Origin of the sequence: Micromonospora sp. DT229, assembly GCF_049844505.1 — a bacterium.
Taxonomy (GTDB): Bacteria; Actinomycetota; Actinomycetes; order Mycobacteriales; family Micromonosporaceae; genus Micromonospora.
Map to the genome: position 1 here is coordinate 1 of NZ_JBNCLD010000004.1, position 57136 is coordinate 57136.

Genomic DNA, 57136 nt, shown 5'->3' on the forward strand with positions numbered 1-57136 from the left:
ACAGACGATCACGCGGTGGCCGCGCCACCTCTACCCGCTCCCATCAGCGAAATCTCAAACGGCGGCTGCCGTACTAGAGGCTAGCGAGGTCCACTGTGGTGGAAGGCGAGAAACTCCATCCACAACAGCCAGCGCCATCAACCGCGTCATCGACAATTGAGTGCACTGTGGCCGACGATCGGTCGGCAGCCGGGTATCGCCTCGTGCGGCGCCAAGCGCCTTTCAGTTGCCGCCGACCCGTAGCGGCGCGCCGGTGAGGGCGTCCAGGACGGGTCGGGTGCCCAGCGGCTCCTTCAGGGTCACCTCGACCTCCTCCAGCTTCAGCATGGCGTCGCAGACGTCCGTGGAGCGCACCACCGAGCCGCCCACCACCACGAGGTCCTCGCGCTCCTGCACCAACGGGGTGATCTCGGAGTCGCAGCTACCGACCCCCAGCCGGAAGGCGAGCCTAGTTCCGTCGACCTCGATGATGTTCTGCGCGGCTACCAGCCCCTCCGGAGCGGAGTCGGAGGGGACGACCGGGTCGGGCACCGTACCGACCGCCTGCGGCGCGACCGCGGTGGCGGCCACCACGGCACCGATCTCCTCGACGGTGAACAGCCAGGCCGGCACCTGGGCCTCGCCACGGCTGGTGTGCAGCGGCGCGGTGCCCAGTTCAACCTTGCTGATGGTGAGCGCTACACACTCCCCCTGTGGGCGGCTGCTGACCGTGTCGTCCGCTCCGGGCGCGGGCGGCGGTGGGGTGGCGGGTTCCTTCGGCAGGGTGGGGCAGGAGGGCGGCTCACTGCCGTGGGTGAGGGTCCGGAAGGCTTCGTCGGCGTCGACAAGCGGCACCCGCAGCTCCCCGTCCAGGAATCGGATGGTGCCCTGGTCGGGCTGCCGGGCCGGCAGATCGGCCGGCTTGCGGTACCAGCCGGCCTGGAACGCCGTCTGGGTGGCGGGGGTGAAGTTCGCCTCGCCGATCAGCCGGGTGGGATCCTGCAGGGGGATGTAGCCGCTGCTCCAGCCGGGCCCGGGGCTCCACCCCTCGGCCACCGCGGCGGCCCGCCGGTCGAACGGGTCCTGGTCCTCTTCCGCGGAGGGGAGGGGAGCGGTCGGTCCGGTGCCGGCCGGTGCACAACCGGCTACGACGATCATCAGGGGCAGGCCCAACAGGGCGGCGAGACGACGCATACCTGCTCTGACGGAGGTACCCGGCGCAAGGTTCCCTGCCAAGATCGTTCGACCCCTTCCGAGGAGACGACTGCGCGCCCCGGCCGGATGGCCGGGGCGCGCAGTACAGGTGGTGGAGGTGCCGGGAATCGAACCCGGGTCCTTCGCCGCCTTGTCAGGACTTCTCCGAGCGCAGCTCGCTGTGCCTCTACTCGGCCCCTCCGATCACGCGAGCGAGTCGGTGTGACGGGCCCAGTCGCTGATTAATCTCGCCGCACGGACCCCGCGACCGGGTCCGGTTGGCCAGCCTTCTAGCTGATGCCGGCTAACTGGGTCGAAGGCACTCCCAGGCCGACAGACTCACTACTCGCCTCAGGCGGCGAGAGCGAAGTCAGCGCGTTCGTTCTTGGCGCTTATTGTTTTCCGACGAACGATTCTCGAGACGACGTCGGCTTCCTCGGCTCGCTTCCCCTGCCGCAACGTACGAAGTCGAAACCAGTCACCCCCTCGACAGGCCGCCGTCTTCCGGCGGCTCTGACAAGCGTAACGCCTGCCGCAACCGGATTCATCCCGAGGTCAGGTCGCCGACACCAGGGACGAATGAACCGGACAAACTACTCACTCATCCCTTTGCCGCGCCGACCGACCGCCCGTTGGATCTCCCGGTCCGCGTCCCGCTTGGCCAGGTCCTGGCGCTTGTCGTACGCCTTCTTGCCCTTGGCCAGGCCGATCTCCACCTTGGCCCAGCCGTCGGAGAAGTAGACCTGCAACGGCACCAGGGTCAGCCCGCCCTCCCGGGCCTTGCCGATCAGACGGTCGATCTCCAACCGCTTGAGCAGCAGCTTGCGGGTACGCCGGGGCTCATGGTTGGTCCAGGTGCCCTGGGTGTACTCCGGGATGTGCATGCCGTGCAGATACAGCTCGCCGTCGCGCTCCTGAGCGAAGGCGTCGACCAACGAGGCCCGCCCGGCCCGCAGTGACTTCACCTCGGTGCCGGTCAACGCCATGCCCGCCTCGTACGTGTCGAGGATGGCGTAGTCATGGCGGGCCTTCTTGTTGGAGGCGACGACCTTGCGCCCCTTCTCCCGTGGCATCGCCGCGCCACCTCCTTTCCCCTAGCCCACTGCCCTCGGCGGCCTGGCGGCCGGAGAGCGGAGATCATGCTACCCGAATGACAAGGGCCCTTCCGCGCGGTTTGTTCCCGCGCCGAAGGGCCCTTGCGAGGGTCGTACCGAAAACTAGACCCGCAGGTAGAAGCGGAGGGTGACCCAGGCGGTGATCGCGCTGATCAGGCCACCGACGCCGGCCATCACCGGGAAGGTCAGCAGCACCTCGCTCCAACTGACCGGGGCGAACAGCCCTTGCAGGGCGCTCAGGGCGTCGTCGAAGAGGAACTTCTTCAACGCCACCAGGGCCCCCAGGCCCAGCAGCGAGCCGATCAGGCCGGCGACCACGGCTTCCAGGACGAAGGGTGCCTGGATGAACCAGTTCGAGGCGCCGACCAGCTTCATGACGGCTACCTCCCGTCGCTTGCTGTAGGCGGCGACCTGGATGGTGTTGGCCACCAGCAGCAGCGCTGCCACCGCCATCGCTATCGCGGCGGCCAGTGCGACGTTCTGTCCGGCGGTGAACAGGTTGAAGATCTTGTCGAGGACCTGACTCTGGTCGACCACCTGATCGACCCCGGCGGCCGAGGAGTACTGCTCCGAGATGGACTTGTACTGCTCCGGGTCAACCAGGTTCAGCCGGTACGACTCGGGCAGCTGGTCCGCCTTGACCGCGCTGAGCAGGTCCGGCGAGTCCCGGAACATCTCCTGGAAACGCTGGTACGCCTCGTCCTTGTTGACGTAGGTGACCTGTGAGATCAGCGGATCGGCCTCCAGCCGGGAACCCAGCGAGGTGCGCTCCTCCTCGGAGATCTCGGTCTTGAGGAAGATCGAAACCTGGATGTTCTCGAAGTACAGGTCCTTCATGTCCGCGACCTTGCTGTAGATCAGGCCGCTGGCGCCGAGCATGGTCAGCGAGACGCCCAACGTGATGATCATTGCGATGGTCATCGTCACGTTGCGCCACAGTCCGACCAGGACCTCGGACAGGACGTATTTCATCCGCATCGGAATATTCCTCCGGCTCTCCGGCGTGAGGTGTTCGTCGTCAGATCAGGGTGCGCTGGGTTCGCCAGGTCACCCGTAGACGCCGCGGGCCTGGTCGCGGACGATACGGCCGCTCTCGATCTCGATGACCCGGCGGCGCATCTGGTTCACGATGTTGGAGTCGTGCGTGACCATCACGACGGTCGTGCCGGTGCGGTTGATCCGGTCCAGCAGGCGCATGATCTCGATGGAGGTGTCCGGGTCCAGGTTTCCGGTCGGCTCGTCGGCCAACAGGATCAGCGGACGGTTCACGAACGCCCGGGCCACCGCCACACGCTGCTGCTCACCACCGGAGAGCTCGTGCGGGTAGCGGTGCTCCTTGCCACCGAGACCCACCAACTCCAACACCTCCGGCACGACCCGGCGGGCCACCGCCTTGGTCTTGCCGATCACCTCGAGCGCGAAAGCCACATTCTCGTACGCGGTGCGGTTGGGCAGCAGCCGGAAGTCCTGGAAGACGCAGCCGATCGAGCGGCGGAAGTGTGGGCGCTTCCAGGACCGCATCGAGGTGACGTCCTTGCCGTTGACGACGACGCGACCCTTGTTGGGGGTCACCTCGTGCAGCAGCATTTTGATGATCGTGGACTTGCCGGAGCCGGATGGGCCGATGAAGAAGACGAACTCGCCCTTGTCGATCGACACGGACACGTTGTCGAGCGAAGGCCGCGACGCCTTCGGGTACGTCTTCGTCACTTGCTCAAGCTGAATCACGGGTGGTGAGTCTACGCCGTGTAACTGTCGTGCCAAGTCCTACGCCCCGCGATTGCGGGGTGAGTCATTGATCCCGCACGTCATGTGGAGATCGATGACGCACTCCGCCCACGATCGGTCACGCAGTGTCGCCGGCGAGTTGCTGCTGCTTGCGCCAGCGGATACCGGCCTCGATGAAGGAATCGAGTTCACCGTCGAAGACCGCACTGGGGTTGCCGGTCTCCTGCTCGGTACGCAGATCCTTCACCATCTGATACGGGTGCAGCACGTACGACCGCATCTGGTCGCCCCACGAGCCCGCCGCGTCGGTCTTCAGGCCCGCCATCTTGGCCTGCTCCTCCTGGCGCTTGCGCTCCAACAGCCGGGCCTGCAACACCCGCAGCGCGGAGGCCTTGTTCTGAAGCTGGGACTTCTCGTTCTGGCAGGTCACCACGATGCCGGTCGGGATGTGGGTGATCCGCACCGCCGAGTCGGTGGTGTTGACGCTCTGCCCGCCCGGCCCGGACGAGCGGTAGACGTCGATCCGCATCTCGTTCTCGGGGATCTCGATGCTGTCGGTCTGCTCCACCACCGGCAGCACCTCGACACCGGCGAAGCTGGTCTGCCGACGGCCCTGGTTGTCGAAGGGGCTGATCCGGACCAGCCGGTGGGTGCCGGACTCCACGCTCAGGGTGCCGTAGGCGTAGGGAACCTTCACCGTGAAGGTGGCCGACTTGAGGCCCGCCTCCTCGGCGTACGAGGTCTCGTAGACCTCGGTCGGGTAGCCGTGCCGCTCCGCCCAGCGCAGGTACATCCGCAGCAGCATCTCCGCGAAGTCCGCCGCGTCCACCCCACCGGCACCCGCGCGGATGGCCACCAGGGCCTCCCGGGAGTCGTACTCGCCGGAGAGCAGGGTGCGGACCTCCATCTCCTGGATGGCCTTGGTCAGCCCGGCGACCTCGGACTCGACCTCGGAGAGCACCCCCGAGTCGGCCTCCGCCTCGGCCAGCTCCAGCAGCACGCTGGCGTCGTCGAGCCGGGCGCGCAGGCTACCCAGCTTGTCGATCTCGCCGTTGACGTACGACAGCTGCGAGGTCACCTGTTGGGCCCGGGCCTGGTCGTCCCACAGATCCGGGGCGGAGGCCTGCTCTTCCAGGCGAGCCTTGTCCGCCCGCAGGCGGTCCAGGTCGAGCACCGCCTCGATGTTGCGCAGGGTGGCGTCGAGATCCTTGAGCTGGTCGGCGTAATCGGCAGCTGTCACGACAGACAAGGGTACTGCTCGGAGGAGGAGTGAGCTTGCGAGCCCCGCACTCCGAGCCAAAACAGCACTGCTCGGGACAGGAGTGAGCTTGCGAGCCCCGCACTCCGAGCCAAAACGAGAACTGATCAGCTGCCGACCGGTGCGCTCTTGAGCCAGGACAGGGCGGCCTTGTGGTACGCCACGGCGAACTCCAGCGCGCTCGCGTCGTACGTGTCGCCTTCCTTGCGCGCGTTCTTGACCTGCTCGCGTACCCGGGCCAGGGCCTCGGTGTGGTACTCGTTGGCAGCGGCCTGGAGGCTTTTCAGCTGAGTTGCGGAGTGCAGCTGCCCGAAGGCGATCCGCAGGGCGATCGGGTTGCGGATGGTGTCCCGCCCCGGGTCCTCGGCCAACCATCGGGAGAAGGTCCGTTTTCCCGCTGCCGTGATCGCGTACGGTTGACTCATCCGCGGCCCGGGTTTACCCAGCCGGACCAGGCCCTTCTCGGCCAGCGCCGGCAACTCGCGGTAGACCTGACTGCGGGTCATCGACCAGTACGGCGCCAGCCTGCGCTCGGCGGCGGCCATCAACTGGCCACCTGTCATGGGGCCCTCGTGGAGCAGCCCGAGCAGGGCCGCCGCCGTGGGGTTGACTCCGGAATCCGCCATGCCGTTCACGCTGCCACTTTGCCGGGCCGCCGTCCAGGATTTCACCGTTTCGCCACCCAATGGGGTTTCCTATGTGCACTGTCGGTGCGCGACGGTCCACCGGCGGGGCACACACCCCACCATGAGCCCCATTCCGGCAGCGGCGGTGTTAAAAAGGGCCCCTTCCTATGCACTAGGCGTTAAGAAGGGGCCCTTCCTTACGCCTCAGCGCATGTGCGGGTAGGTGTGGTCGGTGGGGGGTACGAAGGTCTCCTTGATCGTGCGGGGGGAGGTCCAGCGGACCAGGTTGTGCCAGGAACCGGCCTTGTCGTTGGTGCCGCTGGCCCGGGAACCACCGAAGGGCTGCTGCCCGACCACCGCGCCGGTCGGCTTGTCGTTGATGTAGAAGTTGCCGGCCGCGTACCGCATCTTCTCGGCCACCGCGTCGACCACCCGGCGGTCGGTGGCGAAGATCGACCCGGTCAGGGCGTACGGCGCGATCGACTCGGCCTGGGTGATCACCTCGTCGAAGCGGCTGTCGTCGAAGACGTGGACCCCGAGGATCGGCCCGAAGTACTCCGTGGTGAAGGTCTCGTGGGCCGGGTCGTCGCATTCGAAGATCGTCGGACGGACGAACCAGCCGACCGAGTCGTCCGCGGTGCCACCGGCGATGACCCGGCAACTGTCGTCGTTCGAGACCAGTTCCAGCGCGGCGGTGTGCCGGGCGAAGGCCTTGTCGTCGATGACCGCGCCGCCGAAGTTGCCGAAGTCGGTCACGTCGCCGTAGGTCAGGCTGTCCGCGGTGGCAGCCAGCCGGTCACGCAGGCCACCCTCCCAGATCGACCGGGGGACGTACGCCCGGGAGGCCGCGGAGCACTTCTGCCCCTGGTATTCGAAGGCCCCCCGGATCAAGGCGGTGTGCAGGGCGTCGACGTCGGCGCTGACGTGCGCTACCACGAAGTCCTTGCCGCCGGTCTCCCCGACCAGGCGCGGGTAGCCCCGGTAACGGGCGATGTTCTCGCCCACCGTGCGCCACAGGTGCTGGAAGACCCGGGTGGAGCCGGTGAAGTGGATGCCGGCCAGGTCGGGGTCGGCCAACACCACCTCGGAGACCTCCTCGCCCCGACCGGTGACCATGTTGATCACCCCCGGGGGTAGTCCGGCCGCCTCGAACAGCCGCATGGTGAAGTGCGCCGCGAACTGCTGGGTCGGGCCCGGCTTCCAGACCACCGTGTTGCCCAGCAGGGCCGGGGCCGAGGGCAGGTTGCCTGCGATGGCGGTGAAGTTGAACGGGGTGATCGCGTAGACGAAGCCCTCCAGGGGGCGGTGGTCGAACCGGTTCCACACCCCGGGCGAGGAGATCGGCTGCTCGGCGAGCAGCTTGCGGGCGAAGTACACGTTGAACCGCAGGAAGTCGATGAACTCACAGGCCGCGTCGATCTCCGCCTGCTGAACGGTCTTCGACTGGCCGAGCATGGTGGCCGCGTTGAGTGTGTCGCGCCACGGGCCGGCGAGCAGTTCGGCGGCGCGCAGGAAGACCGCGGCCCGCTCCTCGAAGGGCAGCGCCCGCCATCCCGGTGCCGCGTCCTTGGCCGCCTTGACCGCGGCCTGGGCGTCGTCGTGGGTGGCGTGCCCGGTGACCCCGAGCACGTGGGAGTGCCGGTGCGGCTGCACCACCCGGATCGACTCGCCGCCGGCCATCCGCTGCTCGCCCGCGACGGTCATCGGCATGTCGATCTGCTCGGCGGCCAACTCGGTGAGTCGCCGGCGGAGCCGTTCGGTGTCGGCACTGCCCGGCTCGTAGGTGCGCACCGGCTCGTTGTGCGGCTCGGGTACGGAGAACACGGCGTCCATCAGGGCTCCTGGCGATCTCGACGACGGTGGCGAAGCCGGTCCCAGGGTTGGCGGGACCTGCATTCCATCTTTTCACGCGCGGCTGTCCCGGATCCTCCCCCGGGCAGCGCCTCACCATAGATCTGGAGGCTGCTGAGACGATTTGGCAGTGATTCGTACCCACAGGACCGGACAGACCGAAGGAAACTAGATCATCTCTGCGGTTAGCAGGGGTCGGTCCCCTCCCCCATCCGGCCGCGTACGCTGGATTGCCGGTGAGGTGCCCGGGCCAGGTCGCCGGGTCCGGCGGCGAAGGGGAGACCATGAGCAACCAGCCCGGTGGGCCGACCGCCGCGCAGCCCGAACGGCCGCAGGCCACCGGCCCGACGACGGCTGAGCAGCCGGGGTCGGCGCTTCCCGCCGACGGCTCCGCCGGATCGCCGCCCTCCGCACCGGGCGCCCTGGTGCTGGCCCTGTTGGCGGCCGGCTGGTTGGCCGCGATGCTCTGGTCCACCCGGGAGGCGATCAACTCGGCCACCGCCGGGGTCACCGCGATCAGCCTGTCCGCCTTCGCCCTGCCCGGGGTGATCTCGGCCGCCCTGGTGGCCGGTACCGCGGTGGGCCTGGCAGCCGCCGAGCCGGTCACCCGCCGGGGCGATCGGGCCACCCTGCGCTTCGCGGTGGCGGTCGGCGCCGGCCTGCTGGTCGGGCTGGCCGCCGCCCTGGCCATCAGCCTCAGCTACGCCGACAACACCACCACCCGCACGATCGCCGGTACGACCGCAGCGGCGGCGGTCATCGGCGGCGCGTTGGCCGGCGCCCGCAACGGTGCCGTCGTCGGTGCCGTCGCCTCCGCCGCCCTGGGCACCCTGGTCTTCGTCGTGGGGTTCAGTGTCGCCCGGGGTCCGCTGTTCGACCTGTTCGGCGCGGGAGACAGCCAGCAGTCGATGATCACCGCCGCCACCTGGGTCTCGCGTACGGAGTCGCTGCTCGCCGGTCTCCTCGCCGGGTTCCTGGCCTTCGGCTATCTCACCTGGGCCCGACGGCGTGCCGCCCGCCGCGACACCCCTGTCACCGCCGTGCGCTGGCCGGCGTACCTGATCGCCGGGGCCGGCCCCGGCCTGCTGCTGCTGGTCGCCGAGGTGATCATCCGGGTCGGTGGGCGTTCCCTGATCGACCTGGCCGCCGCCCTGAGCGAGGCGGACGCGGTGGCCCAGACCTCCATGGGCACCTCCCGGGTCGACAACGGGATCTGGGTGCTGTTCGTGGGCGCCCTCACCGCCATGATCGTCTTCGGTCGCACCCTGACCCCGGCCCCGGAGACCGACCCCACCGAGGCCGACCCCAGCCAGGCCGACGCGGTGCGCTGAGGGCCCCGGGTCACCCCTGGCCGGCGGCGTCGCGCAGCAGGAGATCCAACTCGCTGGGGTCGTACCACTCAAGCTCGTGGTCCTCGGCACCGTCGACCGTGAACTGGGCGTCCGGATCGCCGGCCAACGCCTCCTCCACCACCTGCACGGCGGCGGCGACATCCGGTACGGCGGCGGCGCCGTCGACATGCAGGGCCGCCACGGCCTTGACCGGTACCGCCCCGTGCAGTTCCACCACGCTGGAGCCCAGCTCCCCCTCGCCACGGCTGATCGCCGAGGCAGGCAGGTCCGCCGAGACCACCACCCGCCGACGCGGGGCCGCGGGATCGTGGCGGAGCAGTTGCAGGGCGTCCTGGGCGGCGCGGGTGAAGGCCACGTACTCCAACTCCTCCTCGTCGCCCTCGGCGTACCACTCGCGCAGCATCGGGGTCACGGCGTGCCCCTGCGACACGGCGAGACCGTGCTCGGCAAGCATGGTCAGCATCGGTACGGTTGCCGGCAGGTACACCCGGACAAGCTCGTCGGTCACCGTTGATCTCCCGCTCTGCTCCGGTTTTCGGCGACTCCGCCGCGAAGGGCGCACGATCACCCGTACGCCCTGAACGTCATACACCCCCCGCCCGCCCGGTGGAAGCTCGGCGGGGCCCGGTGTGTCGGAGTCGGCATCGCCGATGGCATGCTCAGAGGTCGCCTCGAAGTCAGCCCTCGATGGCAAACTAAAGCAAACGACACCAACCCGGGGAGTTCTCGTGGAGCCCAGGTTCCTGCTCCTGTCCGACGTGGCCGCCGAGCTGAACGTGTCGGACTCGCAGGTCTACCACATGGTGCGCAGCGGCGAGCTGCCCGCGATCAAGATCGGCGGCCGGGGCCAGTGGCGGGTCGAGCGCTCCCGGCTGGAGGAGTACATCCAGCAGAAGTACGCGGAGACCGCCGAGTGGGTGCGTGGCAATCCGCTGGCCGAGCGCGACCCGGAGTAACCACATCACCCTCCAGCCATTGACCGAGGGCTCTGCCTTGCTCAAGAATGAGGTCTATCGAAAGCAAACGAAGGCAAACGCAGGGTTCCGGTGCTGAGAGGTAGAGGGCAGGCGATGATCGATCCCCGGCGACCTGGACCCAGCCGACCCCCCGTGCGGCTGCGGCCGGCACCCGCGTACGACCCACCGTTCGTCGACGAGGGCAGCGGATGGCCCGGACCCGGCGACGGTCAACTGGCCCTGGACCTCTTCTCCGCCCCGCAGTGGCCCGTTCGCAGTGGGCCGGAACGCCCACCCCACCAGCGGGTCACCGTCCGCCCGACCCCGGCCCGCCCCAGCCGGGATCCGGTCCGGCAACTACCACCGGGGGCCCTGGTCACCGCCACTCCGGCAGCCACCCGAGTGGCCCACCGCTTCGTGGCCAACTGCATCGAGGTGTTCAACGGCTTCCGGCCCCCGGTGCAGCTGCGCCGTCAGCTCGATCCCACCCGCTGCGCCCACCTGCTGCCCGAACTGGCTCGCGGGAGCGCCCGTGCCGTCGCGACGCGACGCCGCACCCCCCGCCCCGGTCTGCGACTGCGCCGCCTGCGGGTCTGCGAACCCCACCCGAACGCCATCGAGGCCGCCGCCGTGCTCACCGGAGTCGTCGACGCCAGCTGGGCCATGGCCCTGCGGCTGGAACACCGCCGCGGCACCTGGCTCTGCACCGACCTGCGGGTCCTCTGACCCCCGGGCCCCTGCACGCCGAAGCCCCGGCCACCGCTGACGCGATGGCCGGGGCTTCGGGTAGCGCTTATCAGTCGGCGGAGCCGCCGGGGGCACCGTGGCAGCGCTTGTACTTACGACCGGAGCCGCAGGGGCACGGCGCGTTGCGGGAGGGACCGTTGCCGGCCGATGCCTGCCCGTTGGCCGCCGTCTGCCGGGCCGTGCTGGAGGCCACCCCGGCACCCCGCAGGCCGCCGCCGTTCTGACGCTGCGGGGCCGCCGGTGCGCTCTGCCCAGGAGCCGCCGGTGCGCCGGGCGCCGGGCCACCGATGCCCAGGGCCGGGGCCCGCTGGTCGTCGCGCTGCACGGCCACCCCACCGGCACCGGCCTCACCGTCGATGGTCGGGGCGGAGTACTGAAGGCCCTGCTGCTGCGGTGCGCGACCCAGGCCCTTGGCGCGGATCTCCACCGGCTTGTCCAGCAGCTGAACTTCCTCGGCCTCGGCCTCGGGCTCCGGCTCGTTGACCTGCACCTCGAGGTTGAAGAGGAAGCCGACCGTCTCCTCCTTGATGCCGTCCATCATGGTGGCGAACATCGCGAAGCCCTCGCGCTGGTACTCCACCACCGGGTCACGCTGGGCGTACGCCCGCAGGGTGATGCCCTCCTGGAGATAGTCCATCTCGTAGAGGTGCTCACGCCACTTGCGGTCGATGACCTGGAGCAGCACCATCCGCTCCAACTGCCGGGTGCCCTCGGCACCGAGCTGCTCCTCCCGACGGTCGTACGCGGCGTGCGCGTCCGCCCGCAGCCGGGAGACCAGGAAGTCGGCGTCGATGCCGGCCCGGGAGCCGCCGGCCTCCTCCTCCATCTCCTCGATGGTGAGGCCCACCGGGTAGAGCTGCTTGAGGCTGGTCCAGAGCTGCTCAAGATCCCATTCCTCGGCGTAGTTCTCCGAGGTGGCGCCCTGAACGTACGCCTCGACCATGTCGTCGATCATGTTGCGGACCTGCTCGGAGAGGTCCTCTCCGTTGAGCACCCGCAGCCGCTCGGCGTAGATCACCTGGCGCTGCTTGTTCATGACCTCGTCGTACTTGAGGACGTTCTTACGGATCTCGGCGTTCTGCCCCTCGATCTGGGCCTGAGCGCTCTTGATCTGGCGGGTGACCATCTTCGACTCGATGGGCACGTCCTCCGGGATGTTGAAGCGCTCCATGACCGCCTCGACCGCACCGGAGCGGAACCGCTTCATCAGCTCGTCCTGAAGCGACAGGTAGAAGCGCGACTCACCCGGGTCACCCTGCCGGCCGGACCGACCACGCAGCTGGTTGTCGATGCGTCGGGACTCGTGCCGCTCGGTGCCCAGCACGTAGAGCCCACCGGCGGCGGCCACCTCATCGGCCTCGGCTTCGCAGGCCTGCTTCCACTTCGGCAGGACCTCCTCCATCGCCTTGTCGTACTCCTCGGCGTTCTCCACCGGGTCCAGACCACGCTGACGCAGCTCGCTGGCGGCGAGGAACTCGGGGTTGCCGCCGAGCAGGATGTCCGTGCCTCGACCGGCCATGTTGGTGGCCACCGTGACCGCGCCCTTGCGGCCCGCCTGGGCGACGATCTCCGCCTCCCGGGCGTGGAACTTCGCGTTCAGCACGGAGTGCGGGATGCCCCGGCGGCGCAGCAACTGGGAGAGGATCTCGGAGTTCTCCACCGAGACCGTGCCGACCAGCACCGGCTGCCCGGCCTGGTGGCGCTCGGCGATGTCCTCGATGACCGCGTTGAACTTGGCCTTCTCGGTCTTGTAGATGACGTCGGCCCGGTCCTGCCGGACCATCGGCCGGTGGGTCGGGATGGTCACCACGCCGACCTTGTAGACCTTGTTGAACTCGCCCGCCTCGGTCTGGGCCGTACCGGTCATGCCGGAGAGCTTGTCGTAGAGGCGGAAGTAGTTCTGGAGGGTGATGGTGGCCAGGGTCTGGTTCTCCTGCTTGATCTCCACCCCCTCCTTGGCCTCGATCGCCTGGTGCATGCCCTCGTTGTAGCGGCGACCATGCAGGATGCGGCCGGTGAACTCGTCGACGATCAGGACCTCACCGTCGCTGACGATGTAGTCCTTGTCGCGCTTGTACAGCTCCTTGGCCTTGATGGCGTTGTTCAGGTAGCCGACCAGCGGGGTGTTCACCGACTCGTAGAGGTTGTCGATGCCGAGCCGGTCCTCGACCTTGGCCACGCCGCGCTCGGTGACCGCGATGGTGCGCTTGGCGTAGTCGACCTCGTAGTCGCCCTCGCCGTCCTTGCCGGACTGGAGGCGGGCCACCACGGCGGCGAACTCGCCGTACCAGCGGGCGGAGTGCTCGGCCGGGCCGGAGATGATCAGCGGGGTACGGGCCTCGTCGATCAGGATGGAGTCGACCTCGTCGACCACGGCGAAGTTGTGGCCCCGCTGGACCAGCTCCTCCTTCGACCAGGCCATGTTGTCGCGCAGGTAGTCGAAGCCGAACTCGTTGTTGGTGCCGTAGGTGATGTCGCACTCGTACGCCGCGCGGTGCTCGGCGGCCGGGCGGTTGGGCAGCACCACACCGACGGTCAGGCCGAGGAACTGGTGCACCCGGCCCATCCAGGCCGCGTCACGCTGGGCCAGGTAGTCGTTGACCGTGACCACGTGCACGCCCTTGCCGGACAAGGCGTTCAGGTAGACCGGCATGACCGAGGTCAGGGTCTTACCCTCACCGGTCTTCATCTCGGCGATGTTGCCGAAGTGCAGTGCCGCGCCGCCCATCACCTGGACGTCGTACGGCCGCTGACCGAGCACCCGCGCCGCTGCCTCCCGGCAGACCGCGAAGGCTTCGGGCAACAGGTCGTCCAGGGTCTCGCCTTCGGCGAGCCGCTCCCTGAACTGCTCGGTCATGCCGCTCAGCTCTTCGTCGGTGAGGTTGACGTAGTCGTCCTCGATCGAGTTGACGGCGGCGGCGATCGCCTTCAGCCGGCGCACCATACGCCCTTCGCCCGCGCGAAGGACCTTTTCCAGAATCGACACGGATCAACGCTCCCCTAGACAGTCTGGACCCATCGTAGGCGTTTAATCGGGCCGATGGTCACTGGTGGCGGCGGTCGGCCATCACGAAACCGACATAACGCGCGACCCATCAGGGTACCCGCCCGGTTTACCCGTTACGCCGTGGGCGAACGATCCGGCACGATGGGTCGAATGGACCCCGTGGAGATCACCGAGGCCGGACTGACCCTCCGGCCGTGGCGGCCGACCGACGCCGACGACCTGCATCGCGCCTGCCAGGATCCGGAGATCCAGCGCTGGATCGACTTCCCCCGACCCTACCGGCCGCAGGACGCGCAACGGTTCATCGCGGGCCGCACCCGCCAGTGGGCGGAGGGCACGGCAGCCGCCTTCGCGGTCTGCGACGCCGCCGCCGGTCGACTCCTCGGCACCTGCGATCTACAGGGTATCGACCAGGGTCGGCAGCTCAGCGAGATCGGCTACTGGACCGCCCCGTGGGCACGCGGGCAGGGCGTGGCCGTACGTGCGGTCCGCGCCCTGGCCCGGTGGTCCTTCACGGAGCTGAACCTGCGCCGGCTGCTCTGGAATTCCCCGGCCGGCAACTACCCTGCCCGGCTGGTCGCCCTGCGCGCTGGCTTCCGGATCGAGGGGCGGCTGCGCGCGGCCGACCCGGCGCGCGGCAGCTACGAGTGGTTCGGCTCGCTGCTGCCCGGCGAGGTGCCGGCGCCCGACGAGATCGGTCCGGCCGGCCCGGGCACCCTGGAGGCCCGCCGGGCCGCCGTCTTCGGCCGACCCCAGCCCACGATCTTCGCCAGCACCCCACGGCGCGAGCTGCGGCTCCGTCCGCTGGAGGAACGTGACCTGGCGGCATTGGTGATCACCTGCCAGGCCCCAGAGACCCTGCGGTGGACCACCGTCCCCGATCCCTACGACCGGTCGGCGGCCGAGTCCTTCCTGATCCACTGCCAGGACTGCTGGGCGGGCGGCACCGCGGCCAACTACGTGATCGCCGACGAACAGGATCACTACGCCGGCTCGATCGACCTGCGGCTGTCCCCCACCGATCCCCTGCTGGCCGACGTCGGCTTCATGACCGCGCCACATGCCCGGGGCCGGGGTTACCAGACGGCGGCGCTGGCCGCGCTGGCCACCTGGGGTTTCGCCACCCTCGGGCTGGCCCGCATCGAGTGGCGGGCGAACGTCGGCAACCTGGCCTCCCGCCGGGTCGCCGAGCGGGCCGGCTTCACCATGGAGGGCACCGCCCGGGGTCTGCTGAACCACCGTGGCACCCGGGCCGACGCCTGGATCGGTGCCCTGCTGGCCGAGGATCTGGCCACAGCCGGCGGTGCGGCACGCGGCAACGGTCGACCGGGGCGGGTGACGGCATGACTGTCGAGCCCATCGAGGCCCACGGGGTACGACTGCGGCCGTTCCGCCTGGACGACCTGACCGATGTCGTGGCCGGCTGCGCCGACCCGGTTACCCAACGTTTCATGGACGGCATGCCCCGCCCGTACACCGAGGCCGACGCCCGGCGATGGATCACCGAGGGCGCCCCGGCGGTGGCCGCCTCGGGTGGTGCCGCGTACGCCGTCGCCGACCCGGCCACCGACCGGCTGCTCGGCGGCGTGGGGCTGAGTAACCCGCTGCCCCAGCGGCGGCAGGCCGAGATCGGCTACTGGGTGCTGCCGGACGCGCGGGGTCGCGGGGTGGCCACGGCGGCCACCCGGGCGTTGGCCGAGCATGCCTTCGCTGACGGCATCGACCGGCTGGAACTGCTCACCAGGCTGGAGAACGTGGCCAGCCAGCGGGTCGCGGTGGCGGCCGGTTTCCGACCCGAGGGGGTACGCCGGGGTGGCGGCCTGGCCCCCGGCGGTAGCCGGCCCGACCTGGCGGTCTGGGCGCGGCTGGCCGACGATCCGCCCGGGCCGTACCCCCGTCCGCTGCCCGACCTGCCCGAGGGGCGACTCACCGACGGGGTGATCGTGCTCCGGCGGTTGGAGCCCGAGGACACCGACGAGATGTACCGCCTGAACACCAGCCCGGAGGTGGTGTCCTCCCGGGTGCCACCCGGCCCGCCCACCCGGGAGGAAATCGCAGGGCGTGGTCTCGGCACGGCCCACCAGTGGCTGGTCGGCACGGTCGCGGCGATGACCATCCTCGACGCGGCCTCCGGTGCGGTGGCCGGGTCCTGCATGCTGCTGCACGACCAGCCCGCCGGGCAGGCGATGCTGGGCTACAGCCTGTTCCCGCAGTGGCGGGGACGCGGCTACGCCACCCGGGCGGTGCGGCTGCTGGCCCGGTGGGGTTTCACGCAGGTCGGCCTGGCCCGGGTGTGGGCCGGCACCCTGCCGGAGAACCTGGCCTCCCGGCGGGTACTGGAACGGGCCGGTTTCCGCTACGAGGGTCTGCTGCGCTCCCGGCTACCCGGCGTCGAGGGCAACCGGCGGGACTCGACCGTGTACGGGCTGCTCCCCGGCGAACTGGTGGACTGAGCGCCTGAGCGCGGCGCGGGTCGGCGGCAGCGCCCCGACCCGCGCCGACCTCGGTCAGATGTCGAGCGAGATGATGCCGTAGTCGTATGCGTGCCGTCGGTAGACGACACTGGGGCGACCGGATTCCTTGTCCTGGAACAGGTAGAAATCGTGGCCGACGAGTTCCATCTGGAACAGCGCGTCATCGACGGTCATCGGCTCGGCCGGGTGCACCTTCTCCCGGGCGATGTGCCACGGCTGGTCGTCGTACTGGTCCTCCTCGGCCCGCTCGGCGACCGCGGTGGCACCCGGTGCGCTCAGAGCGGCGGAGAACATGTCGGCGACCGGCAGGCCGGCGGTGGCAGCGGCGACCGACACCGGCGCGCGCCGACCCCGGTGTACGCGACGCCGGTCAGCGGCGCGGCGTAGTCGGGCGTCGAGCTTGGCGATGGCCGAGTCCAGCGCGCTGTAGAAGTCGCTCGTGCAGGCCTCGGCCCGGATCACCGGGCCCCGGGAGAAGCAGGTGATTTCCACTCGCTGGCAGTGGTCGGCCTGGCGCGGATTGCGCTCGTGGAAAAGCTCCACCTCGGCCCGGATAAGTTTGTGGTCGTAACGTTCGAGCTTCGCCAGTTTTTCGGCTACGTGCACCCGGTAATGATCCGGCACTTCGACGTTACGGCCCTTGACCACGATGTCCACGTGACCTCCCTTGTTCGGACGGTCTTTGCTCCGAGAACTCCGGTCGCACGTCCGGGGAGGGGTCCCGCTCGGCGTCGACCGGTCAATACGGCTACGCCTCCTCTCACCGCCGGGGTGGGCTAATGATCTCCTACCCTCGACAAGCAAACGCTAACTCTTATTTGCTCCCTCGTCATCCCCAGCCGCCGACCCGGGCCGGAATTTTGCAGAGATCACACACGAAGGGGTGAACGGAAACACAATCGGTCACCGCTTGTGCCTTTTTTCGGTAGCCGCAAGAACCGCCGCCACCGACGGCGACATTCCTGGCACGCGCAGCAATTGGCTGATCGCGGCGAGGGTGGACCCGGTGGTGATGATGTCGTCCAGCAGCACCACGGTCACCCCGGGCGGAATCGGGCCGACACCCGGCCGGATCCGGAAGGCCCCCAGGGCGGTGGCCGCCCGGCCGGCGCTGTCCAGGGTGACCGAATCGGGCCGGGACATCGCCTGCACCGGCCGCTGCACCCGTACCGGCCAACCCGCCCCGCCCAGCCTGCGGGCACAGTGCCGGGCCAGTCGCCCCAGATGATCGCCGTAGCGGGCCCGGGCCGCCGCCGGGGTGTCCGGCACCGGCACCAGCACCAGGGGGCGCACCGATCCGACCGCCGCGGCCACGACCTCGGCGAGCAGGGCCCCGAGGGGCCGGGCCAGACCGTGCCGGCCATGATCCTTGTACGCGAGCAGAACCTCCCGTAACGGCCCGGCGTAGCTACCCAGGGCGTGACAGGGCGGCAGCCCCACCGGGGCCGGAACCGGTCGGACCGCCCCGGGACGCAGGGCCCGCAACACGGTCACGCAATCCGGACAGACCCCGTGCCGCAGCCCCGAGCGACGCTGCCGACAGCCGGCGCACTCCGTGGGCAGGGCCAGGTCGGCCAGATCCGCCCACAGCCCGCCCAGCACTGCCGACTCAGTAGAGGAAGACCGGTGCGGTGGGATTGCCCGGACGGACCCCGGTCGGCGGGGCGGTGACCTCCTGGACCTGTTCCCGCACGATCCGCTCGAACGGATTGCTGCGGTAGGTCACCCCGTTGGCCTCGTACATGAAGGTGGCGGCCAGCGGGGAGGTCGGGGTGGCGGGGTGGGCGGCCAGGTGGGTGACCTCGGCACCGGCGTCGTCGCGCAGCCGGGTCTCCAGGGCCCCGTCGACACTGACGTCGTAGATCGCCGGCCGACCGGCGGCCCCGGCCACCAGCAGCCGACCTTCCGCCCACCAGTCGACCGCGGTCAGCCGGGTCAGGGAGGTGGTCAGGCGTCGGGCCGGCCCGATGGTGGGTACTCCGCCCTCCCAGCTGATCGCGGCCACGTACAGCGCACCGCCGACGATCAGGGCGATCCGGTGCCCGTCCAGGGCGGCCGCCACCGCCTCGACCCGACCCGGCAGGCCGAGTTGCACCGGACGCATCACCGCCCGGTCGTCGAAGCGGTGCAGCTCGCCGTCGGCGACCACCAGACCGGCCGGCTGATCGCTGTCGGTGCGCAACCAGACCGGCCGACCGATCGCGGTGTGGGTGGGCCCGGCCGTGAAGCTCTCCACCACCTCGCGGCCCCGGCCGACACTGAGCCGCTGTCGGCCCCCGGACGCGCCGACCACCAGGGCGGCCAGCACGTCGTCGCCGGCCCGTCGCAGCCCTGCGGAGAACACGCCGCGGTTCGCCTCGGCCGCCACCGGCACCCGGCCGATCGGCTCGTTGGCCACGGCCAGGGCGTGCACCGCGCCTTCGTACACGCAGAAGCGTCGGCCGGTGTCCTCCAGCGGGTAGAGCTGGTTCGCCGTCCGCTGCTCGCCGAGGTCGACGAGCTTGCGGGACTGGTTCAGGATCTTGATCTCCAGGATGCCGTCCAGCTCCAGCAGCGACCAGGCCAGTTGGGTGGCGAACTGCTCCAACCGGACGTCGTCGGCGCCGGGCATGTCGAGATTGACCTCCCACCGGCCGTCCGAGCCGGTGGCATTGTTGATCATCTCGGTGCGGTCGGGCAGCCCGGAGACGCCGACCCGCAGCCAGTCCGAGGGGCCCGCGGTCAGCCAGCGGACCACCTCACTGACCCGTCGCTCGGCGGGCACCGCCGAGGAGAGGTACCGCTGGTCGGGCACCAGGCGGGTCCGTTCGGAGTTCCAGAAGTAGATGGATTCGGTCTGGTAGTACAGGCGCAGGGCCTCGTCGCTGAGCAGCAGGATGTTCGGTGGGTCACTGACGTAGAAACCGGCGTCGTCCTGACCCGCCGGACCGGCGTTGATCAGGCGGAACTCGTAGGTCGTCTCGGTGGCCAGTGGTGGGACCAGCATGCCGTTGGCCCGCAGCAGCCCGACCTGCTGCACGCTGATGGTGACCTTCATGCTGTCGACATCCGGCTCGATCACCGGGTCGTCGGTGAGGCGTACCACCGACAGGGCGACCTCGCTGCCCTGCTTGACCTGAAGGCCACCCCGTTCGGAGGCCGCGATGTACTGCTTGACCCGCTCGTAGGCCCGGTCCGGCTCGCCGGCCGCGGCGGCCAGGAAGTTGCGGACGAAGGCCTCGGCGTCGCTTCCGCTGGCCTCCCGGGGCAGCGGTTCACTGCCCCGCCCCAGCGACCAACTGGCCTCCGCCGCCGGCCCACGCTGCTCGGTCTGCACCTCCGAGCGGTCCGGAATGCCACAACCGGTGAGCACCAGCACCACCCCGAGCGCACCGCTGAGCATCCGCCGCTTCACGACCCCACCTCCGCGCGCTGCTCGGCGACCGGGGTCGCCGGCCCGACCGTCAGGGCCCCGTCCGGTCCCGGGCCGATGGCCAGCAGGTCCTCGGCGGGCGAGGCACCGAACGGCAGGGCGGCGTCCGCCGGCACCAGCCGCAGCGGCGAGGTGATCAGCCGGTCACCGGCCCGCGCCGGCAGGGTCAGCCGGAACTGGGCACCCTGCCCAGGTGCCCCCCACGCCTCCAGCCAGCCACCGTGCAGCCGCGCGTCCTCCAGGCTGATCGACAACCCCAGCCCGGTGCCGCCGGTCTGCCGGGCCCGGGAGGGATCGGCCCGCCAGAACCGGTTGAAGACCAACTTCTCCTCGCCGGGCTTGAGCCCGACACCGTGATCCCGAACGGTGACCGCTACCGCGGTCTCGTCCATGCCCAGGGTGATGTGCACCGGCCTACCCTCACCGTGTTCGACCGCGTTGCCGACCAGGTTACGCAGCACCCGCTCGACCCGGCGCGGGTCGATCTCGGCGATCACCGGGGTCGCCGGGAGATCCAACTCGATCTCCACACCGACCCGTTCGGCCAGGCCGGAGAGGCGGTCCACCACCCGGTGCACCACCGGCACCAGGTCGGTCGGCTCGGCGTCCAGGACGGCGAAACCCGCGTCGAACCGGCTGATCTCCAGCAGGTCGGTCAGCAGTTCCTCGAACCGGTCCAACTCGGCCTGCAACAACTCGGCGCTGCGGGCCACGGAGGGCTCGAACCCCTCCCGCTCGGCGAAGATCAGATCGGCGGCCATCCGTACCGTGGTCAGCGGGGTACGCAGCTCGTGTGAGACGTCCGAGGTGAACCGGCGCTGCAACCGCGACATCTCCTCCAGCCGCAGGATCTGCCGTTGCAGGTTGGTGGCCATCTGGTTGAAGGAGGCGGCGAGCAGGGCCAGGTCGTCCTCGCCGTTGACGGCCATCCGCTGGTCGAGCAGCCCGGCGGAGAGCCGCTGGGCGGTGCGGGCCGCTACCCGTACCGGTGTCACCACCAGCCGGGTCACCAGCGCGGCCAGCAGTCCGAGCAGCAGCACCAGGGCCACCCCGGTGGCCACCACGGTGGCTCGGGCCTGGCTGGCGGTCGCGTCCTGCAAGGTCAACGGTACGAAGTAGTAGAGCTCCACCTGGCCGAAGCGGGTGGGCACCGGCGAGCCGTAGACCAGGTACTTGGTGTTCCGATCGCCGGTCAGCCGACCGGTCTGGATCTGGTTGGCCACGTTGCCGCCGGCCACCGCCGTCCGCAGCTCAGGGCTGATCAACGGTCGGAAATCCACCGCGGGTGAGCTGCGCGGCAGGATCATGCCGCCGGCGCTGTCCGCGGTCAGCGCCACGACCACCCCGCTGGTCTGCTGGGGGTCACCGCCGGCCAGGTAGTTGACCGTGCCGTCGATGGTCTCCTGGAGTTGGGCCTCCTGCGGCTGGCTGTAGAGGCTGAACTGCTTGGCCGCGTACTCCGCTCCGCTGGTCAGCCGCAGCCGCACATCGGTCTTGGCGTTGTCCAGCAGGATGCTGGTGATGTTGCCGGCGATCAGGTAGGCGAAGCCGCCCACCAGCAGGCTGGAGACCACGAGGGTGATGGTGACCACCCGCACCTGCAAGGAGCGACGCCAGGTGTGGTGCAGGCCGGCGAACAGCCGGGCCGCCCGACCGCTGAGCCGACGCCACACCTCCCGCCCCGCGTCGGGACGGCGGGACGTGGCGTCTGGGTCCGGAGTCGGGGAGGTGGTCACAGTGCGACCCAGGCTATCCCGTACCCGCCTTGTAGCCCACGCCCCGCACGGTGAGGATGATTTCCGGTCGCTCCGGATCCGGCTCGATCTTGGCCCGTAGGCGCTGCACGTGCACGTTGACCAGCCGGGTGTCGGCCGCGTGCCGGTAGCCCCAGACCTGCTCCAGCAGGACCTCCCGGGTGAAGACCTGACGCGGCTTGCGGGCCAGCGCCACCAGCAGGTCGAACTCCAGCGGGGTCAGCTTCACCTCCTCGCCGTTGCGGCTGACGGTGTGTGCCGGCACGTCGATGGAGATCTGGTTGCCGGGCGGACCGATGGTGAGCAGTTCCGGTGCCGCGTCCTCGCCCCGGCGCAACCGGGCCCGCATCCGGGCCACCAGTTCCTTGGGCTTGAACGGCTTGACCACGTAGTCGTCCGCGCCCGACTCCAGGCCGAGCACCACATCGACGGTGTCGCTCTTGGCGGTCAGCATCACGATCGGTACGCCGGACTCGGCGCGAATCGCCCGCGCCACGTCGATGCCACTCATTCCGGGCAGCATCAGGTCAAGCAGCACGATATCGGGACGATTATCGCGGAATGCGGCCAGAGCGCGCTCCCCGTCCGCCACAAAGGAAGGCATGAATCCCTCGCTACGCAGCACGATGCCAAGCATCTCGGCGAGCGCAGGATCGTCGTCGACCACCAGTACCCGGGCTCTCATGGGGTTAATGTTTCCATCCCGTCCAACTCAGGGGGTTCGGGCGTCATCCCGGCACGCTACTGCCCACACCCACGCCGTGCCCCACATCAGCCGGTACACCAGTCGCACGAGCCACCCCACCGGCCGGGGCTCCACGCGTCCGGCCCGCGCGTGTCAACATGATCCCTGGCTGCGCCCCCGCGCGCCACCGCCCCCGCCTTCGACAGGAGTGCGCGTGCCCTACGCCGGCTCGATCGCCGTACTCCCCAGGCGACCGCTCACCGTCGGTGAACTGCTCGACTCCGCAGTGCTGCTGCTCCGCAGCCACGCCGGGGCGCTGCTGCCCATGGCCGCCGCGCTCGCCCTCCTCGAACAACTCCTCCTGCTGCCCCTGCGCAGCGCCGTCGGTGTGCACCCGCCGCTGTGGTGGGCACCCTCCCTCGGCAATCTGGGCCCCATGCTGTTCCTGCTGGCCGTCGGCGCGGCGACCGAGGCGATGATCATCATGCTGCTCGGTAACCCGGCTGCCCGGGCGGCCGGTGCCGCCCTGGTCGGCCGCCCGATCGCGGCCCGGGACCTGCTCCGGCCCGGCAACGCCCGGTGGGGTGCCACCCTGCTGCTCTGCGCGGTAGTCGGCGCCACGATGCTGGTCGCCTCCCTGCTCGGCCCGACCTGGTTCGCCGCCTTCGCGCTACTCGGGGCGATGGCCCCGGCACTGGCCCTGGACGGGATCAAGGCGGGGAGGGCGCCGGCCCGATCCGCCACCCTCGCGCTGCGGATCGAGGGGCGCGCCGCCGGCCTGCGGCTGCTCGGCTACCTCCTCTGGTGGATCCTGCGGGTCGGCCTGGCCTGGGGCCTGTTCACCGGGCCGACCACGCTGGACCTGATCGTGACGGACTGGGCCGTCCCGGTGGCCATGCTGCTGTGGGCCTTCGTCAACACGGTCGCCTACGCCGCGCTGGCCTGCCTGGACGCGGTCCTGCACCTGGAGACCCGGATCCGCACCGAAGGGCTGGACATCCACCTCTCCCGGGCGCCGTTCGACGCGCCGCCGGCCACCCTGCTGGCGGTGCGGGGATGAGCTTCTCCCGCTGGTGGACCGAGACCACCGCCGCGCTCGGCGATCACATTCCGCTCCCGCTGGTCGCGCTGCTGCTGGTGCTGGTGACGGCGCTGGTCTGCGCCGGCTGGTACACCTACCCCGCCTGGGTGCCCCGCCGACTCCCCCGACCACGCTGGCGGCTCCCCCGCCTCCGTCGGCGCCTCAGGCGACGGCCGAGGCGCCCGGCCCCGGTCGACACCGACGACCCCCTCGACCTTCCGTTGCCGCAGCCCACCGGAACACCGGGGCACCACCTGCCCCTGGCCGACCGGTTGGCCGCCGAGGGACGCTACGACGAGGCCATCCGGGAACGGCTGCGCGGCATGGTCCGCGAACTGTCCGACCGCGAGGTGGTGCGGGTACGTCCCGGCATGACGGTCACCGAGATCGTCGCGGCAGCCACCGCCCGCCGGCCGACCCTCGACCCGCCGCTGACCGCCGCCGCCGCCATCTTCACCAGAGTCTGGTACGCCCAACGCCCTGCCACGGCCGAGCAGGACCACCGGCTGCGGGAGCATGCCGTGACCCTGCGCCGCCTGCTGACCACCCCTTCCGCCGACCACCCTGAAACGGCACCGGCCACGGCCGGCGGCGGCCCGGTCGAGGGCCCGGGAGAGTCCGCCCGATGAGCACCCCGAAGGTCCGCCGGCGTCGTCACCGCATCCTGATCCCGGTGCTGCTGAGCGCGCTGGTCATCACCACCACCCTGGTCACCCGCGCGGTCGACCAGCCGGACCCCAGCGAGGCGGGTTTCCTGTCCCCACTGGCGACCGGCGAGGACGGGGGTAGCCGGTTGGCCGCCAGCCTGGCCGGGCGTGGCGTGGAGGTGCGGCGGGAGACCGACACCCTGGCGGCGTTGCGGGCCACCCGATCCGGTCCGGCCACCCTGTTCGTCCCGGCCCCACAACTGCTGCACCCACAGACCCTCGACGACCTGAACCTGCTGCCCGAACACACCCGGCTGGTGCTGGTCGACCCGCCCCGGCGGGTGCTGGCCGCCGCCGGGATGCCCCTGCGTCCGACGGGCCGGCGGTGGGCGGCACGGGCCGTCGCCCCCCATCTCCCCGGCCCCTGCGCGCTCTCCGAGGTCACCGGCGCCACGGCTGCGGTGGCCCGGCAGCGGTACGCCCCCACCGGGGCACCCGGCTCGGTGGACCTCTGCTACTCCGCCGGGCTGGCCCGGCTACCCGGCCGTACCGAGAGCGTCGTGGTGGGGGCCAGCGACCCCTTCCGCAACAGCCGCATCGACGAGTGGGACAACGAACTCTTCGCCACCGCTCTGCTGGCCACCACCGGGCGGGTGCTCTGGCTGGACCTGGACGGGCCGGCGCCCGCACCCCCCACCCCCAGTACCGTGCGGGCCTCCACACTGCCGGAACCGGACGAGAACCTCTACGGCGAACCCGATGACGATCAGGAGGACCTGGGTGCCGGCGGCAGCACCCGGAGCCCGGCCGGTGAAGTGTCCCCGGGCAACGCCTCCGGCTCCGGGGGACCGGGCCGGGAACAGTCCCCCAACCCCCTCTGGTCTGCCTTCCCACCCTGGTTCTGGGCCCTGCTGGCACAGCTGGTGCTGGCCGCCCTGCTGGTCGCCGCGGCCCGGGCCCGCCGCTTCGGTCCGCCCACCCCGGAACCCCTGCCGGTGGCCGTCACGGCGGCAGAGACGGTGTACGGGCGGGGCCGGCTCTATGAACGGGCCAAGGCCCACCAGAGCAGCGCCGAGGTACTCCGGGCCGCCGCCAAGGCCCGGCTGGCGCGCCGACTGCACCTGCCGGCCGACTCCCCCGAGGCCGCCGCCGTGGTGGCGGCCGAGACCGGGCAACCCCCGGACACCGTTCGTGAGCTGCTCGACGGCGGCACCCCGGAGACCGACCGCGAACTGTTGACCCTGGCCGACGAACTGGACCGGGTGGCCCGCGGCCCACACCCGCCCACCGTTCGGCCCCCGCTGCCCCGATCCTCCGAAGGAGACCTCCGGTGACCCGACCCGCCACCCTCAGCGACCCCCTGGCCGCCGACCCCAGCCGGGCCGCCCTGCACCGACTGCGTACCGAGGTGGCCAAGGCGGTCGTCGGGCAGGAGGGCGTGGTCACCGGGCTGATCGTCGCCCTGCTCTGCCGTGGCCACGTACTGCTGGAGGGGGTACCGGGGGTGGCCAAGACCCTCCTGGTCCGGACCCTCGGCGCGGCCCTGGATCTGTCGACCCGCCGGGTGCAGTTCACCCCCGACCTGATGCCGGGCGACGTCACCGGCTCAACGATCTTCGACGCGCGTACCGCGGCCTTCACCTTCCGGGAAGGGCCGGTCTTCACCAACCTGCTGCTCGCCGACGAGATCAACCGGACTCCCCCGAAGACCCAGTCGGCCCTGCTGGAGGTGATGGAGGAACGGCAGGTCACCATCGAGGGGGAGCAGCATGCACTGCCCGACCCCTTCATCGTCGCGGCCACCCAGAACCCGGTGGAGTACGAGGGCACCTACCCCCTGCCCGAGGCACAGCTGGACCGGTTCCTGCTGAAGCTCACCGTGCCGCTGCCCGGCCGCGACGAGGAACTGGGGGTGCTGCGCGCCCACCACGCCGGCTTCGACCCCCGGGACCTGGCCGCCGCCGGGGTACGCCCGGTGGCCGACGCCACCGACCTGGCGGTGGCCCGCGCGGCGGTCGGCCGGGTCCATGTCGCCGAGCCGCTGTTCGGGTACATCGTCGATCTGTGTCGGGCCACCCGCACCACCCCCGCCCTGGAACTGGGCGCCTCCCCACGCGGGGCGACAGCCCTGCTCGGCACCGCCAAGGCGTGGGCCTGGCTGGCCGGGCGTGACCATGTGGTGCCCGACGACGTGAAGGTGATGGTCCGGCCCACCCTGCGGCACCGGCTGCGGCTACGCCCGGAGGCGGAACTGGAGGGTGTCGGGGTGGACGCCGTACTGGACACGGTGCTGGCCACCGTGCCGACACCACGATGACCTGGCGGGCGGCGGCGCTGCTCGCGGCCGGTGCGCTAACCGTGCCCGCCTGGCCCGCGCCCTTCGTCGGGGTGGCGGTGATGACCGGTCTGGTCCTGCTGCTGTGCGCCCTGGACCTCAGGCTGGCCGCACCCCTGAAGGGGCTCACGGTAGAGCGTGACGGCGACCGTGGTGTCCGACTCGGTGAGACCGCCACGGTCACCCTGCGCCTGCACAACCGCTCCGGCCGGACCCTGCACGCCCAGGTCCGAGACGCCTGGGTGCCCTCGGCCGGAGCCCGACCGGAGGTCCCCCCGGAGCAGGTGGTGCAGGTGCCCCCGGGTGAGACCGCGGCCCTGCCCAGCCGGCTGACCCCCACCCGTCGCGGGGACCGTCCGGCGGTGGCTCTGACGGTCCGTTCCCTAGGGCCCCTGGGACTGGCCTTCCGCCAGCGCACCGACCGACCCCCCACTGCCCCCTGGACCCTGCGGGTACTGCCCCGCTTCGAGTCCCGCCGACACCTGCCCGAGAAGCTGTCCCGGCTACGGGTGATCGACGGGACGCAGGTCGGCCAGGGACGTGGGGCGGGCACCGAGTTCGACACCCTGCACGAGTACGTGCCCGGTGACGATGTGCGTTCCATCGACTGGCGGGCCAGCGCCCGACGAGCCGAGGTGCTGGTGCGCACCTGGCGGCCGGAACGGGACCGGCGACTGGTGTGCGTGCTGGACACCGGCCGCACCGCCGCCGTACGCCTGGGGGACGAGCCCCGCCTGGACACCTCGATCGACGCCGCGCTGTTGCTGACGGCCCTGGCGGCGCGGGCCGGGGACCGGGTGGACGTGCTCGCCGCCGATACCGTGACGCGGGCCTCGGTCGTCGGCGCCGAGCGGCCGGCCCAGTGGCCCCGGCTGGCCCACGCCCTGGCCCCGCTGCAACCGGCCCTGGTGGAGACCGACTTCCAACTGATCGCCGGGGAACTGCTGCGCCGCCACCGGCCGCGCAGTCTGGTGGTGTTGCTGACCGCCCTGGAACCCGGTGCCCTCGGCGCGGGACTGCTGCCGGTGCTGCCCCGGCTCGCCGCCCGGCACCGGGTGCTGGTGGCGACCTCCCAGGATCCGGTGCTGGCCCAGCTCACCGAGACCCCGCCCCGCCACCCGCGCGACGCCTACGCCGCCGCCGCGGCCTGGCGTACCCTCGCCGAACGCAACCGCCTGACGGCGGTGCTGGCCCGCTACGGGGTAGCTGTCGTCGATGTCGCCGCCCCTCGGCTGGCTCCCGCCCTGGCCGACGCCTACCTGACCCTCAAGGCCACCGGCCGTCTCTGAGCGGCACCGGCCGGGAAGCGGGTCACCTGTCGACCTCGGCTCTGGCCCGGGAGCCCAGCAGGACCACATAGGCCAGGAAGGCCAGCCACACGGTGGCGCCGAGGCCGACCCGTACGGCCACCGGCAGGGCCGCGGGGGTGACGAAGGCCTCGATCACCGCTGCGACCGCGAACAACCCGACCAGACCCAGGGCCACCAGGATGGCGTCGCGTCCGGCTCGGGCCACCGCCTGCCCCCGGGTCAACTGCTCCGGCGGGGCGATCCACGCCCAGCCGACCCGCAACCCCACCCCGGCGGCCACGAACACGCCGGTCAGCTCAAGCAGGCCGTGCGGGGTGATCAGGCCGAAGAAGACGTCCGCCCGACCGTAGGAGACCATCACCCCACCGACCACCCCGATGTTCACCACGTTCTGCCACAGCAGGTAGGCCACCGGCACGATGAGCACCCCGGCGGCCAGGCACTTCGCCGCCAGCCAGGCGTTGTGCGTCCAGAGGTGGAAGGCGAAGGTCGGGGCGGAGAACTCCGTGTAGTAGCCGGCGAACCCGGACTCGACGAGGTGAGCGGCCTCCTCCTCCCCGATGAAGGCCGCCGCCGTCTCCGGGTTGTCCGCGACGAAACCGATGAGGGTGAAGGTGAGCAGGGTGAAGACGGTGGCCACCGCGCACCACCAGGGGGCCGCCCGCCACACCGCGCCAGGGAAGCCGGCCAGCAGGAACTCTCCCACCGCCGCCCAGGAGGGCCGGAGCCGGCCGGTCAGCCGGGCCCGGGCCCGGAGCACCACCTGGGAGAGTTCGCCCAGCAGCGCCGGGTCGGGAGAGCGGCTGCGCAGCACCGACAGGTGGGTGCTGGCCCGTTGGTAGAGCGCCACCAACTCGTCGACCTCGGTGGGGTCCAGCCGCCGCCGGTCGCAGAGCTGGCTCAGTCGGCGCCACTCTCCGCCATGCTCCGCGACGTACGCGTCGAGATCCACCGCCAGCCACCCCCGTCCGCGCGATCATAGTGTTCACTGTCCGGGTGAGCGCAGCAGCAGGGGGCACCGCCTCGGCCTGGGGTGACGCCGGTCTGGTCAGCGGTGAGGCCGTCGGGCTGGACGTACGGGCCGCCCGGATCGGCTCCCGGGTGCTCGCGTTGCTGATCGACGTACTGCTCCAGTTGGTGTTCGCCCTGGTGCTCGCCGTGATCGCTGCGTTAACCCTGGCCGCCCTGCCGTACGGCATGGTGGACGCCGCGCTGGAAGGGGCGCTGTTCACCCTCGGGGTCGTCCTGTTGCTGGTCGGCTACCCGGTGGGTTTCGAGCGGCTCAACGACGGCCGCACCCCGGGCAAGGCGGCGGTCGGGCTGCGGGTGGTGAGCCTGGACGGCGCCCCGGTAGGGCTGCGGCAGTCGCTGACCCGGGCCCTGGTCGGGGTGGCCGTCGAGTGGCCGGGCCTGGTGCTGCCGCTGCTGTCCTGGGTGGCCGGTACCACGGTGATGCTCACCGACCCCCGGGGGCGGCGGCTGGGTGACCTGGTGGCCGGCACCCTGGTCGTACACGCCCGGACCGCGGCCAGGTGGCGCCCGGTGCCGGCGCCCGTGCCGGTGCTGGTCAACTGGGCGGGCACCCTGGACCTGAGCCGGTTGGGGCCGGATCTGGCCCTGGCCGTCCGGCAGTATCTGACCCGAGGTCACCAGTTCGCCGAGCCGGCCCGCAGCGACCTGGCCCGGCAGTTGTGGCGGGAGGTCTCCGCGCTGATCACCCCGGCACCACCACCGGGGCTGCCGGAGCCGGTCTACCTGGCCGCCGTCCTGTACGAGCGGCACCGGCGGGCCCGCCACCGGCTGGCCGGTGAGCGGGGACTGACCGCCGCGCTGTGGCCGCAGCTCGACTCGCCGACGGCCGACCCGCTCCCGGTGCCCGCACCTCCGGCCATTCGGGCCCCGACGCCGGTCGAGGCCGCCCCCGGCAGGCCACGCCCGCCGGTCGGGGTACGCCCCTCGGCGCCGGGCCGCCAGGGTGGGGCCGACCGCGATGGCGGACACTGATCAGGCAGGACGACGCCGCCGGTGTCGAGCGCAGACCGGGGAGGCAGTGGTGAGGGGTTTCGGGCCGTGGCTGGCGGTACTGGCGGTGGTGCTGCTGCTCAGCGCGCTGCGGCTGCGCACCCTGGCGGCCCTGGTGTCCGTGGGCTGGCTGATCTACTGCGTGTGGACCTGGGTCCGCCCCAGCCGTCGCAGTCGCCCCGACTGACCCCCGCCGCCCACTGGGCCGAACATGGCGAACCGGGCCGACCCTGGGGGCGGCCCGGTTCGACGAGTGATCAGTAGCGGTAGTGATCCGGCTTGAAGGGGCCCTCGACGGCGATGCCGAGGTAGGCGGCCTGCTCCTTGGTCAGAGTCGAGAGCTTGGCGCCCAGGGCGGCCAGGTGCAGCCGGGCGACCTTCTCGTCCAGGTGCTTCGGCAGCACGTAGACCCCGATCGGGTATTCCTCGGTCTTGGTGAACAGCTCGATCTGGGCGATGGTCTGGTTGGCGAACGAGTTCGACATCACGAAGCTCGGGTGGCCGGTGGCGTTGCCCAGGTTCAGCAGACGCCCCTCGGAGAGCACGATGATGGCGTGGCCGTCGTCGAACTTCCAGAGGTCGACCTGCGGCTTGATGTTCTCCCGGGTGACGTCCGAGCGCTTGGCCAGACCGGCCATGTCGATCTCGTTGTCGAAGTGGCCGATGTTGCCGACGATGGCCTGGTGCTTCATCCGGGCCATGTGCTCGTTGGTGATCACGTCGAAGCAGCCGGTCGCGGTGATGAAGATGTCCGCGATCTCGACCACGTCTTCGAGGGTGGCGACCTGGTAACCGTCCATCGCGGCCTGGAGGGCGCAGATCGGGTCGACCTCGGTCACCACGACCCGGGCGCCCTGGCCACGCAGCGACTCGGCGCAGCCCTTGCCCACGTCGCCGTAGCCGAGCACGACCGCCATCTTGCCGCCGATCAGCACGTCGGTGGCCCGGTTGATGCCGTCGATGAGCGAGTGACGGCAGCCGTACTTGTTGTCGAACTTGCTCTTGGTGACCGAGTCGTTGACGTTGATCGCCGGGAAGAGCAGGGTGCCGGCCCGGTGCATCTCGTAGAGCCGGTGCACGCCGGTGGTGGTCTCCTCGGTGACACCCTTGATGCCGGCGGCGATCCGGGTCCACCGCTGGTTGTCCTCGGCCAGCGAGCGGTGCAGCACGCCGAGGATGACCGCGAACTCCTCGGAGTCGGCGGACTCCACCGGGGGTACGGCACCGACCTTCTCGAACTCGGCACCCTTGTGCACCAGCAGGGTGGCGTCACCACCGTCGTCGAGGATCATGTTCGGACCCACGACGGAACCGTCAGCCGAGGGCTCCGGCCAGGTCAGCACCTGCTCGGTGCACCACCAGTACTCCTCCAGGCTCTCGCCCTTCCAGGCGTACACCGGCACCCCGGAGGGGGCCTCGGGGGTGCCCTCCGGACCGACGACGACCGCGGCGGCGGCGTGGTCCTGGGTGGAGAAGATGTTGCAGGACGCCCAGCGGACCTGGGCGCCGAGCGCCACCAGGGTCTCGATCAGGACGGCGGTCTGAATCGTCATGTGCAGCGACCCGGTGATCCGCGCCCCCGCCAGAGGCTGGGCCTCGGCGAACTCGCGACGGATCGCCATCAGGCCGGGCATCTCGTGCTCCGCGAGGCGGATCTCCTTGCGCCCGAACTCGGCGAGCGACAGATCCGCCACCCGGTAATCGCCTTCGGCGAGGGTGCGCGGCCGGACCTCGGACGACGTTCCGCTTGCGGAAGCCGGGAGGGTGCTGGTCATAAAAGCTCCTGTCGGACGATTGCAGCGCGGTCTCTCACTTTACGCGCGACTGCCCGCTGACGGCTGCCGTGATGACGAACAGCGCACGGGACGGCTAGTGACGAACGTTTCACCGTCCGCCCCCAGCCGCCCCGCACATCCCCCCGGTTTGGTTCCCCCGCGCGTTCTCGGACCTTCGTCGCGATAACGCTGCGCACCCATAGAGTCACACTCCGCAGATGCTGAGTCAAGCTATTTCGGAAAAGTCGGACTCGTGTCGGCCGGAACTCTCCCGCTGAACCGCGACGATCGACGAGATCAGCAGGGGCCGGGTGAGGCGACGTACACCTCACCCACACCGCTGAGGGTGAGGGCCCGACCGGCCGCCGCGCCCACCGCGGCCCCACCGGCGTCAAGGGTCACCGTATCGACGAGGTCGGCGGCGTTGACCTGCCCGGAGGTACACAACACCACCCAGGGCCCCGGCACCGCCAGGGTGACCTCGGGCCGCCGGTCGTTCACCCGCACCCGGTGCAACGCGAAGTCCGGCACCGGCACCGGCCAGGTCACCACCCCCTCCCCGACCGGTCGGGGGGCCACCACCGGCTGGTCGAGCACCTCGAAACGAAGCACCCGGAGCAGTTCGGCCACGTCCACCGGCTTGGGGGTCAACCCGCCCCGCAACACGTTGTCGCTGGCCGCCATCACCTCCACACCGGTGCCGCGCAGATAGGCGTGCAGATTTCCGGCCGGCATCCAGATGGCCTCGCCCGGGGCCAACCGCACCCGGTTGAGCAGCAAGGCCACCACCACCCCCGGATCGGCCGGGTAGGCCTCGGCCAACAGCTCGACCAGATCCGTGTCCGGCCCGGCCACCGCCGCCGTCCGCACCGCCGCCACCAGCCCGGCACGCTGCGCCGACGGCCAGGTCAGCAGCAGGCGTACGGCCTCGGGCAGCCCGGCCACACCGGCGTCGAGCGCGTCCAGCACCGGCTTCAGCTCCGGTACCCCCAGGCCCGCCAGCACCTCGGCCGAGATCGCCGGATCCCGGAAACCGCACAGCGCCTCCATCGGCCCGAGCGCCACCAGCAACTCCGGCTTGTGGAAGGGGTCCACATAGTTGCGGTGCCCGTCGCCCCGGGCATCGTCCGCGGCGTAGCCCGCTCGGGCCTGCTCGGCGTCCGGATGGGCCTGCAGACTCAGTGGAGCCGCCGCGGCCAGCACCTTCAGCAGGAAGGGCAGCCGGGCGCCGAACCGGTCGAGGACCCCCTTACCCAGCCATCCGGCGGGGTCGGCGGCGAGCACCTCGGTCAGGGCCACCCGCTCACCGGCACGTTTCACAGCAGCCGGTGCACCCGGATGGGCCCCCAGCCACAGTTCGGCCTCCGGGCCCTCGCTGGGCACCGGACGCCCCTGCAACTCGGCGATCGCGCAGCGGGACCCCCACGCGTAGGCCTTGATCGGCCCGTACAGCAGTTCCACCGGTCAGCTCCCCGATCGACCGGAAGCCTCCGCCGGCCCGGTCTTCACCCGGTAGATGTCCGGTTCCAGATAGATCACCCGGGCGACCGGCACGGCCGCCCGAATCCGTGCCTCCACCGCATCGATGTCCCGCGCCAGATCCTCGGCGGTCTCCCAACGCGGCACCGCGATCTTCGCGGCCACCATCAGTTCCTCCGGGCCGAGGTAGAGGGTCTTCATGTGGATGATCCGCTCCACCTCCGGCCCGCCGAGGACCGCCCGCTCGATGGCCGAGATCTCCGCCGGCTCGGCGCCCTCCCCGAGCAGCAGACTCTTGGTCTCCACGGCCAGCACGACCGCGATCGTGACCAGCAGCAGACCGATCATCGCGGTGCCGGCCGCGTCCCACCGACCGTCGCCGGTGGCCAGGGTCATCCCCACCCCGAGCAGGGCGAAGATCAGACCGACCAGGGCACCGAAGTCCTCCAACAGCACCACCGGCAACTCGGGGGCCTTGGACCGGCGGATGAACCTGGTCCAGGACTCCCGGCCCCGGACCAGGTTGGACTCCCGGATCGCGGTACGGAAGGAGAAGGACTCCAACACGATCGCCACCAGCAGTACGACCACCGGCACCCACTGCCAACTGGTGATCCCGTGTGGATCGGACCACTTGTGCCACGCCTCGTACAGCGCGAAGACCCCGCCCAGGCTGAACAGCACGATCGCGACGATGAAGGCGTAGACGTAACGCTCCCGGCCGTAGCCGAAGGGATGTTGCGGGGTGGGGGCACGCCGGGCCCGCTTGCCACCGAGCAGCAGCAGGGCCTGGTTTCCGGTGTCGGCCACCGAGTGGATCGACTCCGCCAGCATCGACGACGACATCGTCAGCAGGTACGCCACGAACTTCGTCACCGCGATGCCGAAGTTGGCCAGCAAGGCCGCGACGATCGCCTTGGTGCCGCCCCCGGCGCTCATGCCCCCGCTCCGCCGGTCACTGGTTGGCCAGCTCCTTCATCTCCGTGATCGCCGGCACCGCCATCGGATCCAGGCCGTGTACCAACGCCAGATAGATCGAGGCGAAGTCCGGTACCGCCACCAGGGAGGCCAGCCGTTCCAACGCCGAACCACCCTCGGCGGTCACCACATCGCACCGTACGCCCCGCCGCTCGGCCAGGGTCTGCACCGCGTCGGCGCGCCGTTCCTCGACCGCCAGGGGCTCGTCGGCGTCGTCCTCGGGGTTCAGGCCGCCGTCCCGCAGCAGCACCAGCCGCAACCGGGTGCCCTCGCCGGTGGACTCCTCCGGATCGGCGAAGATGTCCCGCTCCCCCTCGGCCAGGCCGCCGAAGACACCGTCGAGCAGACCGACCCGGCCCCGACCGGCCTCACCGAGGGCCCCGGTGACCACCGGGTAGCGGGCGTTGGCCGAGAGAGTGTCCCCGAACCGGCGAGCCGCGACCGAGGCCAGCGGTGAGGAGCCCCACACGATCGGGATCGACCCGGCCAGGCCGAGGGCCAGGGATTTCGCCGGGTTGACGAAGGACTCCGCAGTGGGTCGGCAGCGGTCGGCGTCGGCGTCCAGCCGGGCCGCCGTCTCGGCCAGGTCCGCCTCGTTGACCTTCACCAGGCCCAGCGCCCGGGCCGCCAGCAGCACCGGCACGGTCAGCGCCCAGAGGCTGGCCCGGGCCGGCGCCCGGCGAGGCACCGGGATGAACGGGGCACGGGCCCGCTCGGCCATCGACTGCAACTGGGAGTCGGCGGGGCCCACGGCCACCAGCCGGGCCCCGCGCCGGTGCGCCGCCTCGGCGGCACCGAGCGCTTCCGGACTGCGGCCGGAGGCGCTGACCGCGATCACCACGTCGGCGGCACCCACCCAGCCCGGCACCCCCGCGCTGCGGTGCGCGATGACCGGCACCGGACAGCGCGGTCCGGCGACCGTGGCCAACACGTCACCGGTACGCCCGGCGGTACCGATGCCGGCGATCACCACCGCCCGGGGACGGCCGTCATCGGCCAGCACGGACAGGTTCGCCTCGGCGGCCAGCGCGGCGGACTCGCGTACCTGTGCGCCGGCCGAGGCGGTGTGCCGCAACATGCCGCCCGGATCCCGTTCGGCCAGGACCTTGGGGTCGTCGAGCAGTCGTTCGTCGGCGTTGCGGTGGCCGCTTACCCCGGCCGTCCCGTCGATCATGATCGCTCCGCCGGGCCGCGCGCCTCGTCCAGCAGCAGCACCGGTACGTCGTCACGAACCTCGAAGATCCGGCCGCACTCCGTGCAGGTCAAGGTCTGTGCCTGCGCGTCATAGTCCAGCGGGGCATGATGGGTGTCCGGGCAGGCGAGGATTTCCAGCAACTGCGGGTCGAGGGCCACGGCGCGGCTCCTTCCACGTATGCGGTTTCACCGATCGGCGGCACCGAACGGCGCGAGCGATCTTATCGGCGCACCCGGTCGAGTACGTCGTCGCGCAGCGAGGTCATCCGCTGCACCGTGGGGGCCTCGACATTGAGCCGCAGCAACGGCTCGGTGTTCGAGGCACGCAGGTTGAACCACGCCCCGTCCGGGAAGCGCAGGGTGAGTCCGTCCAGTTCGTCGGCCTCGGCCTCCGGGTAGGCGGCCCGCACCTCGGCGACCTTGGCCGCCTGGTCCGCCACGGTCGAGTTGATCTCGCCGGAGGCCACGTACCGCTCGTACTCGGCGGCCAACTCGGACAGCGGCTGCGGCTGCTCCCCGAGGGCGGCCAGGGTGTGCATCGCGGCCAACATGCCGGTGTCGGCGAACCAGAAGTCCCGGAAGTAGTAGTGGGCGGAGTGCTCGCCCCCGAAGACCGCGTTCGTACGGGCCATCTCCGCCTTGATGAAGGAGTGCCCCACCCGGGCCACCACCGGGGTACCACCGTGCTCCCGGATGATCTCCGGCACCGCCTGCGAGGTGATCAGGTTGTGGATGACCGTCGAGCCGGGGTGCTTGCCCAACTCCCGGGCCGCCACCAGGGCGGTGATCGCCGACGGGGAGACCGGCTCGCCCCGCTCGTCGATGACGAAGCAGCGGTCGGCGTCCCCGTCGAAGGCCAGGCCGATGTCCGCGCCGTGGGCCACCACCGCGCGTTGCAGGTCGACCAGGTTGGCCGGGTCCAGGGGGTTGGCCTCGTGGTTGGGGAAGGTGCCGTCCAACTCGAAGTACATCGGCACGATCCGCAACGGCAGGGCCGCCAGGGCGGCGTCACCGAGCACGCTGGGCACGGTGTGCCCGGCCATGCCGTTACCCGCGTCCACCACCACGGTCAGCGGCCGGATGTCGGACAGGTCCACCAAGGTACGCAGGTGCGCCGCGTAGTCGGCCAGCAGGTCCCGCCGGTGCACCGGCGCGCTCGGCTCGCCGACCTGCTCGCCCTTGTCCAGCAGGGCCTGGGCCCGGTCACGGACCTCGGCCAACCCGCTGTCCTGGCCGACCGGACGGGCACCCGCGTGGCACATCTTGATGCCGTTGTACTGCGCCGGATTGTGACTGGCGGTGAACATCGCCCCGGGCAGATCCAGCGCACCGGAGGCGTAGTAGATCATGTCGGTCGAGGCGAGCCCGATCTCGATGACTCCACGCCCCTCGGCGCGTACCCCGGCGGCGAAGGCCGCTGCCAGTCCCGGACCGGAGGCTCGCATGTCGTGCCCGATCAGGACGGCCTTTCCCGCCTCACCGGTGGCGTCGAGCATCTGCGCGAAGGCTGTGCCCAGGGCTGCGGCGACACCCTCGTCCCACTGCTGCGGCACCGTCCCACGGACGTCGTACGCCTTGACGATCTGGGACAGATCAGACACCGGTTCCACTCCTCGAGTGCAGTTCCTCAACAAACCTGAGCGTATCGGAGGGAAGGTCCCCGCCCCGGCTCAGCCGGACAGCCCACCGCCCTACCCTGGCTCCTCACCCGTCGCGGCAGGCGGCAGGGGGTCCTGGCGTGGCGACGGCACCCCCGGGCCGGGCTGTGCGGAGGACCGGGGTTCGTCGGCAGGCCCCCCGGAAGGACCGGTCGGCATGGCCCGGGTCTGTTCGGCGGAACCGGCTCCATACAGCCCTCCGGTGCCACGGGCGGCCGGCGGGGCCCCGTACACGCGGGGGGTGGGTGGCCTACCCGTGCCGTACACCTGACCGGGTGGCACGGCCGGCGGCACCACCCGCGGGCCGGAGGACCTCGGCGCGGGAGAACGGCTGGAACGGTAGGTCGTGCCGCCCGGATTACCCGGCGGGAGATCGACCTGCTCGCCACGCTCTCGCCGATCCTTGCGCGAGCGGTACACCAGCAGACCGATGATCAGCCCTCCGGCGGCGACCATCGCGACCCCGGCATACATCACCGGCGGGACACCACCGGACTGCTCGGCCGTCTGACCCAGGTCACCTGCGGGGTCCGCCGCCAAGGCCACAGTCGAGGCGGCCACCGGCGGGTCCTCCACAGTCACCTCGTCCGGCGTGGGGCTGGGCGACGGCGACCGGGACGGCGACGGCGACGGCGCTACCCGGCCGCCGGTCACCCGCGACTCCGCCACCGTCCGACCCAGCACGACCCCCCGCGCCGTGACCGCCTCACCGGTAACGATCAGCCGACCGCTGGGGGCGTCGGCGCCGAAGGCGACCCGGTACCGGATCGCCGCACCCTTGCGCTTGCAGAGTTCGTCCTTGGCCGGGGCGATCGGCGCGGTGGTGACCAGCCCGTCTGCGCCGGAGACCGGCACGGCCACCCACCGGCGGTCGACCTGCGCCTGAACGGTGACCTGCTCAGGTCGCACCCCGGGCAGACTCAGCCCCAGCGCGCCACGTACCCGGACACAGCCCTCGGTACGTTTGCGTACCTCCAGCCGGACCTCCTGAGCCGAGCGGCCCGCGGTGAAGCTACCGGCCGACCGCACCCGCACCCGGTCCTCGTCGGCGTGCGCCGGCGTACCGCCGAGCATCACCAGCCCGCTGAGGAGAACGCAGACCGTCGCAAGCCGCGCCGCACGACGACGTACCGACATGAGCTCCCACCGTTCCTCCCCCGGTCGGGGAATCGCCGGTCAGGCTACTACCGGAGCCGACCCTCGGCTCGTCATCGAGCGTCCCGGATGTGCGACCCGCCACGGGCGGTTGGTGGCGCCGGGCCGGCTGGATCGTACGGCGATGGCGGTCCCTTCACCCCGAGATCCGCCGCCTCCGCGACGAACCGCTCCGCGAACTCGACCTCCGCCCGCCAAGCCCGCCACGCCTCGTCGACCACCTCCGGGTCGGGCAGCACACCATCGAAGTCCGCGTCCGGGGCCGCCTCGCTGCACCAGATCCGTGGCGCGTCCAGCCCTGCCATCGTCCGCCGGAACCAGCCGCGCTCCACCTCGGCCAGATGCCGCACCAGGCCCAGCAGCGACATGGTCGACGGTGGCACGGACCGGCGGGCCAACGCCGCCGCGTCCAGCGGAACACTTCATCTCAAGGTCAGTCGCTCCCGCGCCGCCGGACCTCGCCCACCTCTCGCAGCTAGACGAGCATCAGCGACTGGTACGAACTGATCGGCGCGGACCGGAACGCGCCGTCCACGTCGTCGTCATCGGACAACCTTCAGGGTGAGCTCGTGGAGCCGGGCTGCGGCGCGTGAGTCGAATGATGGCTGGTCCAGGCTGATCGGCTGGTCCTGCATGAACGCGCTGAGCGGTTCGGCAGGCGGGTGGTCGATGCGGGTGACGATCGGCCTGATGCCCTCCTCGACTGGCTTGCCGTACCGCTTGAGCGACTCGACGTGGGCAGCGGTCGGCGCGTCGTACTCGCCCGCGAAGCTGGTCGACACGCCGCCGGGGTGGATCAACACATATCTGGTACGGCTGACAAGGTGGTGGTTGGCGTAGGCGACCCCGAGGAGGTCATTTGACTTCCCCGCCTGCATCTGGGCCGCCACCCCGTTGTAGCCGCGTTTCAGCATGAGGTCATTCCAACGGATCACATCCATCGGGAGGCCGGGCCCTGACACGTTGACGATGACCTGCGGGTCGGTCAGGCCGTGGCTGAGTAGGAACCGGCTCAGGTACTCCAGCGCGAACGTACCCTCGACGCCGTCCGCAGTCTCGAAGCGGGTCGAGCGGAAGTACCGGGCGCATAGCACGAGCGCGTCCAGGGTGGGGAACATGGAGCTGACCTCTTCGATCACCCGCCGGTTTTCGCTGATCAGGCTCAGGTCCGCCGGGATGAAATGGGCATTGGGCAGTGTCGCGGCCTTTTCCTTGTCCCGGCCGATGATGGCGACGGTGTCACCTCGTTCGAGATAGGTGCGGGCAAGCGCTCTGCCGATCCCGTCGGTGCCGCCAGTGATCACTATCGTCTTCATCAGGATGTCCTCCCAGACGTGGCGAGTTCCCCTTCTATGGCCGGCACAGGCGGGCCGGGCAAGAACGGGATGGCGGCCAGGACGACCACGATCATGGCAACGGCGAACCAGAAGACGCCATGGAAGCCGGTTATCGGGTCGCTGGCGGTCTGCACGATGAGCGTGACCAGCGCGACGCCGAGCGCGGCGCCGAGTTGGTTGAGCATGTAGAGCACCGAGCTGCCCTGCGCCACTAGGGCGGTGGGCAGGGTGCGGTAGAGCGATCCCATCGTGGGCGCGCTGAAGCAACCCATGCCCAGACCAATGGTGAAGGCGGCCAGGACGGGCCACAGTTCGGTGGTGTCCATGCCGATCCGAGTGAAGGCCAGCCCGCTCAGGGTAGCCACGATCGCGCCGACGGTGGCCAGCCCGCGGGCGCCGAGCCGGTCCGACAGCTTGCCGGCAAGTGGCATGGCGATGGCGCCACCGAGGCCGGCCGGTGCCATCAGTAGTCCGGCGGCGAGCACGCCGTGCCCGTGTGCGTGCTGGTAGTACAGCGGCAGCGCGAACAGGGTGGCGAAGTTGGCCAGGCCGCCGAGTCCCACGATGGTGACGCTGGCCGTGAATCCGCGGCTGCCGAACAGGCGCGGGTCGATTAGGGGTGGTGTGCGCTGGGCGAGGAGCGCGTGGATCGCATAGCCGGTCAGCATCACGGCGCCGGTGGCCAGCGGGATGAGTGCCTGCCAGGCGATGAACGCGGCCTGCTCGGCCGCCTGTGACATTGCCAGGACGAGGGCGGCGAATCCCGGTCCCAGCAGGGCCAGGCCAAGGACGTCAAGCCTGACTCGGGGCTGCTGTCCGGTCGGCGGGTCGGCAGGCAGGACACGCCGGGCGAGGAGGTAGGCGATGGCTCCGACGGGCACGCTGAGCAGGAACATCCAGCGCCACGGCAGGCTGGCGAGGATGGCCCCGCCCGCGATCGGGCCGAGGACCGGGCCGAGGGAGAGCACCACACCCATCAGGCCCATCACGCGTCCCGCGCGGTGGGGGCCGGCGGCGCGGGCCAGCAGGATCAGCACAAGCGGGTCGAGGATACCGGCGCCGATGCCCTGAAGAGTGCGGAAGACGATCAGGCTGCCGATATTCCAGGCCAGCCCGGCGGCGAGTGATCCGGCCAGGAACATCAGGAGGCCGGTGAGCCACAGACGTTTGCCGCCGACCCGATCGACAGCCCAGGTGGTGAACGGGATGGTGGCTGTGACGGCCAGCAGGAAGCCGGTGGATGTCCAGCCAACCGTGCTGAGCGAGGTGTCCAGGGCCTTGGCCAGGGTGTCGGTCGCGACGGCGGCCATCGTGCTGTTGAGGATGCCCAGCAGTCCACCGAGCAGAATCACGGCGATCATCCGCAACAGCGACGCATCCAGCCGACCTGCTGAACTCATTGGTTCAAAATAGTTATCCAAGCGGTTCGCGTGCAACCTCATTGTTCATGAAGTTGAACCAGGCAGTAAAGTCGGAGGGTGACGGGAGCTCGGAACGCGGCCACTGCGCGCGGACGGATCGACAAACGACAGGCGATCCTGGAGGGCGCCTTCAGGGTGTTTGCCCGGCAGGGGTACGCCCAAGCCTGCGTGCAGGAGATCGCGGACGAGGCCGGCGTGGCCAAGCCGACGGTGTACAACCACCTCACCGACAAGGCCACCCTGTTCCGGCACACGCTGGAGGCTATGGCGCAGATTGCGCTGCACGAGCGGCTGGCCGCCCTCGAGCCCCTTCACGAGACCGGCGAGGACCTGCGAGCAACGCTGGAAGACGTGGGCCATCGCCTGCTCCGCCTCCACTGCGATGACCGCTCGTGCGCGCTGCGGCGACTGCTCTACTCGGAGATCAACAGATTTCCCGACGCCCTCGACATCGTCCGGCAGCATGGACCTCATCGCCTCAACGAAGCCCTAGCCGACCGGTTCGCGCGGCTCATGCTCGCCGGTCGCCTGCAGACCGGCGACCCGGCACAAGCGGCCGAACAGTTCATGGCCCTGCTCATCGGCCCACTTGAGGCCCGATCCGAGATGGGCACACGCCAGATCAGCGATGCCGAGCTGGGTCAGCTAGCCGCCACCGCCGTTAGAACCTTTCTACTGGCCTTCGCTGGGCAGTCGTAGCCAGCCCGGAAGGATGATCGAGTATCACCGGGCGCAGCTGGGGTGCCGCTGATCGACGGTCCGATCCCACATTGGCCGGCGAGGCGAGGCGGCTAGCCGGGTTCGCCGAGCAGGTGCACGCGGTTGAGGTACGGCTCGCCGTACCCCTGATACTCCTCGGCGGGCGGATAGCGCGGTAGATCAGGCCGCTGGCTGTAGATGCCGCGACGCAACCCGGCCAACGGCATCGGCTGGGCATTGCCGTCGAGCACCAGCACGTCCGCGTCGATCGCGTTGAACGGGTACGCGGCCCCGTGGTGCCGGTACAGCGGTTGGTCGCTGACCAGCCCCACCTGCGGATCGACGTAGAGCACCTTGCCGTTCTGGTTCAACGCCACCCAGATGTGCGCGCCGCCCTGCTCAAGATGGTTGACGACGAAGGCGAAACTGCCGTGGCCACCCAGCCGGAGTTGATCGTGCAGGTTGCGGTAGCCGGTGTCCAGCGCCCGTTGCAACTCCACCGGCGTGGTCGCGTTGCCGTCGCAGAGCCGCTGGAAGCGGCCCCCGGTGACATCCTCGACCCGCCCGGTGCCGTCCTGCTCACCGTGCAACGGCCGGGTCACGTCACCGGCCTGGTACGCGTCGAAGGTACGTGGCGCGGAGACCCTGGGGCGACCATGCACCCAGGTGTCGTAGAGGGACAGGGTGCAGTCCAGGCAGTTGATGCCTCGGGTCGGATCCGCACGCGGCCCGCCGTCGTTCATCAACCCGAACCAGTCCCCGACCCGAGGATCGGGGGTCCGCACCACCTTGCCGGCCTCGTCCCGGGGAACCCGCTGTTCCACATCCAACTGGTGCAGGGCCAGTGGCGGGCGGAGCCCGCCCGGCTGGCCGTACCGGCGGGATCGGTCGATCGGCGGCGGGTGGTCGTCGTCGCCGGTCAGGGCGGAACGGTCGCCGGTGCCGATCGCACCCGGGGCTAGATCACCGACGTCGTCGTTGATCCGGTGGAAGTCCTCCGGCCGCTCGACGTCCACCACGTCGGGCACGACGGCACCCGAGGCCACCGCGTCCGCCAGATCCAGACACCGCCCGTACGCCCGGGCCTCCGCGTCGGCGGCCCGCTGCCAGCCCGTCGATGCCCTTCGGTGCCCCGACTGATGCAGCTGACGGGCATGCGCGACGAAGTCGCCAGCCCGCTGGTAATGCTCCTCCGCTTGGCTCCTCAGCCGCGCGGTCTCGTCCAGACGGCGTTTGTCCTCGAACCACGCCCGCTGCGACTCAAAGTAGCCCTGGTAGCGGCGTCGTTCGAGGGCCTCCCGCTCGGCAGCGAACCGGTCACGTCCCCGATCGTCAGGCCCCGACGGCCGGGTCGGCGGGGTGGTGCGCTCCCCAGGGTTGGTCGCCCGGAAGGCCGGGGCGAGCGCGTCGACCAAGGTAGAGCGGGGCGGTCCGGGTGGCGGCTCCGCTCGCGCGGATGCACCCATGGAGGGGCCTGTCTCCGGCCTGGCCATCGTCGGGGTACCCGGCACCGGGCCCATAGCCGGTCCCGTAGCTGTCGACACGCTCGCCACAGGCGGGCCGCCGGTCGTCACCGACTGGTTCACCGAGCCGGTCGAGACTGGGCTACCGCCCGTTCCCGGCCCTTCCAGACCGGTTAGGACGGTCGGAGAAGGCATCGACACCACCGACTGCGGACCAACGGCCGACAAGGTCGGACCCGGTTCGACCGCGGCCCCGCCGGACCCGGCCACCGGCCGGCCACCTGCCGCAGCCGGGCCCGCTTCCTCGGCCGAGCGGTGTTGCTCCCCCGCAGGGCCTTCGCGGCTCGGCGGGGCGGGATGGGCCGTCTCGATCAGCCGGTTCGGTGCCGCATCCAGGTCGACAGAATTCGGCAGTTCGCCGCCCGCGACCAGTCGGTCCATGCTGCCCTGCCGCGAGTCGACGGCCTCGACCGGGCCCGAGTCACCCTCCCCAGCCGAAGAGGGCGGGCCAGGGGCCCCAACCGACGAGGGCGAGCCCAGGTCGCCAGGCGCCGAGGGCGAGGTAGGCGTGCCGGCCAGGGCGGTCGAGTCCGTCGGCCCGGTGAAGAGTGGTTCGGTCGGGGTCCGCTGGGCCGGGATCATGCCCTCCGCTACCGGCGACGGATGCATCGATGCGCCGCCGCCCAGTGCCACCCCCGGGGTGGTCGGCCCGGGCATCACCGGCGGTAGCAGGGGTGAGCCGGACAACGCGGCCAACTGCCCGTCCAGGCGGGCCTGCAACGCGTGGTCAGCCTGGCCGGTGACCGAGCCACGGGCCCCCGAGACGGCCGCCCGGGCGGCGTCCTCCAGCGAGGTCAGCCCCTGCCCGGTGGCGAGGCTGGCGGCCTGGTCGGCGATCACCTCGCCGGTCATCTCCCGCCCCAGGTGTTCCACCATCCGCGCGCCCCGCCCATTGGCGTGTCGGCCCAGACCGGCCAGCGGAGCCGCCGCACCACCGGCCAGGCCGCCGAGCGCGTCGGCGCCCAGGTCGGTGACGTTCAGTTCGTGCCGACGGCCGGTGCTCTGCTGGTACGCCTGGGTGGCCAGGTTGATCCCGGCCTCCTGCGCCGCCTCCGTCACCCCCTCCCTAGCCAGGTGGCGGGTCAGGCCGCGGGCACCGCTCGTGGTCACCTGCTTCGCCGCGCGCTCGCCAGCCTCCTTGAGGCCCTGCTTGAGGGACTTACGCGCCAGTTGGGCCAGCAGGCGCCGGAAGATCTGCTGGACCAGGAACCGGGTCGCGGCGATCACCCCGGCGGCGGCCGGCGAGGCCGCACCGGCGGTGAGCACCGCCGCCACGGCCAGGGCCAGCAACTCGACCACCAGGATGCCCAACTCGATCCAGACTTCGAGCTTGGCTGCCTCGATGTCGCACCCGCACTCCTCCACCACCCGCCCGAGGTCGTGGCTGACCGCGAGCAGCACCGGCAGCGGGGCCTGCTCGCCGTCGGCCACCCGCCGCCAGGCATCGTCGAAGGCCGCCGCGACCGCGCCGACTCCGCCGTAGCCCTGATGCACCTCGCCGGCCGCCGTGCTCGCGTCCGTCTGCGGCCCGGCGAGGGAGGCAGCCACGGCGTACCACTTGTCGGCCAGATCCCAGACGGCGCGCTCGTCGCCCTCCGGCCATTCCATGCCGACCACCCAGTCGAGGGCCTCGTAGACCCAACCGGGCAGGTCCCATGGGGAATAGCTCAACGGGTGCGGGATGGGGCTGGGTAACACCGTCATCAAGGGTCTCCCGGTCCGGCTCAGGGCCGGGGGTGCGGATCGGACATCCGGTCGAACCGGGCGGCGTTGGCGGTGTCGGTCTGTTGGTTGGCCTCTACCGTGCGGACCACGTCGGCACCCAGGTCGGTCAGTCGCCGCCCCACGCCCGCCCAGACTCGCAGCACCATGTCCTCGTAGTCGCGGTACTGCCGCTCGAAGGCGGTGCCGATGTCGTCACGGCCCCAGGGGCGCCGGGCGCTGGCCGTCGATATCGCGGCTCCGGCCTCGGTGTGTCGACCGGTCACCGCCTCGCCCGCCCGGGTCAGGTCCGCCCCGCCGCGCCGGGCCCGGGACGGGTCGAGCCAGAGTTGTCCCGCCATCAAACGCTCCGCCGCAACACCGCGTCGGCCCGGCCGAGCAGGGTGCCGAAGTCACCGGTACGCAGGAAGTCGGCCGTCCCGGACCGGGCTGGCAGGTAGCTGCTCACGAGATCCTGAGTGGCCGTGGTCGCCGCAGCGGCGGCCCGACGGACCGTAGCGGTGATCTTCGCACTCAGCGCCTTGGGGTCCTGGTCGCGGTAGACCGCAGGGCTCAGCTCTACCGAGATCAGCTCGCCCTGGGCACCGACTGTCGCGGTCACCTGACCGTCGTCGGAGCGCTGGGTCACCCGCAGCTGCGCGAGCCTGGTCTGGAGTTCGTCCAGGCTGGACCGTAGCTGCTGGTACTGCCCGTGCACCTCGTCGAAACGGGCCCGGAGGGCACGGTTGGCATCGCGGTTCGCGCTGTCGGTCAACGCCATCCCTCTCGTCACCGTAGGTAAGCCGAACCATACCGGCTGCCACGGATTCGCGTTGTCCGGTAGGTTCGCGGTGTGATTGACCGCGAGCAGGCTGAGCAGATCGCGGCGGCCTGGGCCCGCCGTGACTCACAGCGTCTGGGTCACGAGTGCCGGCCCATGATCACCGAGTTCGACCTCGGGTACGTCATCACCACAACGGTGTCCGCTGAGGTCAGAGCGGTTCCCGGCGACCTGCCGACCACTGTGGTCGACAAGGAGACCGGCGAGGTGACCACCTGGCCCCGGGTCCCGCCGGAGACGGTGGAACAACTCTTCCGTCGCAGTCGACCCAGCGGGCCACCGGCTCCCCGTACGGTCGATCCGGCCAGCCAGTTGCTGCGGGAGATCCGTCGGCTGCCCACCCCGACCACAGCGGCACATCTGACCATCGAGGGCCGGGTCTTCATCGCCCAGGGTGTGAAGGGCGATGTGCAGCTCAACCACCATCGGCTGGTCCGGGCGTACCTCGACCAGCTACCCGCGGGGCACCTGGTCCGTGGCGGTGACCGGCACGCCGAACTCGTCGTCGTCTCCGACGTCCTGCACGAGTACGACCACCACCGCGCCACCGCAGGCCTCGCCCCGTTGACCATTGATGACGCCCGAGACCTGCTGGGCTCCGCCCGCTTCGAGGTCTTCCACATCCGCGAGCCCGGCGACCCTCACGGCGGGCCAGCCGACCGGCCCTGTGACTCGTGTATCGACATGCTTGTGGACTTCAGCCTGTTGCCATGGTCCGACCGTGCGTACACCGTGACGTGGTATCCCGATGCCGCACCCGACCCTTCCCCCGGGCGTTTTCCGCCAGAGGTCGCTCAGTCCCTCGTCGCCGCAGGTTGGCGACCACACTTCGGCGACGAGGTCGTCGCTATGTCGGCTATCCGCGATGTGAGCGCCGTACGAGGCAAGGTCCACGAGCACCCAGCCTTCCCTGCCGCAACCTCCACTCTTACCGCCTTCCCGAGCCTCGTAGGCGGACGCCGAGGCCCAGGGGAACAAGTGTGGATCTCTCGTTTCGACATCCGGCCTCGGCAGGTCGCGCACACCGCCGACACGCTCGCCGATTTCGCGGCGGTGATCGGGGCGCGGCTGTTCCCGATCGGCACGGAGAACCAGCACAGCATCATCGCGGTCGACGAGCACGGCCGGATCTTCGCCCTCGATCAGGCCGGCGAGTGGTTCCTCGGCGCGGACATCGACCAGGCGCTCGTCACCCTGCTACTCGGTCGCGCCCCCGCCCGGGTACGCGACGACGGCACTTGGTGATCCTTCTCCGGCGTTAACAAGGGGCCCTTTCTCTACCGCAGGCGTTAAGAAGGTGCCCTTCCTTACAGGACCAGGCCGGTGAGGACGGTGACACGGGGGTCGGTGTAGTCGTCCATGGCGCTGCGCAGGCCCTCCCGACCGACACCGCTGCCCTTCACGCCCCCGTACGGCATCTGGTCGGCGCGGTACGAGGGGACATCCCCGACGATCACCCCGCCGACCTCAAGGGTGCGGGCCGCCGCGAAGGCGACATCCAGGCGGCGGGTGAAGACCCCGGCCTGCAGGCCGTACGCCGAGTCGTTGACGGCGGCGAACCCGGCGGCGTCGTTCTCGACCCGGGCCACCACGAGCACCGGGCCGAACACCTCCTCGGCGCACACCTTCGCGTCGTCCGGTACTCCACTGAGGATGGTGGGCGGGTAGGTCGCCCCCTCCCGCTGGCCGCCGGTCTCGATGGTGGCCCCGGCCGCCACGGCCTCCTCCACCCAGGCCTCGACCCGACGGGCGGCCTCGACGGAGATCAGCGGGCCGACGTCGGTCAGCGGGTCGCCGGGGTCGCCGGTGCGCAGTTCCCGTACGGCCGCGACGAGGCGGGGCAGGAAGCCGTCGTAGAGCCACTCGTGCACGTACACCCGCTGCACCGCGATGCAGGACTGACCGGCCTGGTAGTTGGAGAAGGTGGCGATCCGCTGGGCCGCGAAGGTCAGGTCCTCGTCGGCGGAGAAGTCTTCGCAGATCAAGGCCGCCGCGTTGCCGCCCAGCTCCAGCGTCACGTGCTTGTCCGGTGCGGATCGGCGGATGGTCGCGCCGACGGGCCCGGAGCCGGTGAACGACACGACCGGCAGCCGAGGGTCGGTGACCAGGTCGGCGGCGCGTTCGTTGGGCAGCGGCAGCACCGAGAACATCCCTGCGGGCAGGTCGGTCTCGGCCAGGATTTCGCCGAGCAGCAGCGCCGAGAGCGGGGTGGCCGGTGCCGGCTTGACGACGATGGGTGCGCCGACCGCGATGGCCGGGGCCACCTTGTGGGCCACCAGGTTGAGCGGGAAGTTGAACGGGGTGATGCCCAGGACCGGCCCCTTGGGCACCCGCCGGACCAGGGCGATGCGGCCGGTGGCGGCCGGGTCGGTGTCGAGCCGTTGCAGTTCACCGGAGTAGCGCCGGGCCTCCTCGGCCGCCCAGCGGAAGGTGGACACCGCCCGGCCCACCTCGGCCCGGGCCCACTTGACCGGCTTGCCATTCTCGGCGGTGATCAGGGCGGCGATCTCCTCGGCCCGCTCGGCCAGCCGACGCGAGACGTGGTCCAGGGCCGCCGCCCGGGCGTACGCGGGCAGCGCAGCGGCCGTCGCCGCCACCTCGGCCGCCGCCGCCACGGCCGCCTCGACCTGGTCGGCGGTGGCGAGGGTGGTACGCCCCACCGGGCGCCCGTCGTACGGATGGTGGACGGTCACCTCCTCGGTGCCGTGGGTGGGTCGACCGGCGACGAAGAACGGTGTGAGGTCCACGTTCCGCAGCCTAATCCAGAGCCAGGCCGACGGAAACGGTCGCCTTGACCCTTGTCTGCCGCGAATTCAGTAGCGAAGATGGCACGAAGGTTGCGATAACCGCCGCAGCGCGCCCCCGGACCCCTTCGGAGTGATCCTGTCATGAGTGACCAGCAGAAGCTGCGCAACTTCGTCAACGGCGAGTACGTCGAGCCGGTCGACGGTGGCTACGCCGACCTGATCGACCCCTGCACCGGGGAGGTCTTCGCCCAGGCCCCGGTCTCCGGGGCCGCCGATGTCGACGCGGCGATGCGGGCCGCCGCCACCGCCTTCGAGAGCTGGCGGGACAGCACTCCGGCGGAGCGGCAGAAGGCCCTGCTCAAGCTCGCCGACGCGGTAGAGGCCCGGGCCGCCGACCTGGTCGACGCCGAGGTCCGCAACACCGGCAAGCCCCGGCAGCTCACCGCCGATGAGGAGTTGCCGCCCGCGGTGGACGAGTTCCGCTTCTTCGCCGGTGCCGCCCGGCTGCTGGAGGGCCGTTCGGCGGGTGAGTACATGGCCGGGCACACCTCCTACGTGCGGCGCGAGCCGATCGGGGTCTGCGCCCAGGTCACCCCGTGGAACTACCCGCTGATGATGGCGGTCTGGAAGATCGCGCCCGCCCTGGCGGCCGGCAACACCGTGGTGCTGAAGCCGTCGGACACCACCCCGGTGTCGACGCTGCTGCTGGCCGAGATCGCCGCCGAGGTCCTGCCGCCGGGGGTGTTCAACGTGGTCTGCGGTGACCGGGACACCGGCCGGGCCCTGGTCGCGCACCCCACCCCGCAGCTGGTGTCGATCACCGGCTCCACCCGGGCCGGCATGGAGGTCGCCGCCGCCGCCGCGCCCGACCTCAAGCGCACCCACCTGGAACTGGGCGGCAAGGCCCCGGTGGTGATCTTCGACGACGCCGACATCGCGGCGGCGGCCGAGGCCATCGCGATGGGCGGCTACTTCAACGCCGGCCAGGACTGCACCGCCGCCACCCGGGTGTTGACCGCACCCGGGGTCCACGAGGATTTCGTCGCCGCCCTCACCGAGCAGGCCCGCAACACCAGGACCGGCCTGCCGGACGAGGAGGACGTGCTCTACGGTCCGCTAAACAACGCCAACCAACTGGCCCGGGTACGCGGCTTCGTGGACCGGCTGCCGGATCACGCGAACGTGCAGACCGGCGGCTCCCAGGTGGGTGAGCGGGGCTACTTTTACGCCCCCACGGTCGTCTCCGGCCTGCGCCAGGCCGACGAGATCATCCAGCAGGAGGTCTTCGGCCCGGTCATCACCGTGCAGCGTTTCTCCGACGAGGACGAGGCGGTGCGCTGGGCCAACGGGGTCGACTACGGCCTGTCCGCCTCGGTCTGGACCCGTGACCACGGTCGGGCGATGCGGATGACCCGGCGACTCGACTTCGGCTGCGTCTGGGTGAACACCCACATCCCGTTCATCTCCGAGATGCCGCACGGCGGGTTCAAGCACTCCGGGCACGGCAAGGACCTCTCGATCTACAGCCTGGAGGACTACACCCGGATCAAGCACGTCATGCACAACATCGAAGGCTGATCCGTCTCATGACCTCTTCAGCGGAGCTGCACAAGCGGCGGGGTTCGGCCGTCGCCCGGGGTGTCGGCAGCGTCATCTCCTCCTATGTCGACACCGCCTCCGGCGGCACCCTGACCGATGTCGAGGGCCGTCAGTGGATCGACTTCGCCGCCGGCATCGCGGTCACCAACGTGGGCAACAGCGCCCCCAAGGTGGTCGAGGCGGTACGCGCCCAGGTCGAACGCTTCACCCACACCTGCTTCATGGTCGCGCCGTACGAGTCGTACGTGGCGGTCTGCGAGCAGCTCAACGAGCTGACTCCGGGTAGCTTCGAGAAGCGTTCGGCGTTGTTCAACTCCGGTGCCGAGGCGGTGGAGAACGCCGTCAAGATCGCCCGGCACGCCGCCGGTCGACCGGCGGTGGTGGTCTTCGACCACGCGTACCACGGCCGGACCAACCTGACCATGGCGTTGACCGCGAAGAACATGCCGTACAAGCACCGGTTCGGGCCGTTCGCCGGGGAGATCTACCGGGTGCCGATGTCGTATCCGCTGCGCGACGGTGGCCTGGACGGCGCCACCGCGGCGGCTCGGGCGATCGAGTTGGTGGAGAAGCAGGTCGGCGCGGAGAACGTCGCGGCGTTGCTGATCGAGCCGATCCAGGGCGAGGGCGGTTTCGTCGTACCGGCGGCGGGTTTTCTGCCGGCGTTGCGCGAGTGGGCGACGGGGGCCGGGGTGGTCTTCATCGCCGACGAGATCCAGACTGGCTTCTGCCGCACCGGCGACTGGTTCGCCTGCCAGCACGAGGGGGTCGAGCCGGATCTGATCGCCCTGGCCAAGGGCATCGCCGGTGGGTTGCCGCTGGCCGCGGTGACCGGCAGGGCGGAGCTGATGGACGCGGTGCATGTCGGTGGGCTGGGCGGCACCTACGGGGGTAATCCGATCGCCTGCGCCGCCGCCCTGGCCTCGATCGAGACGATGCACGAGCTGGACCTGGCCACGGCCGCCCGGCGGATCGAGGCGGTGCTGACCACCCGGCTGCGGGCCATCGCCGAACGGGATCCCCGGGTGGCCGAGGTACGCGGTCGCGGCGCGATGCTCGCGGTGGAGATCGTGCAGCCGGGCACCCTGACCCCCGACCCGGTCGCCACGGCGGCGATCTCGGCGGCCTGCCACGCCGCCGGCCTGCTCACCCTGACCTGCGGCACCTACGGCAACGTGCTGCGTTTCCTGCCCCCGCTGGTCATCTCCGACGAGGACCTGTCCCGCGGCATGGACATCCTCGACGCCGCCTTCGGGTGACCCGAGACGGCCGGGTGACTGCCGCGTCCGCATCGCGCGACAGCCACCCGGCCCGGTCTCAGCGCAGCAGCTCGACGGTGTTGTTGCGGACCAGGTTCTTGCCGGGTTCCCGGATCTGTTCCATCGCCGCGGAGTTGAGCAGCACGCAACTACCCGACGGCCCGGTCACCGTCACCGTGGTCGACCGGGTGTTGTCCAGGTTGGTCACCCGCAGCCGGGTGCCGACCGGGAACCGGTCGCTGGTGGCAGCCGGAGCGGCCACCTCCTCGAAGAAGGTGATCGCGCCCTGGCAGACGGACCCGGTGACCGGGCGAACCGCGGGCGGCGACGCCACGCCGGGTCGGTCGGCGATCTGACCCGGCTGCCCGGGCTGCGCCGCGGCACCGCCCAGCCGCTCGACCACGTTTCGCCGGATGACGTTCTTCCCCGGTTCGCGGACCAGGTCCATCGCGGCGGCGTTGAGCAGCACGCAACTACCCGACGGCCCGACCACGGTCACCTCCGCCGTCCTGGCGTTGTCCAGATTTGTCACCCGCAGTCTGGTTCCGATCGGAAACTGGTTGCTGGTGGCGGCCGGCGCACCCCCTTCGGCCGAGAAGGTGATCGAGCCAGGGCAGACGCTCTGGGCGGTCGGCGTGCTGTCGGCGAATCCGAGCCCGGTGCCCACCACCATGGCCCCGGCGACCACCACCGCCACCCCCGCCGCCAGCATGTGCTTACGCTGCACCCTCACCTGTTGCCTCCCGTTCTCGGCAGCTGCGTTCGGATGCTGGTACGGCGTGGGAGCGCTATCGGGTTCAGGTGAATCGAAAACAAGGTTTCGCATCTGCTCTCCGGCGCCGCCGCACCCTCACAGGACAACGCCGCGCCAGCCCCGGCCCGGCGCTCCGCGATCTTGCACTCTTTGTCGCTCGTTCGTCCGCTTGCATCCTCTTTGCACCGACAGAAAGTGCAAGATCGCGGGTCAGGGAGGGCGGGCGGGGTGAGGGTGAGGCGGTTAGGAGAGGGCGGCTCGGATGGTGGCGATTATGTGGGCGGGGCGGCGGTACAGGTCGCGGTCGGTGAAGTAGCGCATCCGCCAGCCCTGCGCGTCGAGCCAGTTGACCCGCTCCCGGTCGTACCGCAGGGCATCCCGGTCCAGGTGGGAGAGGCCGTCGTACTCGATGCCTACCCTGCGCTCCCGGTAGCCCAGGTCGAGACGGTACCGCAGGGTGCCGTAGCGGTCCGGGACCCACAATTGCGGCTCGGGTGGCGGCAGTCGCCCGTCCAACAGCACCAACCGCAGTTGGCTCTCCTGGCGGCATTCCGCTCGACCGTCGGCCAGCGGCACCAACTCTCGCGCCTGGCGTACGCCGCGTAGCGCCCGATGTGCGCCCACCTCGGCGAGCAGATCGTCCGGGGTCACCGCCTCGGATCGCAGCGCCGAGTCCAGCACGGGCAGTGCATCGAACCGAGGCACCGTACGCGCCAGGTCGACCGCGCAACGCGCCGCAGGCACGCACGGCAGCCCTCGTACCAGCACCGGCTGCACCGGTAACACGCTGTGGTGCACCGTCAGCCCGGGCAGTCGGGGTTTCGGCACGCTGGGCGGCACCTGGACGTGCACGAGATCGTCGCGCAGTACCCCGAACCCGTGCCGCCGCGCCGCCGTCTGCCGGGCGAACATGGCGCCCGCCGGCAGACACATCAGGAGAGCTCGTAGTTCGTCCTCATCGTCGACAGGCTGTTCGGCGTAGACACCCCGGCGTACCCGATGCAGTTCCTCCCGACTGAGCCGGGTGCGCAGCCGACGGGCGGTCAGGGTACGCACCAAGCTTTCCACTCGCCACAGTTGAGCAGTCACCCCCGCACCCTGCCCCGCCCACACCCCTCACCCCCACCCCACGGTCCTCCCCTGTGGACAACCAACCGCCCTGTGGATAACCCCCACCCACCCCCTCTTTCGTGCTAGGCACCCCCCACCACCCCGTCGATCTTGCACTTTCGGTCGCTGATTCGAGGCTTTCATCCCGTTATGCACCGACCAAAAGTGCAAGATCGACGGGGCGAAGGGCGGGGGGCGCGGCGGGTGAGGGGCGACGGGGGTCAGGAGTCGAAGCCCAGACCAAGCCGGTCGAGGGTGCGGAGCCAGAGGTTGCGGTGTCCCTGTCGGGCGTCGGCGCGGGCCAGGGACCAGCGGGTGAGTCCGATGCCGACCGCGCGGGCCGGTTCGGGTGGGAAGGGCAGGGGCTTGTCGCGCACCAGGGCGAGTCGGGTCAGCGGGGTGTCCGCCCCGGCGACCAGGTCGAGCAGCACCCGGGCGCCGAAGCGGGTAGCCCCGACCCCCAGCCCGGTGTAGCCGGCCGCGTACGCCAGCCGACCGTCGTAGGCGGTGCCGAAGAAGGCGCAGAACCGGGTGCAGGTGTCGATCACCCCACCCCACCGGTGACTGAACCGCACCTCGGCCAACTGCGGGAAGGTGGTGAAGAAGTGGCTGGCCAGGGCGGTGAAGGTGGCCTCGCGTTGTTCCAGGGCTGGGGCCACCCGGTTGCCGTAGTGGTAGACCGCGTCGTACCCACCGAACAGGATCCGACCGTCGCCGGTGATCCGGTAGTAGTGGAACTGGTTGCCGGTGTCCGCCAACCCCTGCCGGTTGCGCCAGCCGATGGCGTCCCGCTGGGCGGGGGTCAGCGGTTCGGTCATCAGGGCGTAGTCGTACACCGGCACCACCCAGGCGCGCAGCCGGCGCAGCAGCGGCGGGAAAGCGTTCGTGGCCAGCACCACCCGGTCGGCGCGTACCGCCCCGGGGAGACCGTCGGCACCGGTGGTCTGGGCCAGCAGGGCCCCTCCGGCCCGACGCAGCCCGGTCACCCGGGTGTGCTCGTGGATGCGTACCCCGAGGTCCAGGCAGGCCCGGCGCAGCCCCCAGGCCAGTCGCGCCGGGTCCAGCATCGCCACCCGGTCGCGGTCCCACAACCCGCCGAGGTACGTCGGGGAGTCCACCTCGGCCCGTACCTCGTCGGCGTCGAGCAGGCTGACCTGGTGGCCGTACCGCCGGGCCAGGGCGGCGTCCTCGGCCAACCCGTCGAGTTGGTACGGCTCGACCGCCACGGACAACTCGCCGGTGCGTTCGAAGTCGCAGTCGATGTCGTACCCGGCCACGGTCGCCGCGATGGCGTCCAGGTTCTCCCGACCCAACCGCTCCAACTCGTCGATCTCGTCCGGGAACCGTTGCACCCCGTTGGCCAGCCCGTGGGTCAGCGAGGCGGCACAGAACCCACCGTTGCGTCCGGAGGCCGCCCAGCCGCAGGTGCCCGCCTCCACCAGCAGCACGTCCCGCCCCGGGTCGGCCTGCTTGGCCAGCAGGGCGGCCCACAACCCGCCGTACCCGCCGCCGATCACCAGCAGGTCGGCGCTGGTCGGCCCGGCCAGCGGCGGCAACGGATCGGGCCGCTCCGGCCGGTCCAGCCAGTACGGTGCGCGTACCGCGTCGGTGTGGGCCCGGTCGGGCGGCGGCAGGTTCATGACCGGCCGGCCGCCCGGGGGGCCGGCACGGCCGCCATGAGCGCCGCCCGGCGGGCCCGCCGCCCCCGCGCCATGGTGGCCAGCACCAGCAGCAGGGCGAACGCGAACATGGCCGTGCCGATCACGTTGACCTGCGGGGGGATGCCCCGCTGGGCGGCACCCCAGACGTACATCGGGAAGGTGACAGTGGTGCCGGAGTTGAAGTTCGTGATGATGAAGTCGTCGAAGCTGAGCGAGAAGGCCAGCAGGGCGGCGGCGACGATGCCGGGCAGCACCAGCGGCAGGGTGATCCGCCGGAAGGTCTGCCACTCGCTGGCGTACAGGTCCATCGCGGCCTCCTCCAGCCGCCGGTCCATCCCGGCCAGCCGCGCCTTGACCGTCACCACCACGAACGACAGGCAGAACATGACGTGCGCGATGACGATGGTCCAGAAGCCCAGCGGCACCCCACCGGCGACGAACAGGGCCAGCAGGGAGGTCCCCATCACCAGTTCCGGGGTGGCCATCGGCAGGAAGATCAGCACGTTGAGCCCGGAGCGGCCCCGGAACCGGTGCCGGACCAGGGCGAAGGCCATCAGGGTGCCCAGCGCGGTGGCGGCCACGGTGGCGAGGAAGCCGATCTGGGCGCTGCGCAGCACGGCGTCGCACATGTCCGAGGTGGCGCACGGGTTACGCCAGTTGTCGAGGGTGAACTCGTTGAAGTCGTACGACAGTCGGCTCGACGGGCGGTTGAACGACAGCGCGGCGACCACGGCGATCGGCAGGAACAGGTAGCCGAGCACCAGCAGCGCCACCCCCATCACCCAGTGCTGGGCGAACCACCGAGAGACCCGGCTCACCGAGCCCACCTTTCGTTCGCGACTGCGGGGCTCCGCTGCGCTGCACTCCTCGCGCTCACAGGACATCCTCCGTGCCCGCCCGGCGGAGGTAGACGAAGACCACCGCCAGGATCGCCGACATCAGCAGGAACGACAGGGCCGCCCCCTGGGGGTAGTCCAGCCGGACCAGGAAGGCCGAGTCGATGACGTTGCCGATCATGAACTGGTTCGGGGTGCCAAGCAGTTCGGCGTTGATGTAGTCACCGGTCGCCGGGATGAAGAAGAGCAGGGTGCCGGCGATCAGCCCGGGCATCGACAGCGGCAGGGTGACCCGGCGGAAGGTCTTCAGCGGGCTGGCGTACAGGTCACTGGCGGCCTCCAACAGCCGGGGGTCCAGCCGCTCCAGGCTCGCGTACAGCGGCAGCACCAGAAACGGCAGGAAGTTGTACGTCAGGCCGAGCACCACCGCGATCGGGGTGGCCAGCAGCCGCCCGTCCGGGCCGAGCAGGTGCACGTCGCGCAGCAGCCCGACCAGCCAACCGTTGTCCGACAGGATGGTCTTCCAGGCCAGGGTGCGTACCAGGAAGCTGGTGAACATGGGGGCCACCACGCAGACCAGCAGCAGGTTCTTCCAGCGCCCGGCCTTCTGGGCGATCGCGTACGCCAGCGGGTAGCCCATCAGCAGGGCCAACACCAGGGCGATGCCGGCGTACATGAACGATCGACTGAACTGCGGCCAGTACTGCTGCAGGGCGGTCGGATAGTTGCCGAAGGCCCAGGTCAACGCGTACCCGGTGGAGAGGGAACCTTCTGGGTCGTAGAGGCTGGCCGAGGCCAGTTGCACAAGCGGCACGGCGAAGAACAGCAGCAGCCAGGCCGCGCCGGGCAACAACAGCAGGTACGGCAGGAACCGGTACCGCGCCGAGCGGGCGGCCGGCGGTGACACCGGCTGCCCGGAACCCGTGGGTACGTGAGCGAAGACGCTCACGAGGACGCACCCACCGGCTGGTCGAGTACGGGCGAGGTGCGGTCGTCCTCCCCGGCCCGGCGGTCGAGCAGGAAGGCGTGCCGGGGGTCCCAGTAGGCCACCGCCCGTTCCCCGACGGCGAAGCGCTGCTGGGTTCCGCTGTTGGCGACGAAGACGCTCAGCTCGGTGCCCCAACTGGTACGCAGCAGATACTGGGTGCTCACCCCGACGTACGAGGCGTCCGAGATCGTCCCGTCCAGGTGCTGGCTACCGGCGGGCACCTGCACGGCCGCCGCGGCCAGGTGCAGCTTCTCCGGGCGTACGCCCAGATAGACCGGGCCCTGGTCGGTGCGGGCCCGGGCCGACGGCACGGAGAACCGTGCGCCCCGCGCGGTGACCAGGGTGTCGTCCCCGTTGCTGCCGGAGACCTCACCGGCGATCAGGTTGGACTGGCCGAGGAAGTTGGCCACGAAGGCGGTGGCCGGGAACTCGTAGATGTCGGCCGGTGCGCCGAGTTGCTCGATCCGTCCGGCGTTCATCACCGCGACCGTGTCGGCCATCGTCATGGCCTCCTCCTGGTCGTGGGTGACATGCACGAAGGTGATGCCCACCTCGGTCTGGATCCGCTTGAGTTCGATCTGCATCTGGCGCCGCAGTTTGAGGTCCAGCGCGCCCAGCGGCTCGTCGAGCAGCAGCACCTGCGGGTGGTTGATCAGGGCTCGGGCCAGTGCGACCCGTTGCTGCTGGCCGCCGGAGAGCTGGGCCGGGCGGCGTCGCTCGTACCCGTCGAGTTGCACCAGGGACAGCATCTGCCGCACCTGACCCTCCACCGACCGGATGCCGCGTCTACGCAGCCCGAAGGCCACATTCTCGAAGATGTCCAGGTGCGGGAAGAGTGCGTAGCTCTGGAACACCGTGTTGACCGGCCGCTTGTACGGACGCAGCCCG

51 protein-coding genes and 1 other RNA gene (1 of these 52 cut by a window edge) are annotated in these 57136 nt (G+C 70.7%); 16 read left to right on the top strand and 36 right to left on the bottom strand.

What is annotated here, in order from left to right; genetic code table 11:
- Positions 1–222 precede the first annotated feature (222 nt).
- The 8 genes from ACLQ2T_RS07445 to pruA all read right to left on the bottom strand — a co-directional run bounded on the left by ACLQ2T_RS07445 (position 223) and on the right by pruA (position 7733).
- Positions 223–1173, bottom strand: a complete 951-nt coding sequence (locus ACLQ2T_RS07445) for a hypothetical protein (RefSeq protein ID WP_425765249.1) — start codon at positions 1171–1173, stop codon at positions 223–225.
- Between the two features lie 110 nt (positions 1174–1283).
- Positions 1284–1659: a transfer-messenger RNA gene (gene ssrA / locus ACLQ2T_RS07450) on the bottom strand.
- Positions 1660–1766: 107 nt separating this feature from the next.
- On the bottom strand, positions 1767–2246 hold the full coding sequence (gene smpB, locus ACLQ2T_RS07455; protein ID WP_327022590.1) for an SsrA-binding protein SmpB: 480 nt from the start codon (positions 2244–2246) through the stop codon (positions 1767–1769).
- A 144-nt stretch (positions 2247–2390) separates the two neighbouring features.
- Complete coding sequence (gene ftsX, locus ACLQ2T_RS07460) at positions 2391–3266, bottom strand: permease-like cell division protein FtsX (protein ID WP_425765250.1); 876 nt, start codon at positions 3264–3266, stop codon at positions 2391–2393.
- 69 nt (positions 3267–3335) lie between these two features.
- Entirely contained in the window at positions 3336–4016 is a 681-nt protein-coding gene (gene ftsE, locus ACLQ2T_RS07465; protein ID WP_013731749.1) for a cell division ATP-binding protein FtsE, read from the bottom strand.
- A 118-nt stretch (positions 4017–4134) separates the two neighbouring features.
- Positions 4135–5256, bottom strand: coding sequence for a peptide chain release factor 2 (gene prfB / locus ACLQ2T_RS07470; protein ID WP_425765251.1), 1122 nt, complete (start codon positions 5254–5256; stop codon positions 4135–4137).
- A 125-nt stretch (positions 5257–5381) separates the two neighbouring features.
- The gene (locus ACLQ2T_RS07475; protein WP_425765252.1) at positions 5382–5900 is read right to left on the bottom strand and encodes a helix-turn-helix transcriptional regulator; all 519 of its coding nucleotides are present in this window, start codon (positions 5898–5900) and stop codon (positions 5382–5384) included.
- Between the two features lie 204 nt (positions 5901–6104).
- On the bottom strand, positions 6105–7733 hold the full coding sequence (gene pruA / locus ACLQ2T_RS07480; protein WP_425765253.1) for an L-glutamate gamma-semialdehyde dehydrogenase: 1629 nt from the start codon (positions 7731–7733) through the stop codon (positions 6105–6107).
- Positions 7734–8035: 302 nt separating this feature from the next.
- Between pruA and ACLQ2T_RS07485 the strand changes: the two genes are divergently transcribed.
- Positions 8036–9082: a hypothetical protein gene (locus ACLQ2T_RS07485; RefSeq protein ID WP_425765254.1), complete on the top strand. Its 1047-nt coding sequence runs from the start codon at positions 8036–8038 to the stop codon at positions 9080–9082.
- Positions 9083–9092: 10 nt separating this feature from the next.
- Here the strand turns inward: ACLQ2T_RS07485 and ACLQ2T_RS07490 are convergent, their stop codons facing one another.
- A complete protein-coding gene (locus ACLQ2T_RS07490; protein ID WP_425765255.1) occupies positions 9093–9611 on the bottom strand; it encodes a DUF6912 family protein in 519 nt (172 codons plus the stop codon).
- Between the two features lie 220 nt (positions 9612–9831).
- Between ACLQ2T_RS07490 and ACLQ2T_RS07495 the strand changes: the two genes are divergently transcribed.
- Together ACLQ2T_RS07495 and ACLQ2T_RS07500 are read left to right on the top strand one after the other, a co-directional pair.
- The gene (locus ACLQ2T_RS07495) at positions 9832–10059 is read left to right on the top strand and encodes a helix-turn-helix transcriptional regulator (protein WP_327022597.1); all 228 of its coding nucleotides are present in this window, start codon (positions 9832–9834) and stop codon (positions 10057–10059) included.
- 114 nt (positions 10060–10173) lie between these two features.
- Positions 10174–10785, top strand: a complete 612-nt coding sequence (locus ACLQ2T_RS07500; protein ID WP_425765256.1) for an Rv3235 family protein — start codon at positions 10174–10176, stop codon at positions 10783–10785.
- 70 nt (positions 10786–10855) lie between these two features.
- Here ACLQ2T_RS07500 and secA read toward each other — a convergent pair whose 3' ends face one another.
- Positions 10856–13792 (bottom strand): preprotein translocase subunit SecA, encoded by a 2937-nt coding sequence (gene secA, locus ACLQ2T_RS07505; protein WP_425765257.1) that lies wholly within the window; start codon positions 13790–13792, stop codon positions 10856–10858.
- 171 nt (positions 13793–13963) lie between these two features.
- On the opposite strand from secA, the gene ACLQ2T_RS07510 reads away from it, so the two are divergent.
- Entirely contained in the window at positions 13964–15160 is a 1197-nt protein-coding gene (locus ACLQ2T_RS07510; RefSeq protein ID WP_425765258.1) for a GNAT family N-acetyltransferase, read from the top strand.
- The gene (locus ACLQ2T_RS07515) at positions 15157–16266 is read left to right on the top strand and encodes a GNAT family N-acetyltransferase (RefSeq protein ID WP_425765259.1); all 1110 of its coding nucleotides are present in this window, start codon (positions 15157–15159) and stop codon (positions 16264–16266) included. Before ACLQ2T_RS07510 ends, ACLQ2T_RS07515 begins: the two co-directional genes overlap by 4 nt.
- 54 nt (positions 16267–16320) lie before the next feature.
- Here ACLQ2T_RS07515 and hpf read toward each other — a convergent pair whose 3' ends face one another.
- The 5 genes from hpf to mtrA form a co-directional block, all read right to left on the bottom strand.
- Positions 16321–16944, bottom strand: a complete 624-nt coding sequence (gene hpf, locus ACLQ2T_RS07520) for a ribosome hibernation-promoting factor, HPF/YfiA family (protein WP_425765260.1) — start codon at positions 16942–16944, stop codon at positions 16321–16323.
- Positions 16945–17190: 246 nt separating this feature from the next.
- A complete protein-coding gene (locus tag ACLQ2T_RS07525; protein ID WP_425765261.1) occupies positions 17191–17889 on the bottom strand; it encodes a ComF family protein in 699 nt (232 codons plus the stop codon).
- A 7-nt stretch (positions 17890–17896) separates the two neighbouring features.
- Entirely contained in the window at positions 17897–19681 is a 1785-nt protein-coding gene (locus tag ACLQ2T_RS07530) for an LpqB family beta-propeller domain-containing protein (RefSeq protein ID WP_425765262.1), read from the bottom strand.
- Positions 19678–21435: an MtrAB system histidine kinase MtrB gene (mtrB, locus tag ACLQ2T_RS07535; RefSeq protein ID WP_425765263.1), complete on the bottom strand. Its 1758-nt coding sequence runs from the start codon at positions 21433–21435 to the stop codon at positions 19678–19680. Before mtrB ends, ACLQ2T_RS07530 begins: the two co-directional genes overlap by 4 nt.
- A 13-nt stretch (positions 21436–21448) precedes the next feature.
- A complete protein-coding gene (mtrA, locus tag ACLQ2T_RS07540; protein ID WP_119579141.1) occupies positions 21449–22138 on the bottom strand; it encodes an MtrAB system response regulator MtrA in 690 nt (229 codons plus the stop codon).
- A gap of 214 nt (positions 22139–22352) precedes the next feature.
- On the opposite strand from mtrA, the gene ACLQ2T_RS07545 reads away from it, so the two are divergent.
- The 5 genes from ACLQ2T_RS07545 to ACLQ2T_RS07565 are packed head-to-tail and all read left to right on the top strand — an operon-like array spanning position 22353 to position 27490.
- Positions 22353–23198 carry a hypothetical protein gene (locus ACLQ2T_RS07545; protein ID WP_425765264.1) on the top strand — a complete coding sequence of 282 codons (846 nt, stop codon included), beginning with the start codon at positions 22353–22355 and terminating at the stop codon, positions 23196–23198.
- On the top strand, positions 23195–23848 hold the full coding sequence (locus ACLQ2T_RS07550) for a DUF4129 domain-containing protein (protein WP_425765265.1): 654 nt from the start codon (positions 23195–23197) through the stop codon (positions 23846–23848). The genes ACLQ2T_RS07545 and ACLQ2T_RS07550 overlap by 4 nt, the downstream gene beginning before the upstream one ends.
- A complete protein-coding gene (locus tag ACLQ2T_RS07555; RefSeq protein WP_425765266.1) occupies positions 23845–25200 on the top strand; it encodes a DUF4350 domain-containing protein in 1356 nt (451 codons plus the stop codon). Before ACLQ2T_RS07550 ends, ACLQ2T_RS07555 begins: the two co-directional genes overlap by 4 nt.
- Entirely contained in the window at positions 25197–26183 is a 987-nt protein-coding gene (locus tag ACLQ2T_RS07560; protein WP_425765267.1) for an AAA family ATPase, read from the top strand. The genes ACLQ2T_RS07555 and ACLQ2T_RS07560 overlap by 4 nt, the downstream gene beginning before the upstream one ends.
- A complete protein-coding gene (locus ACLQ2T_RS07565) occupies positions 26180–27490 on the top strand; it encodes a DUF58 domain-containing protein (protein WP_425765268.1) in 1311 nt (436 codons plus the stop codon). The genes ACLQ2T_RS07560 and ACLQ2T_RS07565 overlap by 4 nt, the downstream gene beginning before the upstream one ends.
- Before the next feature lie 22 nt (positions 27491–27512).
- Here the strand turns inward: ACLQ2T_RS07565 and ACLQ2T_RS07570 are convergent, their stop codons facing one another.
- On the bottom strand, positions 27513–28463 hold the full coding sequence (locus tag ACLQ2T_RS07570) for a stage II sporulation protein M (protein WP_425765269.1): 951 nt from the start codon (positions 28461–28463) through the stop codon (positions 27513–27515).
- Between the two features lie 44 nt (positions 28464–28507).
- On the opposite strand from ACLQ2T_RS07570, the gene ACLQ2T_RS07575 reads away from it, so the two are divergent.
- Both ACLQ2T_RS07575 and ACLQ2T_RS07580 read left to right on the top strand, forming a co-directional pair.
- A complete protein-coding gene (locus tag ACLQ2T_RS07575) occupies positions 28508–29515 on the top strand; it encodes an RDD family protein (RefSeq protein WP_425765270.1) in 1008 nt (335 codons plus the stop codon).
- Positions 29516–29564: 49 nt separating this feature from the next.
- Positions 29565–29720: a hypothetical protein gene (locus tag ACLQ2T_RS07580; protein WP_425765271.1), complete on the top strand. Its 156-nt coding sequence runs from the start codon at positions 29565–29567 to the stop codon at positions 29718–29720.
- A gap of 70 nt (positions 29721–29790) precedes the next feature.
- Here the strand turns inward: ACLQ2T_RS07580 and ahcY are convergent, their stop codons facing one another.
- From ahcY to ACLQ2T_RS07630, 10 genes are all read right to left on the bottom strand, one after another.
- A complete protein-coding gene (gene ahcY / locus ACLQ2T_RS07585) occupies positions 29791–31308 on the bottom strand; it encodes an adenosylhomocysteinase (RefSeq protein WP_425765272.1) in 1518 nt (505 codons plus the stop codon).
- A 297-nt stretch (positions 31309–31605) separates the two neighbouring features.
- Positions 31606–32769, bottom strand: a complete 1164-nt coding sequence (gene manA / locus ACLQ2T_RS07590) for a mannose-6-phosphate isomerase, class I (RefSeq protein WP_425765273.1) — start codon at positions 32767–32769, stop codon at positions 31606–31608.
- 3 nt (positions 32770–32772) lie between these two features.
- Positions 32773–33726, bottom strand: coding sequence for a cation diffusion facilitator family transporter (locus tag ACLQ2T_RS07595; protein WP_425765274.1), 954 nt, complete (start codon positions 33724–33726; stop codon positions 32773–32775).
- A gap of 16 nt (positions 33727–33742) precedes the next feature.
- A complete protein-coding gene (locus ACLQ2T_RS07600; protein WP_425765275.1) occupies positions 33743–34939 on the bottom strand; it encodes an SIS domain-containing protein in 1197 nt (398 codons plus the stop codon).
- Positions 34936–35118 (bottom strand): Trm112 family protein, encoded by a 183-nt coding sequence (locus ACLQ2T_RS07605; protein WP_013731721.1) that lies wholly within the window; start codon positions 35116–35118, stop codon positions 34936–34938. Before ACLQ2T_RS07605 ends, ACLQ2T_RS07600 begins: the two co-directional genes overlap by 4 nt.
- A 62-nt stretch (positions 35119–35180) precedes the next feature.
- Positions 35181–36560, bottom strand: coding sequence for a phosphomannomutase/phosphoglucomutase (locus ACLQ2T_RS07610; protein WP_425765276.1), 1380 nt, complete (start codon positions 36558–36560; stop codon positions 35181–35183).
- 90 nt (positions 36561–36650) lie between these two features.
- Entirely contained in the window at positions 36651–37754 is a 1104-nt protein-coding gene (locus ACLQ2T_RS07615) for a hypothetical protein (RefSeq protein ID WP_425765277.1), read from the bottom strand.
- A gap of 71 nt (positions 37755–37825) precedes the next feature.
- Positions 37826–38140 carry a DUF664 domain-containing protein gene (locus tag ACLQ2T_RS07620; RefSeq protein WP_425765278.1) on the bottom strand — a complete coding sequence of 105 codons (315 nt, stop codon included), beginning with the start codon at positions 38138–38140 and terminating at the stop codon, positions 37826–37828.
- Between the two features lie 174 nt (positions 38141–38314).
- Positions 38315–39088, bottom strand: a complete 774-nt coding sequence (locus ACLQ2T_RS07625; RefSeq protein WP_425765279.1) for an SDR family NAD(P)-dependent oxidoreductase — start codon at positions 39086–39088, stop codon at positions 38315–38317.
- Positions 39088–40551: a DHA2 family efflux MFS transporter permease subunit gene (locus tag ACLQ2T_RS07630; protein WP_425765280.1), complete on the bottom strand. Its 1464-nt coding sequence runs from the start codon at positions 40549–40551 to the stop codon at positions 39088–39090. Before ACLQ2T_RS07630 ends, ACLQ2T_RS07625 begins: the two co-directional genes overlap by 1 nt.
- Positions 40552–40587: 36 nt before the next feature.
- Here ACLQ2T_RS07630 and ACLQ2T_RS07635 point away from each other — a divergent pair, with 36 nt between their 5' ends.
- A complete protein-coding gene (locus ACLQ2T_RS07635) occupies positions 40588–41229 on the top strand; it encodes a TetR/AcrR family transcriptional regulator (protein ID WP_425765281.1) in 642 nt (213 codons plus the stop codon).
- A 92-nt stretch (positions 41230–41321) separates the two neighbouring features.
- Here the strand turns inward: ACLQ2T_RS07635 and ACLQ2T_RS07640 are convergent, their stop codons facing one another.
- From ACLQ2T_RS07640 to ACLQ2T_RS07650, 3 genes are read right to left on the bottom strand one after another with little or no spacing between them, the layout of a single operon-like run.
- A complete protein-coding gene (locus tag ACLQ2T_RS07640) occupies positions 41322–44456 on the bottom strand; it encodes a toxin glutamine deamidase domain-containing protein (RefSeq protein WP_425765282.1) in 3135 nt (1044 codons plus the stop codon).
- A 20-nt stretch (positions 44457–44476) separates the two neighbouring features.
- Positions 44477–44815 carry a hypothetical protein gene (locus ACLQ2T_RS07645; protein ID WP_425765283.1) on the bottom strand — a complete coding sequence of 113 codons (339 nt, stop codon included), beginning with the start codon at positions 44813–44815 and terminating at the stop codon, positions 44477–44479.
- Positions 44815–45234 carry a YbaB/EbfC family nucleoid-associated protein gene (locus tag ACLQ2T_RS07650; protein WP_425765284.1) on the bottom strand — a complete coding sequence of 140 codons (420 nt, stop codon included), beginning with the start codon at positions 45232–45234 and terminating at the stop codon, positions 44815–44817. The genes ACLQ2T_RS07645 and ACLQ2T_RS07650 overlap by 1 nt, the downstream gene beginning before the upstream one ends.
- 72 nt (positions 45235–45306) lie before the next feature.
- Between ACLQ2T_RS07650 and ACLQ2T_RS07655 the strand changes: the two genes are divergently transcribed.
- Positions 45307–46539 carry an SUKH-3 domain-containing protein gene (locus ACLQ2T_RS07655; protein ID WP_425765285.1) on the top strand — a complete coding sequence of 411 codons (1233 nt, stop codon included), beginning with the start codon at positions 45307–45309 and terminating at the stop codon, positions 46537–46539.
- Positions 46540–46601: 62 nt separating this feature from the next.
- Here ACLQ2T_RS07655 and ACLQ2T_RS07660 read toward each other — a convergent pair whose 3' ends face one another.
- A complete protein-coding gene (locus ACLQ2T_RS07660) occupies positions 46602–48041 on the bottom strand; it encodes an aldehyde dehydrogenase family protein (protein ID WP_425765286.1) in 1440 nt (479 codons plus the stop codon).
- 141 nt (positions 48042–48182) lie between these two features.
- On the opposite strand from ACLQ2T_RS07660, the gene ACLQ2T_RS07665 reads away from it, so the two are divergent.
- Entirely contained in the window at positions 48183–49619 is a 1437-nt protein-coding gene (locus ACLQ2T_RS07665) for a gamma-aminobutyraldehyde dehydrogenase (RefSeq protein WP_425765287.1), read from the top strand.
- An 8-nt stretch (positions 49620–49627) separates the two neighbouring features.
- Entirely contained in the window at positions 49628–50899 is a 1272-nt protein-coding gene (gene gabT / locus ACLQ2T_RS07670; protein WP_425765288.1) for a 4-aminobutyrate--2-oxoglutarate transaminase, read from the top strand.
- Between the two features lie 58 nt (positions 50900–50957).
- Here gabT and ACLQ2T_RS07675 read toward each other — a convergent pair whose 3' ends face one another.
- The 6 genes from ACLQ2T_RS07675 to ACLQ2T_RS07700 all read right to left on the bottom strand — a co-directional run.
- The gene (locus ACLQ2T_RS07675; RefSeq protein ID WP_425765289.1) at positions 50958–51632 is read right to left on the bottom strand and encodes a hypothetical protein; all 675 of its coding nucleotides are present in this window, start codon (positions 51630–51632) and stop codon (positions 50958–50960) included.
- A gap of 264 nt (positions 51633–51896) precedes the next feature.
- A complete protein-coding gene (locus tag ACLQ2T_RS07680) occupies positions 51897–52742 on the bottom strand; it encodes a DUF559 domain-containing protein (protein WP_425765290.1) in 846 nt (281 codons plus the stop codon).
- A 242-nt stretch (positions 52743–52984) separates the two neighbouring features.
- The gene (locus tag ACLQ2T_RS07685) at positions 52985–54403 is read right to left on the bottom strand and encodes an NAD(P)/FAD-dependent oxidoreductase (protein WP_425765291.1); all 1419 of its coding nucleotides are present in this window, start codon (positions 54401–54403) and stop codon (positions 52985–52987) included.
- The gene (locus tag ACLQ2T_RS07690) at positions 54400–55242 is read right to left on the bottom strand and encodes an ABC transporter permease (RefSeq protein WP_425765292.1); all 843 of its coding nucleotides are present in this window, start codon (positions 55240–55242) and stop codon (positions 54400–54402) included. The genes ACLQ2T_RS07685 and ACLQ2T_RS07690 overlap by 4 nt, the downstream gene beginning before the upstream one ends.
- A 55-nt stretch (positions 55243–55297) precedes the next feature.
- Positions 55298–56209, bottom strand: a complete 912-nt coding sequence (locus ACLQ2T_RS07695) for an ABC transporter permease (protein ID WP_425765293.1) — start codon at positions 56207–56209, stop codon at positions 55298–55300.
- Positions 56206–57136, bottom strand: partial view of an ABC transporter ATP-binding protein gene (locus ACLQ2T_RS07700; protein WP_425765294.1) — the 3' portion only. It continues 221 nt past the right edge of the window; the window shows 931 of its 1152 coding nt (coding positions 222–1152); its start codon lies beyond the right edge, outside the window — the gene reads right to left on this strand; it ends in the stop codon at positions 56206–56208. The genes ACLQ2T_RS07695 and ACLQ2T_RS07700 overlap by 4 nt, the downstream gene beginning before the upstream one ends.

What these genes read in the sequence shown, in the direction of transcription:
- ahcY (WP_425765272.1), bottom strand. Translation starts at nt 31,308, where the DNA reads ATGACCAGCACCCTCCCGGCTTCCGCAAGCGGAACGTCGTCCGAGGTC.
- ACLQ2T_RS07500 (WP_425765256.1), top strand. Translation starts at nt 10,174, where the DNA reads ATGATCGATCCCCGGCGACCTGGACCCAGCCGACCCCCCGTGCGGCTG.
- ACLQ2T_RS07685 (WP_425765291.1), bottom strand. Translation starts at nt 54,403, where the DNA reads ATGAACCTGCCGCCGCCCGACCGGGCCCACACCGACGCGGTACGCGCA.
- ACLQ2T_RS07550 (WP_425765265.1), top strand. Translation starts at nt 23,195, where the DNA reads ATGAGCTTCTCCCGCTGGTGGACCGAGACCACCGCCGCGCTCGGCGAT.
- ACLQ2T_RS07650 (WP_425765284.1), bottom strand. Translation starts at nt 45,234, where the DNA reads ATGGCGTTGACCGACAGCGCGAACCGCGATGCCAACCGTGCCCTCCGG.
- smpB (WP_327022590.1), bottom strand. Translation starts at nt 2,246, where the DNA reads ATGCCACGGGAGAAGGGGCGCAAGGTCGTCGCCTCCAACAAGAAGGCC.
- mtrA (WP_119579141.1), bottom strand. Translation starts at nt 22,138, where the DNA reads ATGAGAGCCCGGGTACTGGTGGTCGACGACGATCCTGCGCTCGCCGAG.
- pruA (WP_425765253.1), bottom strand. Translation starts at nt 7,733, where the DNA reads ATGGACGCCGTGTTCTCCGTACCCGAGCCGCACAACGAGCCGGTGCGC.
- ACLQ2T_RS07620 (WP_425765278.1), bottom strand. Translation starts at nt 38,140, where the DNA reads ATGTCGCTGCTGGGCCTGGTGCGGCATCTGGCCGAGGTGGAGCGCGGC.
- ACLQ2T_RS07485 (WP_425765254.1), top strand. Translation starts at nt 8,036, where the DNA reads ATGAGCAACCAGCCCGGTGGGCCGACCGCCGCGCAGCCCGAACGGCCG.
- ACLQ2T_RS07615 (WP_425765277.1), bottom strand. Translation starts at nt 37,754, where the DNA reads ATGTCGGTACGTCGTCGTGCGGCGCGGCTTGCGACGGTCTGCGTTCTC.
- ACLQ2T_RS07510 (WP_425765258.1), top strand. Translation starts at nt 13,964, where the DNA reads ATGGACCCCGTGGAGATCACCGAGGCCGGACTGACCCTCCGGCCGTGG.
- gabT (WP_425765288.1), top strand. Translation starts at nt 49,628, where the DNA reads ATGACCTCTTCAGCGGAGCTGCACAAGCGGCGGGGTTCGGCCGTCGCC.
- ACLQ2T_RS07595 (WP_425765274.1), bottom strand. Translation starts at nt 33,726, where the DNA reads ATGAGCGCCGGGGGCGGCACCAAGGCGATCGTCGCGGCCTTGCTGGCC.
- ftsX (WP_425765250.1), bottom strand. Translation starts at nt 3,266, where the DNA reads ATGCGGATGAAATACGTCCTGTCCGAGGTCCTGGTCGGACTGTGGCGC.
- ACLQ2T_RS07640 (WP_425765282.1), bottom strand. Translation starts at nt 44,456, where the DNA reads ATGACGGTGTTACCCAGCCCCATCCCGCACCCGTTGAGCTATTCCCCA.
- ACLQ2T_RS07600 (WP_425765275.1), bottom strand. Translation starts at nt 34,939, where the DNA reads ATGATCGACGGGACGGCCGGGGTAAGCGGCCACCGCAACGCCGACGAA.
- ACLQ2T_RS07445 (WP_425765249.1), bottom strand. Translation starts at nt 1,173, where the DNA reads ATGCGTCGTCTCGCCGCCCTGTTGGGCCTGCCCCTGATGATCGTCGTA.
- ACLQ2T_RS07555 (WP_425765266.1), top strand. Translation starts at nt 23,845, where the DNA reads ATGAGCACCCCGAAGGTCCGCCGGCGTCGTCACCGCATCCTGATCCCG.
- ACLQ2T_RS07645 (WP_425765283.1), bottom strand. Translation starts at nt 44,815, where the DNA reads ATGGCGGGACAACTCTGGCTCGACCCGTCCCGGGCCCGGCGCGGCGGG.
- ACLQ2T_RS07565 (WP_425765268.1), top strand. Translation starts at nt 26,180, where the DNA reads ATGACCTGGCGGGCGGCGGCGCTGCTCGCGGCCGGTGCGCTAACCGTG.
- ACLQ2T_RS07515 (WP_425765259.1), top strand. Translation starts at nt 15,157, where the DNA reads ATGACTGTCGAGCCCATCGAGGCCCACGGGGTACGACTGCGGCCGTTC.
- ACLQ2T_RS07630 (WP_425765280.1), bottom strand. Translation starts at nt 40,551, where the DNA reads ATGAGGTTGCACGCGAACCGCTTGGATAACTATTTTGAACCAATGAGT.
- ACLQ2T_RS07475 (WP_425765252.1), bottom strand. Translation starts at nt 5,900, where the DNA reads ATGGCGGATTCCGGAGTCAACCCCACGGCGGCGGCCCTGCTCGGGCTG.
- ACLQ2T_RS07625 (WP_425765279.1), bottom strand. Translation starts at nt 39,088, where the DNA reads ATGAAGACGATAGTGATCACTGGCGGCACCGACGGGATCGGCAGAGCG.
- ACLQ2T_RS07665 (WP_425765287.1), top strand. Translation starts at nt 48,183, where the DNA reads ATGAGTGACCAGCAGAAGCTGCGCAACTTCGTCAACGGCGAGTACGTC.